The sequence below is a fragment of the Chryseobacterium elymi genome (genome assembly GCF_003385495.1).
GTDB lineage: Bacteria > Bacteroidota > Bacteroidia > Flavobacteriales > Weeksellaceae > Chryseobacterium > Chryseobacterium elymi.
On sequence record NZ_QNUH01000001.1, the window covers coordinates 461373 to 519043 of the forward strand.

General features: G+C 37.0%; 55 protein-coding genes and 2 tRNA genes (2 of these 57 cut by a window edge). 25 read left to right on the top strand and 32 right to left on the bottom strand.

The annotated features are described in order from the left end of the window. The 5 genes in view from DRF60_RS02010 to DRF60_RS02030 are tightly spaced (at most 32 nt apart) and all read right to left on the bottom strand, a layout consistent with a single transcriptional unit that may run on beyond the window. Window positions 1-61, bottom strand: partial view of a GNAT family N-acetyltransferase gene (locus DRF60_RS02010; protein ID WP_116010443.1) — the start only. 473 nt of this gene lie to the left of the window's left edge; the window shows 61 of its 534 coding nt (coding positions 1-61); it begins with the start codon at window positions 59-61; its stop codon lies off the left edge, out of view. After that, window positions 30-695, bottom strand: coding sequence for a hypothetical protein (locus DRF60_RS02015; protein ID WP_116010444.1), 666 nt, complete (start codon window positions 693-695; stop codon window positions 30-32). Before DRF60_RS02015 ends, DRF60_RS02010 begins: the two co-directional genes overlap by 32 nt. Before the next feature lie 32 nt (window positions 696-727). Further along, window positions 728-1810: a mannose-1-phosphate guanylyltransferase gene (locus DRF60_RS02020; RefSeq protein ID WP_238639956.1), complete on the bottom strand. Its 1083-nt coding sequence runs from the start codon at window positions 1808-1810 to the stop codon at window positions 728-730. Beyond that, a complete protein-coding gene (locus DRF60_RS02025; RefSeq protein WP_116010445.1) occupies window positions 1804-2403 on the bottom strand; it encodes a SprT-like domain-containing protein in 600 nt (199 codons plus the stop codon). The genes DRF60_RS02020 and DRF60_RS02025 overlap by 7 nt, the downstream gene beginning before the upstream one ends. A 1-nt stretch (window position 2404) precedes the next feature. After that, entirely contained in the window at window positions 2405-3742 is a 1338-nt protein-coding gene (locus DRF60_RS02030; protein WP_116010446.1) for a TolC family protein, read from the bottom strand. 97 nt (window positions 3743-3839) lie between these two features. Here DRF60_RS02030 and DRF60_RS02035 point away from each other — a divergent pair, with 97 nt between their 5' ends. From DRF60_RS02035 to DRF60_RS02050, 4 genes are all read left to right on the top strand, one after another. Continuing rightward, window positions 3840-5084, top strand: coding sequence for a bifunctional folylpolyglutamate synthase/dihydrofolate synthase (locus tag DRF60_RS02035; protein WP_116010447.1), 1245 nt, complete (start codon window positions 3840-3842; stop codon window positions 5082-5084). Between the two features lie 41 nt (window positions 5085-5125). Next, a tRNA-Val gene (locus DRF60_RS02040) sits at window positions 5126-5200 on the top strand. Window positions 5201-5235: 35 nt separating this feature from the next. Then, a tRNA-Val gene (locus DRF60_RS02045) sits at window positions 5236-5310 on the top strand. A 91-nt stretch (window positions 5311-5401) separates the two neighbouring features. Further along, a complete protein-coding gene (locus DRF60_RS02050) occupies window positions 5402-6523 on the top strand; it encodes a glycosyltransferase family protein (RefSeq protein WP_116010448.1) in 1122 nt (373 codons plus the stop codon). Here the strand turns inward: DRF60_RS02050 and DRF60_RS02055 are convergent. The 4 genes from DRF60_RS02055 to DRF60_RS02070 are packed head-to-tail and all read right to left on the bottom strand — an operon-like array spanning window position 6513 to window position 9275. After that, entirely contained in the window at window positions 6513-7484 is a 972-nt protein-coding gene (locus DRF60_RS02055; protein WP_238639957.1) for a glycosyltransferase family 9 protein, read from the bottom strand. The genes DRF60_RS02050 and DRF60_RS02055 overlap by 11 nt on opposite strands. A gap of 2 nt (window positions 7485-7486) precedes the next feature. Then, entirely contained in the window at window positions 7487-7906 is a 420-nt protein-coding gene (locus tag DRF60_RS02060) for a SufE family protein (protein WP_116010450.1), read from the bottom strand. Between the two features lie 50 nt (window positions 7907-7956). After that, a complete protein-coding gene (locus DRF60_RS02065) occupies window positions 7957-9051 on the bottom strand; it encodes a glycosyltransferase (protein ID WP_116010451.1) in 1095 nt (364 codons plus the stop codon). Beyond that, on the bottom strand, window positions 9051-9275 hold the full coding sequence (locus tag DRF60_RS02070; RefSeq protein WP_111954019.1) for a uroporphyrinogen decarboxylase: 225 nt from the start codon (window positions 9273-9275) through the stop codon (window positions 9051-9053). Before DRF60_RS02070 ends, DRF60_RS02065 begins: the two co-directional genes overlap by 1 nt. 152 nt (window positions 9276-9427) lie before the next feature. Between DRF60_RS02070 and DRF60_RS02075 the strand changes: the two genes are divergently transcribed. Beyond that, complete coding sequence (locus DRF60_RS02075) at window positions 9428-11962, top strand: ATP-dependent Clp protease ATP-binding subunit (protein WP_116010541.1); 2535 nt, start codon at window positions 9428-9430, stop codon at window positions 11960-11962. A 118-nt stretch (window positions 11963-12080) separates the two neighbouring features. Here the strand turns inward: DRF60_RS02075 and DRF60_RS02080 are convergent, their stop codons facing one another. Next, complete coding sequence (locus tag DRF60_RS02080; protein WP_116010452.1) at window positions 12081-12608, bottom strand: hypothetical protein; 528 nt, start codon at window positions 12606-12608, stop codon at window positions 12081-12083. A 117-nt stretch (window positions 12609-12725) separates the two neighbouring features. Between DRF60_RS02080 and mnmA the strand changes: the two genes are divergently transcribed. Both mnmA and DRF60_RS02090 read left to right on the top strand, forming a co-directional pair. Then, window positions 12726-13913 carry a tRNA 2-thiouridine(34) synthase MnmA gene (gene mnmA, locus DRF60_RS02085; protein WP_116010453.1) on the top strand — a complete coding sequence of 396 codons (1188 nt, stop codon included), beginning with the start codon at window positions 12726-12728 and terminating at the stop codon, window positions 13911-13913. Window positions 13914-13993: 80 nt separating this feature from the next. Beyond that, window positions 13994-14200, top strand: a complete 207-nt coding sequence (locus tag DRF60_RS02090) for a hypothetical protein (protein ID WP_116010454.1) — start codon at window positions 13994-13996, stop codon at window positions 14198-14200. A 72-nt stretch (window positions 14201-14272) separates the two neighbouring features. Here the strand turns inward: DRF60_RS02090 and DRF60_RS02095 are convergent, their stop codons facing one another. Together DRF60_RS02095 and DRF60_RS21045 are read right to left on the bottom strand one after the other, a co-directional pair. Continuing rightward, window positions 14273-14626 carry a hypothetical protein gene (locus DRF60_RS02095; protein ID WP_116010455.1) on the bottom strand — a complete coding sequence of 118 codons (354 nt, stop codon included), beginning with the start codon at window positions 14624-14626 and terminating at the stop codon, window positions 14273-14275. 15 nt (window positions 14627-14641) lie between these two features. Beyond that, a complete protein-coding gene (locus DRF60_RS21045; RefSeq protein WP_157967917.1) occupies window positions 14642-15397 on the bottom strand; it encodes a glycine-rich domain-containing protein in 756 nt (251 codons plus the stop codon). Window positions 15398-15546: 149 nt separating this feature from the next. Here DRF60_RS21045 and DRF60_RS02115 point away from each other — a divergent pair, with 149 nt between their 5' ends. Continuing rightward, complete coding sequence (locus tag DRF60_RS02115) at window positions 15547-16443, top strand: hypothetical protein (protein WP_116010459.1); 897 nt, start codon at window positions 15547-15549, stop codon at window positions 16441-16443. Window positions 16444-16575: 132 nt separating this feature from the next. On the opposite strand, the gene DRF60_RS02120 is transcribed toward DRF60_RS02115, so the two are convergent. From DRF60_RS02120 to DRF60_RS02155, 8 genes are all read right to left on the bottom strand, one after another. After that, window positions 16576-17319, bottom strand: a complete 744-nt coding sequence (locus tag DRF60_RS02120) for a LytR/AlgR family response regulator transcription factor (protein ID WP_116010460.1) — start codon at window positions 17317-17319, stop codon at window positions 16576-16578. Between the two features lie 47 nt (window positions 17320-17366). Beyond that, on the bottom strand, window positions 17367-17642 hold the full coding sequence (locus DRF60_RS02125; RefSeq protein WP_116010461.1) for a 2TM domain-containing protein: 276 nt from the start codon (window positions 17640-17642) through the stop codon (window positions 17367-17369). Between the two features lie 23 nt (window positions 17643-17665). Then, window positions 17666-17962 (bottom strand): 2TM domain-containing protein, encoded by a 297-nt coding sequence (locus tag DRF60_RS02130; protein ID WP_116010462.1) that lies wholly within the window; start codon window positions 17960-17962, stop codon window positions 17666-17668. A gap of 355 nt (window positions 17963-18317) precedes the next feature. After that, on the bottom strand, window positions 18318-18686 hold the full coding sequence (locus DRF60_RS21500) for an isoprenylcysteine carboxylmethyltransferase family protein (RefSeq protein ID WP_238639959.1): 369 nt from the start codon (window positions 18684-18686) through the stop codon (window positions 18318-18320). 53 nt (window positions 18687-18739) lie between these two features. Beyond that, a complete protein-coding gene (locus DRF60_RS02140; protein WP_116010463.1) occupies window positions 18740-19042 on the bottom strand; it encodes a 2TM domain-containing protein in 303 nt (100 codons plus the stop codon). Beyond that, window positions 19020-20360 (bottom strand): 2TM domain-containing protein, encoded by a 1341-nt coding sequence (locus DRF60_RS02145; RefSeq protein WP_116010464.1) that lies wholly within the window; start codon window positions 20358-20360, stop codon window positions 19020-19022. Before DRF60_RS02145 ends, DRF60_RS02140 begins: the two co-directional genes overlap by 23 nt. A gap of 129 nt (window positions 20361-20489) precedes the next feature. Continuing rightward, window positions 20490-21140: a hypothetical protein gene (locus DRF60_RS02150; protein WP_116010542.1), complete on the bottom strand. Its 651-nt coding sequence runs from the start codon at window positions 21138-21140 to the stop codon at window positions 20490-20492. Between the two features lie 82 nt (window positions 21141-21222). Next, entirely contained in the window at window positions 21223-23466 is a 2244-nt protein-coding gene (locus DRF60_RS02155) for a TonB-dependent receptor (RefSeq protein ID WP_116010465.1), read from the bottom strand. A gap of 191 nt (window positions 23467-23657) precedes the next feature. On the opposite strand from DRF60_RS02155, the gene DRF60_RS02160 reads away from it, so the two are divergent. Then, window positions 23658-24161: a superoxide dismutase family protein gene (locus tag DRF60_RS02160; protein WP_116010543.1), complete on the top strand. Its 504-nt coding sequence runs from the start codon at window positions 23658-23660 to the stop codon at window positions 24159-24161. A gap of 52 nt (window positions 24162-24213) precedes the next feature. On the opposite strand, the gene DRF60_RS02165 is transcribed toward DRF60_RS02160, so the two are convergent. After that, on the bottom strand, window positions 24214-26343 hold the full coding sequence (locus DRF60_RS02165; RefSeq protein WP_116010466.1) for a carboxy terminal-processing peptidase: 2130 nt from the start codon (window positions 26341-26343) through the stop codon (window positions 24214-24216). Between the two features lie 145 nt (window positions 26344-26488). On the opposite strand from DRF60_RS02165, the gene surE reads away from it, so the two are divergent. Then, entirely contained in the window at window positions 26489-27259 is a 771-nt protein-coding gene (gene surE, locus DRF60_RS02170; RefSeq protein WP_116010467.1) for a 5'/3'-nucleotidase SurE, read from the top strand. Continuing rightward, window positions 27259-27924 (top strand): GNAT family N-acetyltransferase, encoded by a 666-nt coding sequence (locus DRF60_RS02175; protein ID WP_116010468.1) that lies wholly within the window; start codon window positions 27259-27261, stop codon window positions 27922-27924. The genes surE and DRF60_RS02175 overlap by 1 nt, the downstream gene beginning before the upstream one ends. Before the next feature lie 87 nt (window positions 27925-28011). Here DRF60_RS02175 and DRF60_RS02180 read toward each other — a convergent pair whose 3' ends face one another. From DRF60_RS02180 to DRF60_RS02190, 3 genes are read right to left on the bottom strand one after another with little or no spacing between them, the layout of a single operon-like run. Further along, complete coding sequence (locus tag DRF60_RS02180) at window positions 28012-29415, bottom strand: radical SAM protein (protein WP_116010469.1); 1404 nt, start codon at window positions 29413-29415, stop codon at window positions 28012-28014. A gap of 12 nt (window positions 29416-29427) precedes the next feature. Beyond that, the gene (locus DRF60_RS02185) at window positions 29428-29661 is read right to left on the bottom strand and encodes a hypothetical protein (protein WP_185144563.1); all 234 of its coding nucleotides are present in this window, start codon (window positions 29659-29661) and stop codon (window positions 29428-29430) included. A 2-nt stretch (window positions 29662-29663) separates the two neighbouring features. Next, window positions 29664-30398: a prolipoprotein diacylglyceryl transferase gene (locus tag DRF60_RS02190; protein WP_116010471.1), complete on the bottom strand. Its 735-nt coding sequence runs from the start codon at window positions 30396-30398 to the stop codon at window positions 29664-29666. A 71-nt stretch (window positions 30399-30469) separates the two neighbouring features. Between DRF60_RS02190 and DRF60_RS02195 the strand changes: the two genes are divergently transcribed. Continuing rightward, complete coding sequence (locus DRF60_RS02195; protein WP_116010472.1) at window positions 30470-31510, top strand: GMP reductase; 1041 nt, start codon at window positions 30470-30472, stop codon at window positions 31508-31510. A gap of 100 nt (window positions 31511-31610) precedes the next feature. Here DRF60_RS02195 and fabG read toward each other — a convergent pair whose 3' ends face one another. From fabG to DRF60_RS02215, 4 genes are all read right to left on the bottom strand, one after another. Further along, window positions 31611-32354 carry a 3-oxoacyl-[acyl-carrier-protein] reductase gene (fabG, locus tag DRF60_RS02200; protein ID WP_116010544.1) on the bottom strand — a complete coding sequence of 248 codons (744 nt, stop codon included), beginning with the start codon at window positions 32352-32354 and terminating at the stop codon, window positions 31611-31613. Between the two features lie 172 nt (window positions 32355-32526). After that, window positions 32527-34035: a WG repeat-containing protein gene (locus DRF60_RS02205; RefSeq protein WP_123902616.1), complete on the bottom strand. Its 1509-nt coding sequence runs from the start codon at window positions 34033-34035 to the stop codon at window positions 32527-32529. Window positions 34036-34040: 5 nt separating this feature from the next. Then, window positions 34041-34715 (bottom strand): 16S rRNA (cytidine(1402)-2'-O)-methyltransferase, encoded by a 675-nt coding sequence (gene rsmI / locus DRF60_RS02210; RefSeq protein ID WP_116010474.1) that lies wholly within the window; start codon window positions 34713-34715, stop codon window positions 34041-34043. A gap of 2 nt (window positions 34716-34717) precedes the next feature. Then, window positions 34718-36220, bottom strand: a complete 1503-nt coding sequence (locus DRF60_RS02215) for a hypothetical protein (RefSeq protein ID WP_116010475.1) — start codon at window positions 36218-36220, stop codon at window positions 34718-34720. 61 nt (window positions 36221-36281) lie between these two features. Between DRF60_RS02215 and DRF60_RS02220 the strand changes: the two genes are divergently transcribed. The 6 genes from DRF60_RS02220 (at window position 36282) to DRF60_RS02245 (ending at window position 45092) form a co-directional block, all read left to right on the top strand. Next, window positions 36282-36869, top strand: a complete 588-nt coding sequence (locus DRF60_RS02220) for a thymidine kinase (RefSeq protein WP_116010476.1) — start codon at window positions 36282-36284, stop codon at window positions 36867-36869. A 241-nt stretch (window positions 36870-37110) separates the two neighbouring features. Next, window positions 37111-39558: a bifunctional UDP-N-acetylmuramoyl-tripeptide:D-alanyl-D-alanine ligase/alanine racemase gene (locus tag DRF60_RS02225; RefSeq protein ID WP_116010477.1), complete on the top strand. Its 2448-nt coding sequence runs from the start codon at window positions 37111-37113 to the stop codon at window positions 39556-39558. 2 nt (window positions 39559-39560) lie between these two features. Further along, the gene (locus DRF60_RS02230) at window positions 39561-41717 is read left to right on the top strand and encodes a patatin-like phospholipase family protein (protein WP_116010478.1); all 2157 of its coding nucleotides are present in this window, start codon (window positions 39561-39563) and stop codon (window positions 41715-41717) included. 4 nt (window positions 41718-41721) lie between these two features. Continuing rightward, a complete protein-coding gene (gene ybeY / locus DRF60_RS02235; protein WP_116010479.1) occupies window positions 41722-42141 on the top strand; it encodes an rRNA maturation RNase YbeY in 420 nt (139 codons plus the stop codon). Window positions 42142-42291: 150 nt separating this feature from the next. Next, the gene (gene mnmG, locus DRF60_RS02240) at window positions 42292-44154 is read left to right on the top strand and encodes a tRNA uridine-5-carboxymethylaminomethyl(34) synthesis enzyme MnmG (RefSeq protein ID WP_116010480.1); all 1863 of its coding nucleotides are present in this window, start codon (window positions 42292-42294) and stop codon (window positions 44152-44154) included. Window positions 44155-44270: 116 nt separating this feature from the next. Then, complete coding sequence (locus DRF60_RS02245) at window positions 44271-45092, top strand: class I SAM-dependent methyltransferase (RefSeq protein ID WP_116010481.1); 822 nt, start codon at window positions 44271-44273, stop codon at window positions 45090-45092. Between the two features lie 551 nt (window positions 45093-45643). Here DRF60_RS02245 and DRF60_RS02250 read toward each other — a convergent pair. Next, window positions 45644-46834 carry a phosphoglycerate kinase gene (locus DRF60_RS02250; RefSeq protein WP_116010482.1) on the bottom strand — a complete coding sequence of 397 codons (1191 nt, stop codon included), beginning with the start codon at window positions 46832-46834 and terminating at the stop codon, window positions 45644-45646. A gap of 554 nt (window positions 46835-47388) precedes the next feature. Here DRF60_RS02250 and rpiB point away from each other — a divergent pair. From rpiB to tsaB, 7 genes are all read left to right on the top strand, one after another. After that, complete coding sequence (gene rpiB / locus DRF60_RS02255; RefSeq protein WP_116010483.1) at window positions 47389-47823, top strand: ribose 5-phosphate isomerase B; 435 nt, start codon at window positions 47389-47391, stop codon at window positions 47821-47823. A 433-nt stretch (window positions 47824-48256) separates the two neighbouring features. Next, window positions 48257-50410 carry a ribonuclease R gene (gene rnr / locus DRF60_RS02260; RefSeq protein WP_116010484.1) on the top strand — a complete coding sequence of 718 codons (2154 nt, stop codon included), beginning with the start codon at window positions 48257-48259 and terminating at the stop codon, window positions 50408-50410. Window positions 50411-50474: 64 nt separating this feature from the next. Next, window positions 50475-51161, top strand: a complete 687-nt coding sequence (locus DRF60_RS02265) for a LysE family translocator (protein ID WP_116010485.1) — start codon at window positions 50475-50477, stop codon at window positions 51159-51161. Further along, window positions 51158-52087: a S66 peptidase family protein gene (locus DRF60_RS02270; protein ID WP_116010486.1), complete on the top strand. Its 930-nt coding sequence runs from the start codon at window positions 51158-51160 to the stop codon at window positions 52085-52087. Before DRF60_RS02265 ends, DRF60_RS02270 begins: the two co-directional genes overlap by 4 nt. 45 nt (window positions 52088-52132) lie before the next feature. Further along, window positions 52133-52504: a YraN family protein gene (locus DRF60_RS02275; protein ID WP_116010487.1), complete on the top strand. Its 372-nt coding sequence runs from the start codon at window positions 52133-52135 to the stop codon at window positions 52502-52504. Window positions 52505-52553: 49 nt separating this feature from the next. Further along, window positions 52554-53303 carry an SDR family NAD(P)-dependent oxidoreductase gene (locus tag DRF60_RS02280; protein ID WP_116010488.1) on the top strand — a complete coding sequence of 250 codons (750 nt, stop codon included), beginning with the start codon at window positions 52554-52556 and terminating at the stop codon, window positions 53301-53303. An 82-nt stretch (window positions 53304-53385) separates the two neighbouring features. Further along, the gene (gene tsaB / locus DRF60_RS02285; RefSeq protein ID WP_116010489.1) at window positions 53386-54078 is read left to right on the top strand and encodes a tRNA (adenosine(37)-N6)-threonylcarbamoyltransferase complex dimerization subunit type 1 TsaB; all 693 of its coding nucleotides are present in this window, start codon (window positions 53386-53388) and stop codon (window positions 54076-54078) included. A 51-nt stretch (window positions 54079-54129) separates the two neighbouring features. Here tsaB and porW read toward each other — a convergent pair whose 3' ends face one another. The 3 genes from porW to DRF60_RS02300 all read right to left on the bottom strand — a co-directional run. Then, a complete protein-coding gene (porW, locus tag DRF60_RS02290; protein WP_238639961.1) occupies window positions 54130-56706 on the bottom strand; it encodes a type IX secretion system periplasmic lipoprotein PorW/SprE in 2577 nt (858 codons plus the stop codon). Between the two features lie 85 nt (window positions 56707-56791). Then, window positions 56792-57346: a Maf family protein gene (locus DRF60_RS02295; protein WP_116010490.1), complete on the bottom strand. Its 555-nt coding sequence runs from the start codon at window positions 57344-57346 to the stop codon at window positions 56792-56794. A gap of 6 nt (window positions 57347-57352) precedes the next feature. Further along, a protein-coding gene (locus DRF60_RS02300) for a KdsC family phosphatase (protein WP_116010491.1) crosses the window boundary here: on the bottom strand, window positions 57353-57671 show its 3' portion. Its footprint extends 200 nt past the window's final position; 319 of the gene's 519 nt are visible here — the last part of the coding sequence; the start codon falls outside the window, past its right edge — the gene reads right to left on this strand; it ends in the stop codon at window positions 57353-57355.

Below are 57671 nucleotides of genomic sequence, written 5' to 3' on the forward strand. Positions count from 1 at the left end.
GAAGTATTAATCGTTCGGTCTCATAGATATTATTTGCGCTTGGGTGTTTTTCTAGGCTCATCTTTCTTTGGTTCTTCTTTTTTTTCGATTTTTAAAAGTCTCGGGTTATTAGCACATTTCTTATTGTAGAGTTCAATATAAGTTCCATTATCCTTTACATTGCTTACAGCGCCCGTTGATTTATTGACAGTCACTGTATAATGTGTTTTCTGGTAAGGACACTCCTTTGAGGTGAGCTTCCCCAGATCCAGATAATAATGGGCTGCATCTTCATAATAATTACCGGCAACATCTTTAAACTCCTCATCCACCATATAGCCGTCAGCTGTCAGAACAATGGCAGCTTCTTCAGCATTGTCAATTTTCCCGGCAAATTTTTTCAGGCCTTCAAGATCTGCAATGTAATTCATTTTTCCACCTGCTGAGTATGCAATATAATAAAAGCTGTCTTCTTCAGGGAATAGATTAAATCCTGAAAACTGTGGTGTATAGTCTGTTTTTCCGCCAGATGTTCTGATCTCCTGGTTTTTTCCGTAACTGTTATAAACCAGAACCCAGGAATCTATCCTGTCATTGGGGATGATCTGTTGTAAAATATTGGGAATACCTGAAAAGTTTTTCTTGTTCTGGGAGTATCCTAAAAATCCCAAAAGCAGAAATATAAGAGCTATTGATCGTATTGCTGTTTTCATCATAATTTTAAAAAATCAGCAGAAAGATAGCAATATTACATGAATTTATCTCCTTTTTTAAAATTTTTCAGATCAAGAACATAGTCTTTGATCAGCTGATCATTGTCTCTGGGACATATCAGCAGTGCTTTATCGGTGTCTACAACAATAAAATTTTCAAGACCGTCAATGATTACAGCTTTATTATTGCTCTTCAAGCGAATAATATTTCCTTTGGAATTATAATTCAGAAAATGCTTTAGCTTTACTGCATTTCCATTCTTATCCTTTTCAGTGTTTTCGTATACAGAAGTCCATGTGCCAAGATCACTCCAGCCAAGATCTGAAGGAATAACATACACGTTCTTTGCTTTTTCAAGGATTCCGTTATCAATAGAAATTTTCTGAACTTTCGGGTAAATGGTTTCGATACACCCGTTTTCCTTCGCAGAATTATATTCGCAAGCCATGAAATGCTGCATCATTTCAGGAAGGTACAGTTCAAATGCATGATGAATGCTTTTCACATTCCAGATAAAAATCCCTGCATTCCACAGGAAATCGCCGCTTTCTAAAAAGCTCTGCGCAATTTCAAGAATAGGCTTCTCCGTAAAGGTTTTTACTTTAAAATAATCTGACCCTTTCTTTTCCACAAACTGGATATATCCGTATCCTGTATCAGGTCTTGTAGGGGTAATACCCAGGGTTACCAGATAATCATGTTGGGCAGCAAGATCAAAAGCAAGCTTCACTTTCTCCAGGAATATATCTTCTTTTAAGATCAGGTGATCTGCCGGAAGAACGATCATTGTTGCATCCGGATTAATTTCAGCAATCTTGTTAGCCATGTACAGGTTACAGGCCGCTGTATTTTTCATCAGAGGTTCGCCCACAATATTTTCTTCAGGAATTTCCGGAAGCTGCTGATGGGTAAGCGCAACGTATTCTTTATTCGTGATAACGAATATCTGTTCTTTAGGAATGATCCGGCTAATTCTGTCATAAGTCTGCTGAATCATAGTACGCCCGATTCCTAAAATATCCTGAAACTGTTTTGGAAATTTCTGTGTACTCATAGGCCAGAACCGGCTGCCGATTCCTCCCGCCATGATGACACAGTATCTATCTGATTTTAACATTCTTGCCTACATTTTTCAACCCTAGCCAGAGGCTTGAAAGAATACTTTCTTCCTGTAGCCAGATTCTTACAAAGATAGTTTTTTTTAATCAGACCTTCTAATAAATACTTTTCGTTCCTGTATATAAAAAATTCTCCTTTCTGAAGCTCTTCGATGAAATGTAGCCTATCGTCTTGTTTTTCAGTATGAAAATATCTTACAAGGTCAGGACTAGCCATAAAATTAGCCTTTGGAGATTTTGAAAATCTTACGATGATAGGTCTGAGATCCTCATCATAGATTTCAAGGCTTTCAAGAAGCATGCTTCTAAATGTTTCTTTCCATTCGTTCCCATGCGGTGATATTCTTCGTCCGTATTTTTCAAAAGCGATCAGATGAGCCAGCTCATGGGTAAGGACAAAGAAGAAAAGCGGTGGCGTCAGTGTTGAATTGACTGTTATTTCATGGGAGTTATCAGGAAGCTTTCTGTAATCTCCCAACTTAGAATTTCTGTCACGCGTCACTTTTATATGAATATAATAATCCGAAAACCAGACTCTTAAGTACTTATGGGTGTTTTGAGGTAAATATTTTTCTAATGACTGGATAGACATTTTACAAAGTTAATGGAATTCCTGAATAGAAGTTCAGTAGTTTAAGACTGAAAAGATAATTATATTTAGCTTGGGCAACAGATCCCTGTGCGTTTGCATAGTTATTTCTGGCTACATTCACATCATAAATTGTTGATCTGCCTGCCGCATAACTTTTATCCGCAAATTCTAAAGCCAATTTGGTGCTTTTCTCAGTTTCTACTGCTGCAAGGAAGGTTTCATAATTGGCATCTGCATCAAACTGTGCTTTCTGCACATTCTGTCTTACCGCCTGCTTCTGTTGTTCCAGAGTATTTTTAGCGATACTCTGGTTAATTACAGACTGCTCTACCTGCAGCCTGGTAATTCCTTTGTTGAAAATAGGAACATTCAGAGACAATCCTATATTCTGACCGAAATTATCTTTATACTGCTGGAAAAAAGTGGGATCATTAACAGGGTTCCCAAGCTGGTCGTAGTTTTTACTTAACATATTATTATAAAACGAGGAAATACCGGCATTCGCAGTCAGTGTTGGCCAAAACCCCGTCTTTGTTACTTCCGTCTGTGCTTCAGCAGACCGGATTCTGCTTTCGGCAGCTTTTATCTGCGGTTGGGTTTCATAGGCTGTAGTAAGAACATCATCCACAGACTTAAGCTGGGACGGCAATGTATCAGAAACAGTTACATCTTCCACATCAAAGCCTTTATATTCGGGAAGCTGTAAAAGCTGAACGATGGCAAACAAAGCTCTTCCTACGTTTATTTCCGCAGTTTTAAGATTCTGTTTTTCTCTTGCTAAGGCTGCTTCTGCTTCTGCCAGGATAGTTTGTGCAGTTGTTCCTACCTGGGTTGTTATTTTGGCTCTGTCATATTGTTTCTGAGCGTTGTCTACCGCACTCTGGGAGATTTTAACAATTTCCTTGTTCAGGAGAACAGTAAGATACTGCTGTGCAATCTGTAGAGAAATATCATTTTTAATGGTTTCTATATCGTATTGGCTGGCTTCTACATCAAACTGTATTTTTCTGATGTTTTTCTCTAATCTGCCATTATTGTAAAGCAGAACATCCGCACCCAGGTTCGCACTGTTGTTGAACCTGTCATTCCTGATACTTCCCGTACCCAATGGAAGCTGCCCGAAACCCACTGAATTGGACATTCCTGCGGATACAGAAGGCAGGTATTCTTTTTTTGCCATTTTAAGGTTAGAATCCTGGACCTGCTTAGAATATTGATTTTGGATAACCTGAAGATTATGCTCCACAGCATAGTCTACACATTCTCTTAAGGACCATTTCTTCTGGGCGTTTAGTCCCAGACAACTTAATCCAAAAACGATAATCCAAACTTTTTTCATATTAAGAATTTTCCATATTAGACGAGCCAAATATAAAAAAGTTACAGTTTTAATAATTAATATTTTATTTTAAAAAAACTTTTGTGAATTTTGCATCATGACAAAAGGACAATATCAGGAAGCTGTAGACTGGCTTTTCGTACAGGCTCCCAACTATCAGACCGACGGGCTGAAGGCCTATAAACCCGGATTAGACAACATTACAAAGCTTTGTTCTTTCTTTGGAAACCCACAGGAAAAGATACAATGCATCCACATCGGCGGCACAAACGGAAAAGGGTCTACCAGTAATATGCTGGCCTCTGTTCTCCAAGAGGCGGGATACAAAGTAGGTTTATATAATTCTCCGCACCTTATTGATTTCACAGAACGCATTAAAGTGAACGGTAAAAACTGCAGCAAAGAGTTTGTCTATCATTTTATCCAAAAACTGAAAAGTATTCCTGAAGATATCCTTCCTTCTTTTTTTGAGTTTACCACAATTATGGCTTTTGAATATTTTTATCAGCAAAAGGTTGATTTTGCCATTATTGAGGTCGGGCTTGGCGGAAGACTGGATTCAACGAATATTATTAAGCCTTTGGTAGCTGCAATTACTAATGTACAGTTGGACCACCAGAATATTTTGGGAGATACCATTGAAGAAATTGCTTCGGAAAAGGCAGGAATCATCAAAGCCCATATTCCGATAATTTCCGGAGATGAAAATGAGACCGTCAAAAATATTATCCACCAGACAGCGGGTAAAGAAAATGCCCCTTTTATTGATGCTACAATCATACATTCTGATCTTAATTCTGATCTTAAAGGAAATTACCAGAAGAAAAACATCCGTGTTGTTCTTGCCCTGATCGAAGAATTAAAAAAAATAAACATTACTGTTTCTGAAGAAAATATTGAGATGGGATTGCTTCATGTCCGTCAAAATACGGGTTTCATAGGGCGCTGGTTTGAGTTTTCAAAAGATCCGCTTACGATCTGTGATACCGGACACAACCAGGCCGGACTGGAGTATGTATTTTCTCAATTGAACTGTATTGATAAACATAAACACGTTATTCTGGGGTTTGTGAATGATAAAAAAATAGATGAAGTAATGGCTCTTCTTCCTGAAAATTCTGAATTTTATTTTGCCAAACCATCTATCAGCAGGGGGAGACACCCAGAAGACTATGAAAATCTCCTTCAGGATGCAAAAATTTCTTATACAATTTTCGATTCCGTACAGGAAGCGTATCTTTCTGCAAAAGAGCAATGTACAAAAGAAGAAATGATTTTCATCGGCGGAAGTAATTTTGTAGTGGGAGAATTTTTAGAAAAAAATTTGGAGATTTCTGAATAAGTCGTATATTTGCACCACTCTAAACGAGGAAACAAGTATAGGGGCTCTTAGCTCAGTTGGTTCAGAGCATCTGGTTTACACCCAGAGGGTCGGGGGTTCGAATCCCTCAGGGCCCACACAAAGGTAACTGAAGCCTTTCAAAAAAAATTCAGGGCTCTTAGCTCAGTTGGTTCAGAGCATCTGGTTTACACCCAGAGGGTCGGGGGTTCGAATCCCTCAGGGCCCACAAAATCTCTCAATGTATTGGGAGATTTTTTTGTTTAAAACATTCGGGATATTCTTACCTTTGTGATCTTACAGCCATAAATACACTTTTTTTGAAGGAACTCCATCTTATATCATTCAATTATCCATATCCTCCCTCCTACGGCGGGATTATTGATGTTTATTATAAGATTAAAGCATTGTCCGGATTAGGTATTAAGATACATCTTCATTGTTTTGCAGATAGCATTCCGGAAACAGTTCACCAGGAAATTAAAAGCATTACGGAGAATATTTTCTTTTACAAAAAGAAGAAAAATCCCTTCCATTATCTTTCGATGGTACCTTTTGCAGTGGCTATAAGAACTTCTGATGCTCTTTTTGAAAATCTCATGAGGATAGAGGCTCCAGTATTGTTTGAAGGGCTGCAAACCACTCAAATTGTCAGCAGATTAAAAAACAAAGGCTATAAGCTCTATCTCAGATTCCACAACAATGAATCAGAATATTATAAAGGCCTTTCTGCCTCAGAAAAAAATATTTTTAAAAAGATCATTTACAGGATAGAATCTTTAAAATTTGCTGATTATCAGAAAAAGGTTTTAAAGGAGTTCGAAAGCGTATTCTGTCTTTCTGAAAAAGAATTTAATGAAGTAAATTCATATTCAAAAAATGCCCGGCTTATTCATATCTTTCATGGCAATAAATCTGTAAAGCATTTGAACGGAAAAGGTGATTATTTTCTTTTCCATGGTGATTTGAGTGTCTCTGACAACAAAAAAGCATTGGAAGAAACCATCAGCCTGTTTAAAAACCTTCCTCAGTATAGACTTGTAGTAGCTTCCGACCGAGCCGGTGACGATTTAAAAAAGAAGATTAACAGCATCGGAAATATAAATCTTGTCCCTATTGAAACCAGTGAAAATCTTCGCCTCCTTTTTGAAAATGCCCACGCCAATATCCTCCTCTCCTATCAGAACTCGGGCACAAAGGTAAAGGTATTTAACACACTGTATAACAGCAGGTTTGTTATTATTAATCAGAACATCACAGATGATCCTGCCCTGATGAGTTTATGCTGTCTGGGTTCTACTTTGGATGAAATCCGCCAACGGATCATTGAAATGGCAGCTGAAGATTATAATGAAAATGAAATCAGAAGTAAAGTTCTGGGAAAGAACTATTCTGATGATGCTAAGGCGGAAGAAATGTGTAAGGTAATTTTTAAGAATTAACAGCTTTTACTATTTTCTGGATATTAAGTTCTTCAAGACAGGCCCAGTCACCACGGTAACATTCTTTATCTCCAAAAACAGAGCAAGGTCTACAGGTAAGATCTGTCACCTGGACCACATCGTTTTCGCTTTGCCCAAAGCCCAGAAATCCTGCATAAGGATGCGTTGAGCCCCAAACGGAAATACATCTGGTTCCCATAAGGCTGGCAAGATGCATATTGGCGGAATCCATGGAAATCATCAGCTCCAGTTCAGAAATTTTCTGAAGCTCTTCTGAAAGATTCAGTTTTCCTGAAAGGCTTTTGGTATTCGGGATTTCACTTTCCCATTTTTCAAGGGTTTCCGTTTCTTTTTTGCCGCCTCCAAAGAAATATATGGTCTGCTTTTTTGAAAGAATTTTTGCCAGCTCATATGATTTTTCCAAAGGAAGCATTTTTCCTCTGTGCTGTGCAAAAGGAGCCAGCCCAATTCCCGATTTTTGTCCTGAAGCCGGTCTAAGCTTGTGAGAAAGCTCTACTTTGAAACCCATCGCACGGAAAACGTCTGCATAACGCTCTACAGTCTTTTTTAGCTGAACTTTATTCAAATTCCATACGTCTGTAAGCTCTTCCTTTTCTTCTTTTCCTTTGTTTATTTTAAAGACTTTATATCCTTTTCTTCTGTATATTCTATCCAGGATTTTGGTTCTTATCACATCATGAAGATTGGCTATAAAGTCAGGATGGAATTCTTTGATCAGCTCATTGGCTAGTCTTCTCAATCCAAAGATACCTTTATAGTCATCAAGGTTAATTCCTATAAATGTTACATTAGGAATATCAGTAAATAAGCTTTCGAAGTTTTTTCTGGAAACCATAATAATTTCCACATCAGGATTCTGTTCCAGAAATTCCCGAAAGACAGGCGCCGTCATTGCGACATCGCCAAAAGCAGAAAAACGATATGCTAGAATTCTGGTCACGGCTACGATTTTAGCTGATAGGCAACTGCGTAAAATTTGATCTGCTTTGTCATCGCCATTAATCCGTTTGCTCTGGACGGTGAAAGAAATTCCTGAAGCCCTATCTCTGAAATGAATTCAAAATCAGAATCTAAAATTTCCTGAGTGGAATGACCGCTGTAAATGCTTACCAGAAGAGAAACAATACCTTTCGGAAGAATTCCGTCGGAGTCTGCATCGAAAAAAAGCTTACCATCTTTAAATTCAGCATCAATCCATACCTTACTCTGGCAGCCTTTGATTAGATTATCATCCGTTTTGCGGTCTTCGGGAAGTCCTTTTAACTCTTTCCCAAGGTCAATAATATACTCATACTTTTGCTCCCAGTCATCAAGAAACGCAAACTCTTCAATGATTTCCTGCTGTTTTTCTTTAATGGTCATTTTTTTTAACAAATTTTTAATGCAAAGATACCATTTTTTATAAAGATTATTTATTTTGATGCTTTTTCAAAAACTTTCAGGAGTTTTATTTCTTCATTTTCCCAGCAAAATACTTTAGAAGCCTTTTCAAGTTCATCCTGATAGCTTTCTCTTCCGTTATCAAGGATTTTCTGTACTGCAACAGCAATATTTTCAGGCCTGTGGTCTTTAATAATTTCTCCCACATCAAATTGCTTTTTGATATTCTGCATTTCGGGAAGATCCGACAGCACTAATGGGACACGGGATTGAATGCAGTCTAAAACCTTGTTCGGAAGTGAATAAAAGTAACTCTCACCTCCATTTTCTTCGATACTCATCCCCACATCGGCAGTTAACGTTATTTTTCTCAGATCTTCCGGTTTTAATTTTCCTAAGAACCGGACTTTATGTTCAAGTTTTTCTTTACTGACGAGATCTTCATATTCTTTTTTTCTCGGACCATCACCTGCTATCTTAAAAACCACACCGTCAAGATGATGCATTGCCAGAATAGCCTTGTCAATACCCCGAAAAGGATTAATCGCTCCCTGATATAAAAATATTTTAGGATTATTTTCGGGAATTTCTATTGTAAAATCCTGTCGCCTGGGTGCATTTTGGATAACTACCGGATCAACTCCGTATTTCTTTTGGAACCATTCTGCATAACTTCCGCTGGCCGTCATCATCAATTTAAGCCTGGGTATGATTTCCTTTTCTAAATACCTCCAGATTTTTTGTGACATTTTGCCCTGAATTGCAGGCATTTCTGAAAAAATTTCATGACTATCAAAAACCAACGGGATATTTAATTTTTTGGAAATAAGATAATTGGGCAATAGTGCGTCAACGTCGTTAGCATGAAGAATTGTATTATGATCTGCCTTTTTCTTTAGTAGATGATACAGTTTCCAGTTAAATTCGAAGTAGGCGGTTTTTAAACTTGTGGAAGATAAATGTATCCTTGAAAACGGATAAGGCCGCTCCATGGATTCCGCTCCTTTCCAGTCATTCCCTATCAGCTCTATCTGGTACCCGTTCTCATATAAAGTCCTGCATACCTTTTCTATTCGCTGGTCTGTATACAGATTACTGAAAGCAGAGGTAATTATTTTTTTTTTCATTACTTTTTATTTCCGGCCAGTAAATGATACACCTGAATAAAGCAGATCAGTCCATTTGGGATAATAACCGGCCAGAGCATTCCGTTGAAGATACCATAAATGACAAAGCAGATACAGCCTATCATATTGACTATTCTAATTTTTCTTACATCTTTTAATATAAAGCTCAGTACTATAAAAATGGATGCAGAATAACCAATATATGTAGTAATTTCGGGATTCATGGGGAATTTTTAAAGGATAACAAACTTAATCATTTTCAATAAGATAATAAAATTTTTTCTGCCATAAAGTCATTAATTGATTTTTGGTAAAATATTTGTAATTTAGATAATGAATAAATGGCACCGCTGCCATTATTCTAATGAGATATATTATGGATTATAAGTTTTCACAAGGTTTGAGCCAAGTGTTCAAACAAAGCAAGAGCGAAGCGAAAAGGCTCAAAAGTGAATTTCTTAATACAGAACATCTACTTTTAGGTATTATAAAAACAGAAAACTCTGCAAAAGAAATCCTTCAAAACCTTAATGCGGATTTAACACAAATCAGAAGAAAAATTGAAACTCTAAATACAGCAAGTCTTAATCCTATTTCTGAGGAGGTTACTAATATTTCTTTCACGAAGATGGCAGATCATGCCATTAAACGTGCTGAGCTGGAATGCAGACAATATAAAAGCAATGAAATTAATACCGTTCATCTGCTTTTAGGCATTCTTTACAAATATGAGGACCCCACTTCGAATATCCTGGGAGCTTATGACATCGATTATGAAGGAGTTTCAAGAGAATACCAGACCATGCTTAAAAATTCCGGGCAGGCACCACAAATGAGTGCTTATGATGATGATGATGACAGAGAGGAATTTGAACAGATGAGAAAGCCTTCAGGAAATTTAGGTTCTGCAAAAAGTAAAACGCCTACACTGGATAACTTTGGAAGGGACTTAACTTCTTTGGCAAGAGACGGAAAACTAGACCCGGTAATCGGTCGTGAAAAAGAAATTGAGCGAGTTTCTCAGATCTTATCGCGAAGAAAGAAAAACAATCCGCTTCTTATCGGGGAGCCGGGAGTTGGTAAATCTGCGATTGCGGAAGGGTTGGCTTTAAGAATTCAACAGAAAAAGGTTTCCAGGGTTCTTTACGGAAAACGTGTCATTACTTTGGATCTGGCAAGTTTAGTGGCCGGAACAAAATACCGTGGTCAGTTTGAAGAAAGAATGAAGGCTATCATGACCGAGCTGGAAAAAAATCGGGATGTGATCCTATTTATTGATGAGCTTCATACTATTGTAGGTGCGGGAAGTTCTACAGGAAGTTTAGATGCATCAAATATGTTTAAACCGGCTTTGGCAAGAGGTGAAATTCAATGCATCGGGGCTACAACTCTGGACGAATACCGTCAGTATATTGAGAAAGACGGAGCTTTGGAAAGAAGATTCCAGAAGGTAATGGTAGAGCCTACCAATATTGATGAAACCATTCAGATCCTGAATCAGATTAAAGATAAATATGAAGAGCATCATAATGTAGTCTATACTCCGGAAGCTATTCTGGCGTGTGTCAATTTGACATCAAGATATATTACAGACCGTTTCTTACCGGACAAAGCTATTGATGCCATGGATGAAGCCGGTTCACGTGTTTATATCAAAAACATGAAAGTTCCGACTGAAATCATTGATTTTGAGAAGAAAATCGAGGATATTAAAGAAATGAAGCAGAAAGCAGTTAAGGCTCAGGATTATCTTGAGGCCAGAAAGCTTAAAGATGAAGAGGAGCGTCTCCAGATGGAACTGAATGCAGCTCAGGAGAAATGGGATAAGGATGTAAAGGAGAAAAAAGAGACCGTAACGGAAGAAAATGTAGCAGAAGTGGTTTCTATGATGAGCGGTGTTCCGGTAACGAAAGTCGGCAAAAATGAGCTTGACAAATTAGCTCAGATGGATGAGAAACTGAACGGAAAAGTGATCGGCCAGGAAGATGCTGTGAAGAAGGTTGTGAAAGCAATTCAGAGAAACAGAGCCGGTCTTAAAGATCCGAACCGTCCTATCGGTACTTTTATTTTCCTTGGTACTACCGGGGTTGGTAAAACCGAGCTTGCCAAAGTAATGGCAAGAGAGCTTTTCGAGTCTGATGAATCCCTGATCCGAATTGACATGAGTGAGTACATGGAAAAATTTGCGGTTTCAAGATTGGTTGGTGCGCCTCCTGGATACGTTGGATACGAAGAAGGCGGACAGCTGACTGAAGCGGTGAGAAGAAAGCCTTATGCTGTGGTTCTTCTGGATGAGATTGAAAAGGCCCACCCTGATGTGTTCAACATTCTTTTACAGATTCTGGATGAAGGTCATGTTACAGACAGCTTGGGAAGAAAAATTGATTTTAGAAATACGATCATTATCCTTACTTCAAACATCGGAACAAGAGATCTTAAAGATTTCGGAGACGGTGTAGGATTCGGAACTTCAGCTAAAAAAACAAGTACAGATTCAAGAGCAAGAAGTACAATTGAAAATGCACTTAAGAAAGCATTTGCTCCGGAATTCTTAAACAGAATTGATGATATTGTGATCTTCAACTCTCTTGTACAGGATGATATTAAAAGAATTATTGATATCGAACTGAACAAGCTTTATGGCAGACTTGAAAAATTAGGCTATAAAGTTGAGTTAACTGAAGAGGCAAAAGACTTTATCTCTGAAAAAGGATGGGATAAAGACTTTGGAGCAAGACCGTTGAAACGTGCTATTCAGAAATATATTGAAGATTTATTGGCAGAAATGCTGGTAAACAAGCAATTATCTGAAGGAGAAACAGTGATTCTTGATCTTAATGACGCCAAAGACGCATTAATCGGAAAGGCTCCTAAAGCTAAAAAAACGACTGAAAAGTCTTCTCAATCGTAATTGATTAACATCATATATTGAAAAGCACCGGAAAATCCGGTGCTTTTTGTTTTTATATGTTTTGGCGAAAGCCGGTCCGGAGACGGATGAAAATTAAAAAGTCTTTAGGAATCAAAAATTAAAGTCCTACTACAAAACCTATACTCGGGACAAGGCCACTAGAGAAAGCACTCGAATTTTCTTTCCAAAGTACATTATACATTACCCCGAGCTGCATAAAAGAATTCCCTCCAATTCTCTGCATATAGCCGCCACCAAGATACAGGGCCGCTTCCTGATCATTCACTTTATAATCGTAATATTTGTCCTTATAATTAATGAAATAATGTTGAAGATTAGCACCTACATAAAAGGATCTCGCAAAATAATAATTGGCAAAAGGTCCTGCTCCGAACATCGTGGATTTATAATAATCAGAAGTCTGCCAGGAAACACTTCCTACCACTCCGGCCTCAAGATCATCGGTAAGTCTGTATCCTACTCTGGGAGAAGCCTGAAGATAAAATGAACTGTTGCTGCCAAATCCCAACCCTATTCCTCCACCGAAGGTCCAGCGGTTGGCTTCTGCCACAGGTGCGCTTGTGGTAATCTGGGAAAATACAGATCCTGAAATCATCAGCATTACGGGAATAATAAATTTTTTCATATTAATATCGTTTTTATCAATGTTTAAAATTATGGTTTTTTTGCGAATCTTTTTAATTGTATTTTTGCCGGGTCAAACTAAGGACTCCCGTTAAGAGTTCCGTAAAATTGAAATAAAATGAAAGTAGTCGTAGGATTATCTGGAGGTGTAGACTCCAGTGTTGCAGCATATTTGCTGCAGCAGCAAGGTCATGAAGTTGTGGCTTTGTTTATGAGAAACTGGAATGATGCTTCGGTAACGCTGGAGGATGAATGTCCGTGGATTGAAGACAGCAATGATGCCCTGATGGTCGCTCAGAAATTGGGAATTCCTTTCCAGGTTATCGATATGAGTGAGCTTTACAAAGAGCGCATCGTGGATTATATGTTTGATGAATACCAGAAAGGAAGAACTCCGAACCCGGATGTTCTATGCAACAGAGAAGTAAAATTTGATGTTTTTATGAAAACGGCAATGTCTTTAGGAGCTGATAAAGTAGCTACGGGACATTACGCCCGGGTTAGCTCCACTTTTGATGAAAACGGAAAGGAAATTTTCCATCTTTTAGCAGGAAAGGATAACAATAAAGACCAGTCTTATTTTCTTTGTCAGCTGAGCCAGGATCAGCTGTCAAAAGCGCTGTTCCCTATCGGAGAACTTACCAAGCCTGAGGTAAGGAAAATTGCTAAAGAGATAGGTCTTGTAACTGCCGACAAAAAGGATTCGCAAGGACTGTGCTTTATCGGGAAAGTAAGTCTTCCCCAGTTTTTGCAGCAGCAGCTGGTTCCCAAAGAAGGGGAAATTGTGGAGATCTTCAAAGATTCACCTTTATTTTCAGCGGAAAAACCTGAATTTTCTTCGAAGGAAGAAGAGCTGGAGTTTTTATCCAGGAAAATAAATTATAAAAAATCTGACGGTAAAGTGATCGGAAAGCATCAGGGTGCTCAGTTTTTTACGATCGGACAAAGCAAAGGACTTGGTATCGGAGGGCATAAAGAAAGCTGTTTTATCATCTCCAGAGACATGGAAAACAACATTATTTTTGTAGGTGAAGGCCACAGCTCTCCGGGACTGCACAAAAAAGCATTAAAAATTGATAATTCTGAAGTACACTGGGTTCGTGAGGATATGCAGCTTGAAAATGGAGAATCTATGGAAGTAATGGCGAGATTCAGATACAGGCAATCATTACAGAAAGCAGTTCTGTATCAGTTTGAAAATGCAGCTTATATCGAATTTGAAGAACCACAGTCGGCGATTGCAGAGGGACAGTTTGCTGCCTGGTATATTGGTGAAGAGCTGATTGGAAGCGGCGTGATTGCATAGCGAAAAGTTTTTTGAAAATTTTCTGTAACGAATTTTGGATTGTTAGACTTACTCAGTAAATAACAATAAAAAATATCACTATGAAAATGACTTCAAAAATCCAGTATGCTTTTGTGAATCAAATTTTAATCGCTGTTATAGGTGCTGTTTTTGGTTTTAATCTTTATCAGGCTATTGTACATCAGGAAACTACCAGTATTGCGTTAACGCTTATTTTTGCTGTTGTAACTTCGGTTATGATCCGCAGATATAACAACGCAGCGGAAAAGGAAAAACAGAACAATTAAATCATTTTAATGATCCTTATAAATCCCGAAGCATTTATGTTTCGGGTTTTGTTTTTATTGCGTATTGAACTTTTAGTATTTAGTTTTATCCTTGAATTCAGCTGATATAAAAATCACATTAACAATAATTTCAGCTACCAGAATACTGATTAAAATTCCTATCGGACGGTCTAAGCTCAGTCCCCTGAATAATTTGACAATGCCTAAGAGGAAAATAAAAATCATGAAGTAAAAGGAAACCTTTGAAAGATTCTCTCTGAAAAATTTTAAACAGATAACAGAGAAATAAAACCCTATGGTCAGGGTGAAATAGAATTTTAAAAATTCCGGTCCTCTTAAAATAATAGGATTAAATGTATGGCAGTATATAGCCAGTCCTATAAAGCTTACCAATATCGGTATTGAGTGGATGATTATCTTTTTCATAACGATGTATTTTGTTTATCCTCCACATCCTCCACCGCAACCGCCACAACCTCCGCCGCATCCCCCACTACATCCACCACCTCCTCCATCACCACTGCAGCTGGAAGCACCACCATCGCCACCTCCTTCTATACTTCGATCATCCTTCTTTTTACCGGCGATATTTTCGCTGTTACCCTGAAATGCGCCGACAATATGAAAGAAAATGAAAAAACCAATGATTGGTAATGCCATCAATGTTAATGATCCTAAAACTTCGCCCAAACAGGATGACAGCATAAAAAGAGTAATCAATAAAGGAATGATTCTCAATCTTTTCAGCCAAATTGTCCTGCTCCCGGTTTTCTCTTTCCCGTACCAGATATCCGTTGGGGCTTCCTGCTGAAAGATCTCCTGATAACCTTTCAAGGTATCCGAGAACCATTTCCTGTGTTTGTCTTTTTCTACAAAACCTCCTTTTGAAGGATGGTGGTGCAGTTTCCTTTGTAAAATCCGGGGACAGAATTCTTCCCAGTAATTCTGGGTATAAATAAGATGCATATGCCAGACTTTATCCACGGTTTCGCTTGGTGAAGCGCCGTTTGGAAGAACACAGCAGAGATAAACAAACTTTTTATACTCTTCTATGGCTTTTTTAGTAAAATCTAAAGTCCAGTTTTCTTCTTTAGCCAGTTTTTTCGAAAAAGGAAAATCAGCATCCGAAGCATCTAATGAAAAACTCTGGATCCTGCTCCAAAGGGTTTCGTCTTTTAATAAGATTGTTGTTTTCATTGTGTTAACTTTTGTTTTTCTACTCAAATATCATTTGATTTTAGAATATAAAAATCTTTCAAAAAACTTATCTTGACGTATAAAAATCTTATATTAGTCTTATAATTTGAAACTTATTTAAAACAGTAATTATTTTAAAGGGTAAACTGATGAAAAAAGAAGATATTCTGCATCTTGAGAAATTAATGAATTTTTTAAGCCTTCATTTTTTAAAGAAGAATCATTGGGGAGATGTGACGAAAACAGAATGGTCATACATCGGGACAGAGCTTAATGATCTGATCATTAGTGATTATTCTGAAAAAGAAATAAAAAAAGAGCCTGATCTCCTGGGATCCAATTACCTCTACGAGCATCTGATTATCAACAAACTAAAGAAATACCAGCAAAATAATAATGCTGTTCTAAGCAGGCCAAATCTTGCTAAACTAAGTCAGATTGTTAAGGTTTTAGGCTATTCCAATTACATTGATTTCATTAACTCCAATACTGAAGCATTCAACTTCAATGATCTCAGGATAGATATGAACAATGTGAATCAGAATACGGCTCTTTTGGACCGCCTGGTTGGCTGCTGGTATTCTTACAACAGAAACCTCCCTGAGAATCCCCTTCAGTCCCGGGAAGAGCGCATATGGCGCTCCGCTATGGAGATCTATAAGTCTGAAACCACGGGCGAATATTTCATCGAAAGAAGCGGCGGAGATCACCATAAGTATTTCGGAAAAGTGACGGCCTACTCCGATTATGTATTCATCATCATGAACAGCAATACATTTATCCGCCAGAGACATTTTATCTCAAGGATAAAAGATATCAAGGAAAAGCTCAAAAATCCAGAATATAAGCTCCATGAGGTTCATTTTATAAGTACATGTATCAGTTTTAATCAGGAGCCAATAGCCCTGTTTGAGATATTTCAGAAAGCAGACAGAAAGACTTTTATTTCTGACTCTATCAGTTTTCCGATTGACAGTGATGAAATCCCAAAATCTATTATACAACAGCTTGAAGATACTGAATCTAACAGAATAGATTACAGATAGTTGCAAACTCCGGGTTCGAGAGTTTCAGTGTAGGAAGAGTTCGGGGTTTAAAGTAAAAAACTCAATCCTGTTTTTCTTTAACCTTGCTCTCGGTCTGATATCTGAGGTCTGAAAATCTCATCTCTAACCAATCTATCCTACCAGCCATTCTTTAAAATCTTTTACCCTGTCCCGGCTGACCGTGATTTCTTCCAGTGGCTGAAACTCCATGTCAACCTTGTAATACGGGGACGTATGGATGTTTTTTATATAGTCTGAATTGATGATAAACTGTCTGTTGACACGGAAAAATTTCTTTTCTTCCAGAATATCTTCAAGCTCATCCAGCGTGAAATCTGAAGGATAAGCACGTTCTCCGGTCTGAAGGTAGACAATCTTGTTTTCACTGAAAAAACAGCTTATTTCCTGTGTCTGGACTATTTTGAGATTATATCCTATTTTCACTAAAACCCTAGAAAGTGTAGACCTTTCTTTCCTGATCAGCTGTTTAATATCTTCAGAACCGGTTGTATTACTGGCGGGGATAAATGATTTGAACTTTTCTACTGCTCCTGAAAGATCTTCTTCCAGAATGGGTTTTAAAAGATAATCAATGCTGTTGAGTTTAAATGCTTTCAAAGTATACTGATCAAAAGCTGTGGTATAAATGATGAAGCCTTTGGTGGGTACTTTCTCAAAAATATCGAAAGATAAGCCGTCACCAAGAACAATATCTGAAAAAATCAGCTGCGGATGCTCGTTTTCAGAAAACCAGTTAATTCCCTCTTCTACAGATTCTATTTTGCCAACGATTTCTATTTCAGGAAAATTACTCAGCATTCTTTCCAGTTTCCTTGAAGCAGGTTTTTCGTCTTCGATAATAACAGTCTTTATCATTGGGGTTATAGTTTTTAGGGAATAAAATTAAAGAAAAAATGCACAGCTTAAAAGTGTATGCTCTTTTTGTTTTTCTTCATCTCTTTTTCTATAATTCCTCTTTCCCATTCTGTGTCCAAAAGGAACAGCTTAACGGCTTTTACAGTCAAAATAATACCCCATATAACCAGAATTACAGATCCGTCGAATAAGGAAAAATCAAATTTTCCATTTTCAAAAAAATCATTGAAAAATATAATTCCGGTTACTATTCCAAACCAAAGAAGGTTTTTGTAAAATTTCTTTAGCTGTGTTACTCTTTCGTATGCGCTATCGTAATTCATGATCTTTAATTTTTGTACTTAAATTATAATGTTTTTATGTTCTTTGCGTCCTGATCCATTAATTCTTTGATCTTTTTTTCTTCCCATTCTTTACCGATCCCGAAAACGTTCACCGCATGTGCTATAATTCCGATTCCCCATCCCAGCATGGGCCAATAGAACCATAAGTGTTTTGGGGATGTGAGCAGATTCAATACGAGCAGGAAAGGAATAACCAAACAGTATGAGGTAAGATTTCCGTAAAATCCTTTTAACTCTTTTACTCTTTTTACAGCTTTTTCATAAGCCAGTGTTTCTTTTGTGTAACCTAATGTTTCCATAATCTTTATTTTAAAAAGGTAATTTGTTTTTGTTGAATCAAAGATAGTTCAGAAATAGGGCTCTAGTCAATTTTATATGACTGAGTGGTAGAATATGCTTTCTGAATCGTAAAAAGATAGGTTACCGTAAGCTTGTTTTGGATATGCCCTCAAATCAGTAAATAAATGGGATGAACTTTTTGGTCTTTTTCCGGTATTCTATATATTCTTCTCCGAATTGATCTATCAGAGCCTGCTCTTCAATTTTTATACGATAAGTGAAAGCGATAAATGGTGGCAGGAACGCCAGGATTAAAGAAACCCAGTTATTAAGATAAAATCCTAATCCTAAAGAGGTTAACAGGGAGAATGTATATTAAGGATGCCTCAGGTATCTGTAGAAGCCGTCTTTCTTGATCTTATGATCTTGTTTTATTGTGACGTCTACTGTAAAATACTTACCTAAAGACCTGATTATTATAAATCTAAAAACAATTCCTATAAGGATAAAAGCTTCGCCTGCATATAAGATCCAGCCGCCTTCCGCAATTGGGAATTTTGTGATATATGATATCGTTACGGAAGCTGCAATGGAAAACGGAATGGCCATCCATAAAATATTCAGTGTAGACTTATCTTTGTCTTTCTTGTCTTCCTTGCTAGATTTCAGCATACTTTTATAGAGAATCTCTGTAAGAAACCAGGCAACCATTGAGATTGTGAACAAAGCTTGGAGTAAATGCATATTTTTAAATTAAGATTAAAAAAGTAAGTTTAAACTTCATTTACGGAACTTTTTCAGTTCTTCTCTTTCTCCATCAGTTTCCGGATTTTCTTTTCCTCCCAATTTTTAACGAAGCTTATATTGGGCAAAAAGGTGATAATAGCATGAGCTACCAGTCCAATTCCCCAAAAAGTCGCCGTAAAGAAGTGTTTGAACTGGAAATAACTCTCTCCGTGTTCTAACTGCTTAATATTATACACTACGATCATAGTATTTACTGCGATATACGAGAATAAATGTCCATAAAATCCCCTTAATCCTTCAACCTGCCTTTTAGCCTGCTGATACCGGATATCATTTTCGTCGTACGTTTCCATTATTTCTATTTTTTTGCTTATCCATAATCTCACGGATTTTCTTTTCTTTCCAGGATTCTCCGACTCCAAACACCCGAAATGCATGGGAAACGATTCCAATTCCCCATCCTAACATGGGATAATAGAACCATAGGTTTTTCGGTGAAGTCATAAGATTAATAATCACTAAAAACGGAATCACAGTACAATAGGAAATTAAATTGGCATAAAAGCTTTTGAGTTCTTTTACGCGTTTTCGGGCCTTCTCATAAGATCCGTTCTCATCCTCCGTTTCTACACTGACCGTGTTTGGTTTATTAGACAGTATCGGAACTTTTACTTTAAAATAATCTTCTGATTTTTCGATGAAAACATTCTTTTTGGTTAGCAGGGCATACCGCTGAACGATATTGGCTAAACCGATTCCGGCACTTTCTTTCATCTGCTCTCTTGCCTGGAGATTGTTTTCTATACATAAGGTATCATTATCCGAAAATATTTTAATGACTAAAGGCTTTGAAGAGGTCGCAAAATTGTGCTTGATGCAGTTTTCCAGCAAAAGCTGTAATGAAAGTGGAACAACATACCTTTTATAATCTTCTTTTTTAACTTCAAAAATAAAGTCTACACTGTCTTCAAATCTTGTTTTTAAAAGATCACAGTAGGTTTTTGCAAATTCGATTTCGTCTTCTATCGTTACAAGCTCTTTATCTTTCTGTTCCAGCACATAGCGGTAAATCTTTGACATCGAGGCTGTAAACTTCTGTGCCTGAATTGGATTCTCATCGATAAGAGAGCTTAATACGTTTAAAGAATTAAATAGGAAATGCGGGTCCAGTTGGTTTTTCAGGCTTTCAAACTGTGCATTGGCAGATTTTGCGATGAGCTTTTGCTCTACCACTTCTTTTCTTGATGTTTTCTTAAGCTCTTCCATGAAGCTTTTTGCATGAAGAAATGCAGAAATCAGAAGTGCAATATTGATCATGAACCAGTTTGTCGTAGCATATTCTCCGGAGAAAAAGGTTTCTGGTGTGGCCACTTTCTGAATCACTACAAAATTGATATAATTACAGAAATATACGAGCATAAAGTTTCCGATAATGATGGAAACAATACTTAAAATGGCTCTCGTTCTAGTCGTTTCGGACCAGGGAAACTTTTTATTGAGAAAGTCATTAATAAAAGCATTTCCAAAACCCAGAACAAAAGAATACATCGTAGAGATCAGCAGCGTAATCAAAAAATTGTAAAAAGTCTTCTCTTTCGTGAAAACCAAGAAGAAAAATAGCGCTGTCGCTAATGATACCCAAAATAAAATTATAAATCCTTTACGTTTCATGATCCGTTTTCTTGGCTCAAAATTAGTCTTTAATAAAGGTATCGAAAATTATTTTTTACTGAAAGGCAGATTTCCCTTTCCGAACGGAATAAAAAAAACCTCCGTGTCAGGAAGGTCTCACTTTTGTTGTTATTTTGCCGGCATACTGATGAAATATTCGGCTTCTGCTCTGCCCCAGTTCGGGTCTAAGGCTGTTTTAGGTTTATAGGCATTAAATTTTGTAATGGCTTCTTTAAACATTTCCATTCCTTTGGTTTTGCTTCCACCATACTGTTCAGGGGTAAAATAGACATCTTCTGCTTTGATAAGAGCTATCCTTGGGTTGGAAGGATCAAGCCTCTCTGCAATACCAAGCTCTTCAGTAGCTTTAGCACCATCTGTCATATAACGCTGAGCCGGGTTGACCATCATTCTTAAAGAAGCTGCCATTTTTCTCAACAAATGGATCTCCGCATTATCTGCTCCCGCAAGATTCTGAGCAGTTGCCAGATATTTATCGGCCTGAGCCGCTGTTTCATCCAGCTCCTGCATATTTCCGTTTCTCATCATCAGCCTTCCTTTTTGAATCTGGGAAAATGCTGCATAATATGGCGGAAGCCATTTTGAGCTTTCTTTACTGCCTATTCTCTGGAAATCGTTAGCCAGAGCCTGGAACTCTTCAGGCGTTTTACATGTTTCTGTTTTCGCAATCTTTTCAGCCATTATTTTTTCGTAATCTGCCTGTGCAAAAGATGTTAAGCTCATAAAAGCTAAAGCAAAGCTTAATAGGTATTTTTTCATTATATCAATTTTTTTAAGTTGGTTAATTGTATTTCCGAAGTTATGTATTTTGCAACGATTGTGATATCTGTTGCTGTTATTTTTATAAATTATTATTGATTGCATCCTGTGTTCTGTCCACTCCAAAACTGATGAAAGCCCCAATAAATACAAAGGTATTGACCGGTGGAACTACTGATGAGCTTCTGGTACCATCCAATGAGAAATTGTACCCATAAACGTTTTTAGATCCTAAAACATTGGAAACACTCAATACAAAAACAGTAAAAGCTTTAGCATCTTTTTTTCCCAGATTCGGAAGATAATTAAAGCTGATATTAAGCGCATTATAATCTTTCAGCTTTCCTTCATTTCTTATATAATTAATCACGTTTCCGCTTTCATCTTTCGTTGTAATATCATAATAAGGGCGACCTTTAGAATAGGTATAAGATAAATTAACACCCAGCTTCCATTCCGGAATAAATCTCTTGGCCACAGCAGAAAGAGTATGTGCGGAAGCGAAATTCGGTTTTAAGCTGACCGGATAATTGATAAAATCCCTCTTTGAATCAAGAAACGAATAGCTGATCCAGTAATCTATATTTTCAAAGGTCTTCTTATCTCGCCAGAAAAGCTCCAGCCCTTTCGCGTATCCAAAACCATTGTTGTTCAGAGCCGTCTGTACCTGCTGATTCTGCTCTTTATCCGGCGTGATATTGAATGTCTTAATTAACTGGTCATATTTTTTATAAAAAGCCTCAAAACGTAAGCTTCTGCCCTCTGACGTTCTCTGAACCTGGAAAATATAATGCTGTGATTTCTGAAAATCAAGATCTGCAGGTCCGTTGATGTATTTGCTTTCAGGGTTTTGATAGAATAATCCGTAGGCAAAGGAAGTTGTCCAGTCTTTTGCCAGGCGGTAAGCTAATGCAAAACGGGGAGCAATATTACTTTTCCCTAAAAACGAAGAATTTTCTGCTCTTATTCCTATTTTTGCCGACAATGCATTGCTGAATCCCAGATCTGTTTCTGCAAAAACAGCAGATATGAGGTCTTTATAATTCTTCTGTACTTCTCCAAAGTTGAGTGTTTCACTCGCATTATTCAATTCAAAACCGGCTCTTACCGCACTGATTTTATTTATTTTCCGTTCAAGAACAGCTTTGAAGTTGATATAATTTCCATCCGTTAAAAGTTGAGATCTTCCTGATTCTGTTCCGTCAGTTTCCGTAGAAAAGTTAAGGTCAGATCTATTATAAGAATAAGAAGTTCCTGCGTTTAAAAGGTATTTCCCGAATTTCTGTTTGAAGGACAGATTATGATAAGTATTTTTTCCTTTAAGCCTTACCACCGCAAAATCATATTCCGGTTCTAAGCTTTCTGCTCTCACCCCCATTTTATTGGAATCGTACATTCCGTAATATTTGAAAAATCCGCCTGATTTTGTTTTAATTCTGAAATTAAAATCGCCGTTTAAGCCCTGCGGAGCATCAATAAAATCTGTATTAAAGTTAAAAACCTTCTGCATAACGCTTAAAAGTGAATATCCCAATGTGGCTCCGAAAGAATGGCTTTTATCTTCTCCAAGCTTCTGGAATCCAGCGCTCAAAAAGATGGGTGAAATTCCAAAATCATAAGAACTCTGCTCAGGAAGATCAACACTTTCCAGCATCAGTGCTCCTGAAAGAGCTTGCCCATATAACGCAGAATATCCGCCGCTAGAAAAAATATTTCCTTTAAAAAGTGATGTATTGAAACGGTCCCTTCCTGCGATTCCCGGAACTGAACTGGAGAAATAATTGTTGATCAGACTACCATCCATAAAGATCTTAGACTCGGTTCCCGTGCCTCCTCTGATGAAAAGACCTTCCGTTTCTCCTACTTTCTGAACACCAGGAAGATAATTCAGGGCTGAAGAGATCTGTCCGTCTGCTCCCGCTGTGGTATAAATATCGATTGGCGTAAGCAGTGCTGTTGCTCTTTTTTTATCACTGGCTTCTATAGACCCTGCGGAAACTACTACCGCATCAATTTCACTGATCTGTTCTTTAAGTTCGGCACTGACTGAAATATCCTGATTATCAATCACAATAGGTTTTTCTACATCCTCGTATTTCGGATGGGTAAATGTCAGTAGGTGATTCCCTTTTTCGGATGTTTCAAAGGAAAAGTTTCCCTGAGCATCCGTAGTAGCACCGTCATAAGTATCTTTTAACGTGATATTTATTTCGCTGATCCCTTTATTTTTAAAAGTAACCTTCCCCGAAATCCTGATCTGTGAATATCCTGCAATAAAGGATAGAAAAGCAATTAAAAGTAACAGTTTATTTCCTTGTGTTTTCATGGGTTTTTATTTTCGGTCCAAAAATAATACGGAATATGTCTTTCTTAAAATAAATTTTACTGAAAGGTATACTTTGGACTCTGAATGGGAAACTCATGTGGTGCTGTTTTTGAAAAAAGGACTGAAATCATAAAGCCTTTCGGAAAATGTTTTATAAATTTATCGTTAAAATCACTTTAAATCATTTAAAAATGAAAGGACAAACAATAGTATTACTGGCGGGATGTGCATTTTTAGCGGCTTCATGCTGCACGACAAAAACGTACACGGTAAACGCTAAGAGTGGAACACAGACGGGTGGAACGGCAAAGTTTACCCAGAAAGGCGAAGAGGTGACCATGAAACTTGAAGTAACAAACCTTACTCCCGGTATTCATGCGGTACATATCCATGAAAAAGGTGACTGTTCTGCGGCCGACGGAACTTCTACAGGAGGACATTGGAATCCCGCCAAGGATGACCATGGAAAATGGGGGGCTGAACATTTCCACATGGGAGATATAGGAAACTTAACGGCTGACCAGACAGGGAAGGCTGTCCTGACTTTCAAAACGAATAAATGGTGTCTTGGCTGTACGGATGAATCTAAAGATATCATCGGAAAAGGGCTTATTGTGCATGCGGCAGCAGATGATTTCCATACTCAGCCTACAGGGAATGCAGGCGGAAGAGTAGGATGTGTAGAGATTAAATAATTTTCTATTGTAATAAAAAAATCCGCTGATGAATATCAGCGGATTTTTTTGTTTATGATTTGCTTCCCATATCGGAAACTATATTCATTGCTTCCTGTAAGTATGGATCCTTTTTCAGATTTTTGATCCACATTTCAGATTTTTTCTTGAAAGCTTCGTCTTTTTTCTCCCTTTCCATTTCAGCCGGATACATCGTGAACTTAAGACCGTTCTCAAATTTGCTTAAAGCTTTGAATTTCTCGATTTGAGCTTTTCTCTGCTTCATCAGTTCATTGAACTTATTGATGTTAAGCGTAATGTTTTCTTCTTTATTCAACTTTTCTCTCCATTGGGCAGATTCAAGCAGAAGCTGATAGTTGCTGTTTTTAGCCATTCTGTCTGCACTTGCTTTTTCAAGAGCCTGAATATTGAAATAGTTCAGTTTCTGGAAATTAGTCGCAGGAATTTTATCCCAAGCCAAAGCAAAATCATCATATCTTTCTCCTACTTCAGCATAGGTAAAGAAATCTTTCATCTGGATATCAGAAACAATCCCTTTTCTCTGTGTAGATTCTCCTGTGATTTTGTAGAACTTCTGAATTGTCAGCTTTAAAGATCCGAAATCATCCTCGGTATTTAAGAACCTGTTCAGGTCTACAAAGGTCTGTACAGTTCCTTTTCCGAAAGACTGCGGAGAACCGATGATCATTGCTCTACCATAATCCTGCATTACACCGGCAAGAATCTCTGAAGCCGAGGCCGAAAGCTCATTCTGCATGATCACTAACGGGCCTGTCCAGATCGGTGTCTCGTTTTTATTCTTTAAGGTCTGGATTTTTCCATTTCCATCTTTTACCTGTACATAAGGTCCTGCATCCATAAAAAGACCCATAATATCACCAACTTCAGTCAATGATCCTCCTCCGTTGTTTCTAAGGTCAAGGACAATTCCTTCAATGTTCTGTCCTTTAAGTTTAATGATCTCATTTTTGATGTCATCGGAAGCATTTCTTCCTTTAGCATCCTCAAAATCAGCATTAAAGCTTGGAAGATTGATAAATCCGTACTTCTTTCCATTCGGAGAGTTTACGACAATACTTCTTGCAAATGTATCTTCAATAGCAACTTCCTCACGGATCATTGTTACATCCTTGATGGTTCCGTCTTTTTTCTGAACCGTTAAGGTTACGGGAGTTCCTTTTTCACCTCTGATAAGCCTTACAGCTTCATCAGAAAGCATTCCCACTACATTTACAGCATCATCCTTCGGTTTCGATTTTACTTTTAAAATCTTGTCGCCTTCAGAAAGCTGTTTAGACTTCCAGGCAGGCGCACCGATCGTTAGTGCTCCCAGGAAAAGGTTCCCTTTTTTCTCCTGAATAAGAGCTCCGATTCCGATGACTTTTCCGGTGAACTGGGTGTCAAAATCTTCCTTGTCTTTTGGAGAATAATAATTGGTATGGGGATCGAATACTTCTGTATACGCATTCATATACACGGTAAACCAATCCATTTTCTTTCTTTTCTTGAATCTTGTGAAGGTATCTTTTACAAGATCTTTCACTTCATCAGTAGCTTTTTTGATCTTCTGATCCTGGTTAAGCGGCTGATATTTGATGGTATCTTTCAGCTTGTACTTCTGAACAGAGTCTTTCTTCTCTTTCTGAGCTTCTTCCTTACTGTTCATAGACTCAATCTCCTGAAGGATATTGTATTTAATATACTTTCTCCACTCGTTATACTGTTCCTGTTTATTGACAGGTACTTTTTTAAGCTTCGGCTCAAGAGTCAATGATTCATCTTCCTCAAGATTAATAGGCTTGCTGAAGATATCCTGAGTGATTTTATCTATTTCATCCACTCTCTGGTAAAGTCTGTCAATGGTAAGTTTGTAGAATATCAGATCTCCCTGGCTGATATAATCATCCAGTTTTGCTTCATGTTTGCTGAATTCATCCATATCCGACTGCAGGAAATATCTTTTAGCAGGATCTACCAGTTCGAAATAATGTTTATAAACGTCCTTGGAATAGGCATCATTGATTGGTTTCGGGCTGTAATGTAAATAAGAAAGTGTATTCTTTACGCTCACCATAATTGTCTGCATCTTTTCATCGTCATTCTTTGGCGAGTTGAAACAAAACATTAGACTTGTCAATGGAATTAAGAGTAAAAATTTATTCAGTTTGAAATTTTTCCACATAAACTGTCTTTATTTATTATTTTTTTTAAAATATTTACTACAATTAGTAGCAGCAATTAATTCGCTGTTACAAACTATCAAATTTAATACCTTATTTATAATTATCAGATAGTTTTGAGTATTTTTGTTAAAATTTAATTTTTTTATGGAAAGACCACTTATTCTGGTAACTAATGATGATGGAATCACAGCACCTGGTATCAGAAATCTTATACAATTCATGAACGAAATAGGAGAAGTTATTGTTGTTGCACCCAACTCTCCCCAAAGTGGAAAAGGCCACGCTATTACAATCAATTCTACTTTAAGCTATGAAGAAGTAACGCTTGATGGACCACAAACAGACTATTCTTGTAGCGGAACTCCTGTTGACTGTGTAAAAATGGCTCTTGACAAAATTCTGACAAGACGTCCGGATATTGTCGTTTCAGGAATTAACCATGGAGCTAATTCTTCAATCAATGTGATCTATTCCGGAACGATGTCTGCTGCTGTAGAAGCTGGTGTGGAAGGAATTCCCGCTATCGGATTTTCTCTCCTGGATTTCAGCTGGGAAGCTGATTTTACCCAGGCAAAAGAACATATTCAGAATATTGTAAGAAGAACTCTTGAAAACCCGATGCCGAAAGGAATTGTACTGAACGTCAATATTCCGAAATTAACTGCAGGAGAAATAAAGGGCATAAAGGTATGCAAGCAGGCCAACGCCAAATGGGAAGAGAGCTTTGACGAAAGAGTAAACCCTCATGGAAAGAAATATTATTGGCTCACAGGTTATTTCAACAATATGGATGATTCTGAAGATGCTGACGAAACGGCATTGGCCAACGGGTATATTTCAATTGTTCCTGTAAAGTTCGACCTTACGGCTTATGAATATATGAAAACTCTTGAGGAAGTAATGAATTTTAACTGATGTACGGAAAGCTAGACAATCCTGTTTATCATTCACTTAATGAATATCACGAAAAGTTCTGCTTTAATTATGGGGACACGAAATTTTATAACCCTGAAGTAGCCTCTTTTGGTGGAGCAGCAGTGATTTCAACAGCAGAAGATATTACAGAATATGCAAAGATCTGTGATGATTTTCTTATTTTCGGAACCCGTCCTGATCTGGGAAACTTAAAAACGGATCTGTCGCAACTTGTCTGTGATCAGTATGTTCTGGAAAATCCCATTCAGAGTGATCTGACTGAGGAAATTATTGAACTGAAAGAAAATAATTATGGTGAGCTTCTGGCATTTGTAATGAAATTCTATCCTTATTATTTTAAAACAAGGACACCTGAGTTGGGCCGTTATTTCGGAATCTTTAAGGAAAGTAAATTAGTTGCAGTAACGGGCGAGAGAATGCAGATGAACGATATGACGGAGGTAAGCGCTGTGATCACAGATACAGATCATCTGGGAAAAGGTTTGGCTAAACAATTGGTGACTTTTGTGTCCGGGAAAATATTTGAAAACGGAAAAACACCTTTCCTGCACGTTGCAGAAAGCAATACCGGAGCTAAAATGCTGTATGAAAAGCTTGGCTTTATGCATAGAGGAACGATAAACTTATGGGGCGTGAAAAGATAATTTCCCGCCCTTTTTATTATTTCACAAATTTAACCGATGATTGAGCATAAAAATCTGTGGAATCTGGTAAATCTGCGGTAAATCATTTTAAAACAAAACCTTATCCTCTTTTCTCAATTCCTCAAGGTATTTAATTTTATCATCCCTGTAAAACAAATTCATTGTCTCGAAAGGAATCATCTTTAAATCTTTATTGACAATGTGAACACAGGATTTTTTGATAGCACGCACATCAAAATCATGAGCATCCATAAAATTCATAATGATAATTCTGAAGAGATTATCATAGTCTAAATTCGGAGCCGAAACTTCCGGAAGACAGCATAATAACTGGTTTACTTTAGGCTGAACTTTATCTACAGAAATTCCGGTGCTGAAAATATCCAAAAGCTGCATCTGCAGCCCCGCATCCTGTTCATAAACGATGGTATTTTTCGTTTCATTATTCAGCAAATCAGCCGGATTGATATATCGTGTAAGGGGAATGGTTTCCCCTTCAAGTTTAAGGATATAGCCCATCGCCAAAGCATCAGGATTACACGGAACTGGAATAATATCATCGCTATTCAGAAGCGGAAACTGATTTAAAATTTCCTGCCTTACTTCTGTTAAGGTAATTTTTTCGTGTGCAGAATCTTCCCTGTTTCTTCCGGCTACTTCAACGGGCTGAAAGGTAATCCCACGGACGCATTTCTGTTTTAAGGCAAAATCAATCAATTTTCCAATCTCGTCGATATTTTTTCCTTTCTGAAGAACGATAACCAAAGTCGTGGAAAGATTTAATTCATTTAGTTTTTCCAAAGCTTTCATACGGACATTCGTCAAATCTTTTCCTCTGAAATCTTCCAAAACTTCAGGTTTAAAAGAATCAAACTGAAGATAAATCTCAAATTCCGGAGCGTAAGTCGCCAATTTTTCTGCAAAACCGGGATCATTTGCAATACGGATTCCGTTGGTATTGAGCATCAAATGCTTAATCGGTTTGGATTTGGCAATATCCATAATTTTAAAAAATTCAGGATGAATGGTAGGCTCACCGCCACTGATCTGCACAACATCCGGCTCTCCCTCGTTTTTAACAATGGTATCAAACATGGCTTCAATCTGCTCCAAACTCCTGTGACTGCCATAATGTGGTGACGACATCGCATAACAGGTGGGGCACGTCAGATTACACCGGTCGGTAACTTCCACAATGGAAAGACAGCTGTGCTGCTCATGATCTACACATAAACCGCAATCGTACGGACAGCCATATTCCACATCAGTTCCGAAATGAACGGGCATTTCAGAGGCTTTATTGTAGTTCCTGATATTTTTGTAGTACTGAACATCTGAAGCAATCATGGTCTTAAAAAAACCATGATCCGGACATCTTTTGGTCATAAAAACCGCCTCATCTTCAATAATGATCTTCGCGCCTACCCTTTTCAGGCATTCCGGACAAAGACTGATGGTATAATCGTAGTACGTATAATTTCTTACCGGCATAATTTCAATTTTTTACATTCCCCCACAAACAAAGCCACTGATCAGACCACAAATCAACAAAGAAATCAGCATCGTCTGCCAAAACTGCTTTTTTGTAAATTTCTTATCGTTATTCCATTCGTAAATGACTTTTGCTATTACAGTTACAAATAATGAAGCTACTAAAGCAATTACGATGATTATTCCTATAATCATCACAACCAATCCACCGAGGTTACCAACTTCCAGAAGTGTCAGCATTTTCATAATTAATATTTTTGTGTTTTAATCTTATAAATGTAATAAATAATCACCGAAAGACAGACCAGTTGAATTGTCCCTAAATTTCCAATGATATCAATTTTAGGCTTAATAAAATCTAAAAAGAATCTGAATGTAAAATAACTGAGCATAAATAGCTGAAAAATAAAGCCTGAAGGATATTTATGTTTTTTCTCAACGATTTTTAAACAAATCCATAAAATAATCAGAAAACCAATCTCATACAATGCAACAGGATGTCTTAAATATTCATCACCAAGATGCATTCCGAATATTGAAGTGGTGGGTAACCCGTAAGTTTCTTCGTGAATTCCGGTTAGAAAACAGCCGATTCTGCCAATAATTATGGCTAAAATTAAAGGGTAAACAATCAAATCACCGGTACTTTCTTTGTGGCTTACTATCTTTTTTGCCCATTCAACTCCAATCAGTCCAAAAGCTAAGCCGCCAACAATGGTATTATTGGTCCAAAACCTTTTAAAGCTGAAATTTCCGAATAAAACATAAGGATTTTCAAGGTTTCCGATGAGCTTTGAACCGATTAAGGCCCCTGCCGTTGCCCCGATAAGAATTGCTGCTGAAGTATTGAAAGAGAGTTTTTCGGTTGATTTTCTTTTTAGATAAAAATAAAAGCGCATCCCAAGAAAAATACCCAGTGTTTCAAATACAGGATGTGAAAGAACTGTTTTACCGAAAATCTGAAAAGTAACAGGGAAATCCATCCTTTCAAAAGTAGTATATTTAAGTTAAATTACTAATTTTAATTTTTTAAACAACAAATAAATTCACCAAAATGCGAATAGAAAATGATATAAAGCTAGGTTTTAAAGATGTTATGTTCAGACCCAAACGTTCTACTTTAAAATCCCGCTCAGAAGTGGATCTTGAAAGAGAATTTACCTTCAAACACACGAAAAAGAAATGGAGAGGCGTTCCCCTGATTGCCGCCAATATGGATACGGTAGGGACTTTTGAAATGGCGATAGAACTGGCCAAAGATAAGATTATTACAGCCGTTCATAAGCATTATACTCCTGAAGAATGGAGCCGGTTTCTGGACAGCCAGCCGGAAAGTATTTACCAGTATATCGCATTGAGTACCGGTACCGGCCAGGCGGATGAAGAAAAACTTAAAACGATCCTCGAAAAGCACCCAAAAATTGAGTTTTTGTGCATCGATGTAGCGAATGGTTATTCTGAGCATTTCGTTGGATTTGTGAAGAAGGCAAGGGCCAATTTTCCTGATAAGATCATTATGGCAGGAAATGTAGTGACGGGAGAAATGGTGGAAGAGCTTCTTCTTGTGGGCGCTGACATCATCAAAGTAGGTATCGGGCCTGGTTCAGTATGTACAACAAGGGTGAAGACCGGAGTTGGCTATCCTCAGCTTTCTGCGATTATTGAGTGTTCTGATGCTGCTCACGGTCTTGGAGGGCATATTATTGCAGATGGAGGCTGTAAGGTTCCGGGAGATGTGGCTAAAGCTTTTGGCGGAGGCGCAGATTTTGTAATGCTGGGCGGAATGTTTGCCGGTCATGATGAAAGCGGCGGCGAAATCATTGAAGAAAATGGTAAAAAATACCGTTTGTTCTATGGTATGAGTTCAAAAACAGCTATGGATAAACATTCGGGAGGCGTGGCAGAATACCGGGCTTCGGAAGGAAAAACGGTGAAAGCAGCTTATAAAGGCCCTGTTTCGGAAACGGTGAAAGATATTTTGGGCGGCGTTCGTTCTACATGTACTTATGTAGGAGCTTCCAAACTGAAGGAATTGTCTAAGAGGACTACTTTTATCCGGGTTCAGGAACAGGAGAACCAGATTTTTAAAGATTAAAATAGGCTCTCGCAGATGGAGCAGATTTTTATTTTTAATCCCAGTAGAAATAAAAACCGGCTGTACATCACTTGTACAGCCGGTTTTGTTTGTTTTAGTATTAAGTCAGCATTCCGCCGTCTACGTTCAGGGTTTGTCCTGTGATGTAAGAAGACATTTCGCTTCCCAGGAAGATACAAGCATTGGCAACGTCTTTGGTCTGTCCTGCTCTTTTCATCGGAATCCTGTCTCTCCATGCCTGAAGGGTTTTCTCATCCAGATCTGCTGTCATTTCAGTTTCAGTAAATCCTGGAGCAACTGCGTTACATCTTATATTTCTTGATCCCAGCTCCAATGCGATAGATTTTGTAAATCCTATTACTCCGGCTTTAGAAGCTGCATAATTGGACTGTCCCGGATTTCCGCTGATTCCAACTACTGAAGTCATATTGATAATAGATCCTGACTTAGCTTTCATCATCGGCTTAATCACCGCTTTCGTAAGGTTAAATACAGAATCCAGATTGATTCTCATTACCTGATCCCAGTCTTCTTTAGACATTCTCAACAGCAGGTTATCTCTGGTGATTCCGGCATTGTTGATCAGAATATCGATCTTTCCGAACTCTTCCATTACATCGTCGATTAATTTTTGAGCTGCATCGTAATCTGATGCGTCAGACTGATATCCTTTGATCTGGGTTACAGAACTTAAAGCCGCCTCTAATGCTTGAGCTTTGTCTACAGAACCGGCATAGGTAAATGCTACTTTTGCACCCTGTTCAGCGTACATTTCAGCAATTTTTTTTCCGATTCCTCTTGTAGCTCCGGTAATTAGTGCTACCTTTCCTTCTAATAGTTTCATCATATCTCTTGATAATTATATTCTTGGTAAATACTTCCGTCTTTAAAAAACGGCAATTTAACATATTTAATTTTATACTAATTAAGCAGTCCGCAAAGATATTATAAATTGTTATTCAATGCATTTCAAATCATCAAATTAGTGAAATTTTTTCGCTGTTTTTTATCATATTCTACAGACGGCTGCCGCTGTTTTTAAATCTTGTAAAATAAAGAATATCTGTTTTTTTATCTTTCTCCAGTTTCAAAACTTCCTTCTGCCAGTAATACTTATCATAAATAACATCTTTCAAAGGCTCGTTCTGAAAATTCACAACACCATATTTATCCTGCTTTTTTACGACAATTTCATTCTCAGAATTTTCAAATACAATAATGTCATCGTAGATAAAAGGAACAACCTCTTTTCCTTTTTCATCAATTATTCCGTACAAATTATTTTTGTTTCTGCAGACTACCGGTTTTGAATACAGGTTAAAAATATTGAAAAAATCCGGCTCCTGCTCTTTGATAAAAACTATATCTTTCAGAACAGAAACTGACTTATCGAGCACAGAGAACCTATAGTAGCTGTCCTGCTTTTTAATGATAAGATGCTCCGGATAGAAAGCAATGATTTGTGTATTTTCCTCCAAAATATCCTTCAAATCTTTATCCAGAAATTTTTCTTCTTTTCCTTTTTTAAGATAAATGAAGTCTTTTCCTGAAATACGGAAACTTTGTACAAAATCATATTCCTGGGGAACAATACGATCTCCCTGAAGGTTCACAATTCCTGATTTCTTTAACAGATCACTGTAAACACTGAAAAGATTATTGAATAACGGCGTTAAATACTTGAAATTAGCTGGATATAGCTTTTTATCTTTTTTACTAAAAACAGTTGCTTTTCCTTTTTTCCTGAAATAAATATATTCTTTTGCCCCAAAATATTCCGGTGAAGCATCATCATAAATCTCATCGGCAAGAATATTTTCTTCGGTATCAATCAAACCGTATTTTCCTGTCGTCTTATTTTTGGTAATCAGAAAAGGATAAGAGGTTAAATCGTAGATGTATTTTGAAAATTTGTGCAGCGTCTCTCCGTTTTTCCCTATAACCTCACTCTGACTATCTTCATTGATGATCAGCGCTTTATCATTTTCAAAGTGATAATCTCCTTTAAACTCCCGGTTGCTGATCTGTTTTCCTTCAAGATCATATAAAAACCAACTTTTATCTTGCAATACAAAAAAACGGTCTTCTGCTACGAACCGAATCCTGTCAGAAAAAGGAATGATCTGTTTTCCGTTATAATCATAAACGGCCTCTTTCCCCCCTTTTGAAGAAATGATACATTTTTTGCTGAGCCAGGGAGTATTAAAACTCTGGTCATCTAAAGGAAGGAATTCGTTTCCTTTTTCATCAATAATGGCAGATTTCGTTTTATAACTGGATTCTCTTGAAGTAAGAATGAATCGGTTTTTAAATATATGTGAAATACTGTGAGGAGATTCAAACGTAATATTTCCCAATGAATCTACAACGTTTTCTTTCTTATTTTTTGAATCGTAAGCCGTTCCATAGCCTTCTGAATAAGAATGAACTTCCATCCCTGTTTTTTTTGACAAAAGAATCTTGGTATACTGATTGGTCTGAGCCATACACACGGACGAAGACAGTGCAAAAACTAACTTTTTCAATGAATTTAAATAGAGTTATTGACAATAAGAACGATCTCTCCTTTTAAAGTTTTGCTTTTGGAAAATTCAATTAATTCATTGATGGTCCCACGTTTGGTTTCTTCAAACTTTTTCGAAATTTCCCTGCTCAGGCTTGCTTTTGTATCTTCCCCGAAAAATTCTTTGATCTGCTCCAGAGTGGTATTGATCTTATGTGGGCTTTCGTATAGAACGATCGTTTTTTTCTCTTCTGCAAGCTGTTTCAGCTTCGTCTGCCTTCCTTTTTTCTGAGGCAGAAATCCTGCAAACAGAAATTCGTTATTCGGAAGTCCGGACACTACAAGGGCCGGAATTAACGCTGTGGCTCCGGGAAGACATATCATTTCAATAGCATTGTCTGAACCCGCTTTTGCCAAAAGATAGCCAGGATCTGAAATTCCGGGAGTTCCCGCATCGGTAATGATGGCAATATTCTGCCCGCTTTTAAGATCAGCAATTACTTTTTCAGTGGCCTGATGCTCGTTATGAAGATGGTAGGATTTTAGGGGTTTGGAGATCTCGTAATGCTTTAAAAGTATTCCTGATGTCCTTGTGTCTTCACATAAAATATAGTCAACTTCCTTAAGGACCTTTATGGCCCTGAAGGTCATATCTTCTAAGTTCCCTACCGGTGTGGGAACAAAATATAAGATTCCGCTCAAAATTATAAGAATTTATTTTCTACCAATATCCAGAGTCTCTGGGCATATTCATCTACTTTACTCCACTTTCTTTCGTAATAAAGATCGCTGAGATATTCTTTCGCTTCTTCCAGGTTTTTAAAACTGTTCAATTGGGCTACAGTTTCGTTGAGATCTGTCTGACTTCCGCCAAAAAGCATTTTTGAAAAGGCAATTCTGTCATTCAAATCGAGCCTGAATTCTGGCTTCAACTTATCAGCCTCCATAAAATTGGTTGGAATATTTGTTTTAAGAATACTTCCCTGATCTTCTTTTGTTTCAGAAACCGGTTTTTCTTTCGGTACTTCTCTTTCCAGAGGATCATTGTCAAAAAGAGTCTGCACAGCCTTCAATCCTTTGATATTGGCCAGTTTTATTTTTTTCTCCTGCTGATAGGCATCTAAATCCTCGAAGCTTTCATCAGAAGCTGGTTTTGCTTTTTCTGTTTCCGGAAGAGGCTTTTCTATTTCAACAATTTTCCTTCTGTCGTATACCTCTGCCAGGATGGTTTCTTGCTTTTCTTCTGAAGGAAAATCATTTTTTATTTCGCTCAGAATACTTTCCACATTAGAAGTTTCTGTCAGCATTTCTCCCTGTTCTAGGGTTGCATTGGATATACTGAACTGTTCTTCGTTTTCCTCGATCAGCATTTCGTCTTCCAGCATTTCAGTATCAAAAATGCTTGGAATTATTTCTGTCTGTTTTTTGTCTTTAACTTCAGTATTATGATCTGATTCTTCGTTTTCAAGGTCATTTGAGTCGTCCGTTTCATGTGAAACATTGTCTTCATCTTCTTCAATTTCGTTCAACTGATTATTGAAAACTGCCTCTTCTTCTGTAATTTCATTGATAAATAAATCTTCATTGAGGCCTTCATCATTATCCGGTTCAGCATCAGCAAGGATTCTTTCTTCATCCACAAAACTGAAGACTTTTTCGTTAGCGTTGAACGCTTCATTTTCATCAATTTCGTTCAGCTGTTTATTGAAAACAGCCTCCTCTTCTGTAAGATCACCTTGAGAAAGCTTTTCATTAACACTTTCAGCCGGGTCCTGTCCATAATTTTCTTCTACAAAACTTACAATATTTTCGTGAAACTCATTTTCTACGATCTCATCAAGCTGATGGTTAAATTTTTCCTCTTCATCCCCAGAAGCCACTGCATACTCCTCTCCTTCGTTTTCATCAATTTCATTAAATTCATTATTGAAAATCGCTTCTTCTTCCGTTACCTCATGATGAGACTCGTGTACATCATCAGCATTTAATGAAATGTTTTGGTTTTCTGAGTTTTGCTGCGAATTATCTGTAATAAAGTATTCGATATTCTTTTCCAGAAGTCTTAAAAAAGAGATCCTGTTGGCAAGCTCATCTACAAGATCCTGCTTGGAAAGTAATTCATCTACGTTGTTTATTTTCTCCAGAATTTCAATGATATTCTTGGATTCAAAAAAAATTTTTTCCTTTAAATCTTGGATGTTCTGCATAATAAGAATCTTATTAAAATTGCTTACTTTTGATCTTAAAAATATACGGCTAATTTAACAAATGTTTTTAGAAAATACAATTAATCATTCCAAACAAAGCGGTTGGATGGAAGTTATTTGTGGCTCTATGTTTTCGGGAAAAACCGAAGAGCTGATTCGAAGATTGCGAAGAGCAGAAATGGCGGGCCAGAACGTGGAAATTTTTAAACCGAGACTGGATACACGATATTCTGACGAGGACGTTGTTTCTCATAATCTGAATAAAATACGCAGTACAGCAGTAGATAATCCCAATGAGATTCTTCTGCTGGCCTCTAACTGTGATGTGGTGGGAATAGATGAAGCTCAGTTTTTTGATGAAAGCATTGTTGATATTGCCAATCAGCTTGCGAACAGTGGCGTAAGAGTAGTTGTGGCAGGTCTTGATATGGATTTCCTTGGACGTCCGTTCGGGCCGATGCCCAATTTAATGGCTACCGCAGAATACGTTACTAAAGTGCATGCTATTTGTAAGAGAACGGGTAATCTGGCCAACTACTCTATGAGAACTTCCCAGGGAAATGATCTGGTAGAGCTTGGCGAAACAGACAGCTATGAAGCAGTAAGCCGGCGTGTTTTTATTGATGAAGTACTTTTAAAGAAAAAATAAATAAAGTCACAGGACTTACAGTTATTTAAGGAGCAAGGGTTAGGAAATTCAACCACCAAACCGTCGAGAATCTAAAAAAAGATTCTTCGCTGGAAAATAAATGTAAGCCTTTGTGGCTGTCCAAAAAAATAAATTAACTTGTAAAGGTAAAGGGTAAGACTTGAAAAAATATGGTTTAAAGCAATATATTCAACTTCACCCCGATTTACCATTATTAAGTCAAAAAGCAGAAGGGGCACCAATGAACTATACAGTAAAACAAATTGCAGATATCACCAATGCACAGATCATTGGAGACAAAGATCTAGTGATCAGGAATATAGCGTTTGACAGCAGAATTATTTATTCAACGAAAAATACGGCATTCATCGCGATTAATACTCATAAGAATTCCGGGGAAAAATTCATTGAATCTGCCATAGATCGTAGTATTGGTGTGATTATTTCTGAGCATAAGCATCCGCAGTTTGAGAATGTTACGTGGCTCATTGTTGAAAATTCGGTGGAATTCCTTCAGAAACTGGCTAAATATCATTTTGAAAATTCTCATCTGAAATCTATCGGAATTACAGGAAGTAATGGTAAAACCATTTTAAAGGAATGGCTTTACCAATGTCTTTGGAATGAATTTCCGACCGTAAAAAGTCCGAAAAGTTTTAATTCCCAAATCGGGCTTCCACTTTCCCTACTCCAGATTAACAGCTCTTATGAATTGGGAATTTTTGAAGTAGGAATTTCAAAACCGCATGAGATGGAAAAGCTGGAAAATATATTCCATCCCCAGATCGGGCTCCTTACCCATATCGGAACTGCCCACGCAGCCAATTTTGAATCTGAAGAAGAGCTGATCAATGAAAAAATTATGCTTTTTAAAGGCTCAGAAATCATTATTTATAATGGTGATAATATATTGGTTGACAAAAAAATAAACGAATTATATTCTAGTAAAAAATTAATTTCCTACGGTCTTAAGAAAGACAACCAGGTTTTCATTAAAGAAAATGTTTCCAAGGATGAAAAAATTACGGTTGTTTATTTTGATGAAGAGATTTCCTTCCCTGTCCATCAGAGAGACGAAGCTACCTTAACGAATGCTTTGGCTTTGATCACCGTTTTAAAGGAAATGAATATCGATAATCAGAAAATTGTCGAAAAAATTAACTCTTTAAAGGCAGTGGAAATGCGTCTGGAAGCTATTGAAGGTATAAAAAATAATATCGTTATTAACGATTCTTTTAATCTGGATCTGGATTCTCTGAAAACAGCCCTTCAGTTTCTTAATGAGTATAAAAAGCCTAAAAAATCTTTGGTTTTAACGGATATTGTAGGGGTTAATTCTAATTCCAAGGAACTTTATGAAGAAGTTTCTGAACTGGTGAATGACCAGAATTTCGATTCTGTATTTCTTATCGGTAGTGAAATATCAAAATTTAGTGAATTATTTAAATCTAAAACTTCTACTTTCGTTAATACTCAGGAATTAATTGACAGCAAGCATCTTACCGAAATTGAAAACCAGATTATTCTGCTCAAGGGGGCAAGAAAATTTGAGATCGAAAAGCTTAAGGATATCCTTGAACTCAGAAAGCATGATACTGTTCTGGAGATCAATCTGAATGCTATTCTGCACAATATCAACTATCACAAATCCCTCCTAAAACCAGGAACGAAAATGATGGCAATGGTGAAAGCTAATGCTTATGGGTTAGGTAGTTATGAAATTTCTGAATTTTTACAGCATCATCATATCGATTATTTGGGCGTTGCCTACGCTGATGAAGGTGTAGAACTACGTAAAAAAGGAATTACCACTCCTATTGTGGTCATGAATCCTGAACAGCACAGCTATGAAGCTATCATTGAATACAACCTGGAACCTGAAATTTACAGCTTCAGGGTTTTGGAATTATTCTATGAGGCAGTTCAGAAATCCGGTTATGATAAAAAATATCCTATTCATATCAAACTGGAGACTGGAATGCACCGTCTTGGTTTTAAAGATTTTGAGCTGGATCAGCTAAGCGAAACTTTAAATAGTAAAAATGTAAAGGTCCAGAGCTTATTCAGTCATTTATCTTCTTCTGATATGCCTGAAGAAAAGCAATTTACAATAAAACAGTTAGAAATTTTTGAAAAGAACTCTGCTTATCTGATTGACAAGCTGGGCTACACTCCTATCCGGCACATTCTGAATTCTTCTGGAATAACAAGTTATACGGAACATCAGTATGACATGGTAAGAATAGGGATCGGAATGATCGGAGAATCACCTTGTAGTGAAATACAGAAACAATTACGGTCTGTGGTAAGTTTTAAAACCGTAATTTCACAGATATCAACGGTTGATACCGGCGAATCTGTTGGCTATAGTAGAAAATATAAGCCTGATCATGCAGTAAAGATCGCTACGATTCCTGTCGGCTATGCTGACGGAATCCCAAGACTGATCGGAAACCAGGTTGGAAATGTAGGTGTCAACAAAATATTGGCTCCGATTGTCGGAAACATTTGTATGGACATGATGATGATCAACGTAGACAAGATTCCCGATGTAAAAGAAGGTGATATGGTCACCGTTTTTAATGCAAAACCCAGTTTAAAAGAATTCGCAGGCTACTGCAAAACAATAACTTATGAAGTGTTAACCTCCATTTCGCCCCGGGTGAAACGGATTTATATAAAAGACTAGTTATGAGAAAACTCCTGATCCTTCTCTTCGTATTTCAACTCCTGATGATCCATTCTCAAGTGAAAAAGGATCTGGTTATTCCAAAAAATCCAAAAATCGGTCTTTCCCTTGCCGGTGGTGGTGCCAAAGGTTTTTCACACGTCGGAGTTCTTAAAGTACTGGATTCATTAGGAGTAAAAGTCGATTATATTTCCGGAACGAGTATGGGAGCCATTGTTGGAGGCCTGTACGCTTCGGGATATTCCGGAAAAGAAATAGAAAAGATCGTGATGGACACTGATTTCTATTCTCTTATAATGGATCCTAAATCCAGACAGGAAACTTCTTTTTTTAATAAATCCGTCGATAAATATCTTTTATCCATTCCTTTAAAAAACGGGAAGATATCCCTTCCCTCCTCCATCAGTTCAGGACAGAGAAATGTATACCTGCTTAAGGAACTTTTTAAAAATGTCTCGAATATTGATGATTTTTCTAAACTCCCTATTCCTTTTATGTGTGTTGCAACCAATCTGGAAAGCGGCAATATGGAAATTTTCGAAAAAGGCGATCTTGTACAGTCAATAATGGCCAGTTCTGCCTTTCCTTCTCTGATGGATCCGGTAAAAATTGGCGACAGTATTTACATAGACGGAGCGATGACAGTAAATTATCCTTCAAAGCCATTAAAGGACAAAGGAATCGATATCGTGATCGGTGTGGACCTAAACCAGGATTTATCGAAAAGAGAAGATTTAAACAATATTATATCAATCCTTAATCAGGTTATTGATTTCGGAATTAAAAGAGATACCAGAAAACAATATAAATACACAGATATTAATATCAAGCCGAATCTGAAAGGAATGACTGCCACCAGTTATGATGAGAAGAAAAAAATTCTCGACAGTGGCTATGCGGAAGGTATGAAATACACCGCTGTGTTGGATCAGCTTCCCAAACGAGAGTTTGACCGCCTTAGAGAGCGTGTAAACCCAATATATTCCAATGTGTATAAGATTGACAGCATCTCGCTGGAAGGAGGCCGTATTTATGGTAAAAACTACGTCTTAGGTAAAATGGGCCTACGTCTGCCATCTATGCAAACGTATGGCTCTATCAACAAAAAAATAGATAAATTGGTTGCTACCAATAATTACCGTTTCATCAATTATGATATTATTCCAGAAAATGATGCCAATTATCTTAAGCTTTATGTTACAGAGGATGAAGCCCGCCATTTTTTAAAAGTTGGACTGCATTATGATGAAGTATTCAAAACTGGTCTTCTTCTGAATTATTCAGGAAAACGTCTTTTATTTAAAAATTCAAACTTGTCCCTTGATGTTATCGTAGGCGATAAACCAAGATATTATCTAAACTATTTTATTGATAACGGATATATCCCGGGCTTCGGTATCTATTCTTCCGGGATGAGCTTTGATCTAAAGAATATTGACAATAATGTCGTGGATAAATGGGAATGGTTCAGGAATGAAGCCTTTATACAGTCTGTATGGAGGGATAAATTTGCAATCGGAGGCGGAATCAGTCATGATTATTTCGGAGCTGAAATAAATGGCGAGCATGAGAGATATATGCGTTTTTTAAATCCTTATGTATTCCTAAAGAGTGACACCCAGAATGACAAAGATTTCTCTTCAAGAGGGATTTACATTAACGCAGAAGGTAAAGTGATAGATCTGTTGAAATCTGAAATTGAAAAAAGAATTATACAGGTTAAAGCAGATATCAGGATTAATGTCCCAATTTCAAAGCAATTTTCCTACCGTCTTAATATTTATGCCGGTATCACAATTGGTGACAATCTCCCAGAATTTTATCAGTACAGACTCGGTGGTATTTTTGAACAGAATATGATCAATTTCAAAAGCTTTGGAGGATTTTATTTTGCTCAGCTTAATACCAATAATTTTGCTCTTATTTCCAATGATCTTCAGTTCAAATTCAATAAAAGCTATTTCTTAAGCGGGAATTTTAGTTTTGCCAATCTTTCGGATGATATTAATTTTGAAGATGCAGTTAAAGTAAATTATAGTTCGGTAGGACTTACTGCTGGGTACAAATCACCGTTTGGACAAATCAAGCTCAATTTTAGCCACTCACTTAAAAACAATCAAAAAGGCATATTCAGTGTTATTTTAGGACACTGGTTTTAATACAATGATACAATTCTTTTACGAAAATTTAGAGGAATCTGTAAATACAGATTATCAAAAATGGCTGGAAGATATTATTCTTTCAGAAGGAAAAAAACTAGGCGAAATCAATTATATTTTCTGCGATGATGAATATCTGCTTAAGATTAATCAGGATTATCTGCAGCATGATTATTATACCGATATCATCACTTTTGATTATGTAAAAGGGAAGACAATAAGCGGAGAGATTTTCGTATCTTTGCAGCGAATTTCAGACAATGCTTCTACCCTATCCAAAGATTATGAAGAAGAATTAAAAAGAGTCTTGGCTCATGGTATCCTTCACCTCGCAGGATACAAGGATAAGACAGAAGCAGAAGAAAAAGAGATGCGGAGAATGGAAGATTTATACCTGGCTAAATTTAAGAAATTAAATTCTTAATAAATTGAAGAATCACTTAAAGAATAATCCGTAAAGTGTTCAATTATAGCCACAATAAAAGCTCACCTGGAGCACATTCTCTAAAAATGTTTCACGTGAAACATTCATAGAAAATAGTAAAATTAAAGGCTTTAAATAAGCAATATAGAAATGATTTCAGAAACATATGATGTAATAGTAGTAGGTGCCGGACACGCAGGTTGTGAAGCTGCAGCTGCGGCCGCAAACCTTGGTTCCAAGACCCTGCTTGTTACAATGAATATGCAGACCATCGGACAGATGAGCTGCAACCCGGCCATGGGAGGAATCGCAAAAGGACAGATCGTAAGAGAAATTGATGCTATGGGAGGATATTCCGGAATTGTAGCAGATAAATCCGCAATTCAGTTCAAAATGCTAAACCTTTCCAAAGGACCAGCGATGTGGTCTCCAAGAACCCAAAATGACAGAATGCTTTTTGCAGAAGAGTGGAGATTGGCATTAGAAAATACACCCAATCTTGATTTTTTTCAGGATATGGTAAAACAGCTTATTGTAGAAAATAATAAGGTAACCGGAGTTATTACTTCTTTAGGAATTGAGATAAAAAGTAAATCTGTAGTTCTTACCAACGGAACATTCCTTAACGGATTGATTCACGTTGGAGACAAACAATTAGGCGGTGGAAGAATGGGCGAACCTAGAGCATTCGGAATTACCGAGCAATTGGTAAGCTTAGGTTTCGAAGCAGGTAGAATGAAAACAGGTACTCCTCCCCGTGTAGACGGAAGAAGTCTGGACTATTCTAAAATGGAAGAACAGAAAGGAGATGAAAATCCTCAGAAATTCAGCTATACAGATACTCCGAAACTAACAAAGCAATTAAGCTGTCATATCGTTTATACTAATGAAACGGTTCATGATATTTTGCGCGAAGGTTTCGACAGAAGCCCAATGTTTAATGGTACAATTCAAAGTTTAGGCCCAAGATATTGCCCAAGTATAGAAGATAAAATCAACCGTTTTGCTGAAAGAACACGACACCAGCTTTTCGTAGAACCGGAAGGATGGAAAACTGTTGAGATCTACGTGAACGGATTCAGTTCTTCTCTTCCGGAGGATGTACAAATCAAGGCGATGAAGCATATTCCTGGATTTGAAAATGTAAAAGTATTCCGCCCAGGCTATGCTATTGAGTATGACTACTTCCCTCCTACCCAATTAAAGCATACTTTAGAAACAAAACTAATCGACAATTTATATTTTGCAGGCCAGATCAATGGTACAACTGGATATGAAGAAGCTGCAGGACAAGGTTTAATCGCTGGTATTAATGCCCACAATAAAGTACACGGAAAAGAAGATTTTATTCTGAACAGAGATGAAGCATATATCGGGGTATTAATTGATGATTTAATTACAAAAGGAACTGAAGAGCCTTACAGAATGTTTACTTCCCGTGCAGAATACAGGCTTTTATTAAGACAGGATAATGCTGATATCAGATTGACTGAGAAAGCTTACCATCTAGGTCTTGCTAAAGAGGATAGATTAAGAAAAGTAGAAACTAAAGTAGCTAAGAGTCAGGAACTTGAAGAGTTTTTAAGAGAAACTTCTTTAAAGCCGGGTATTATTAATCCAATATTAGAAACCATTGACAGTAATCCTGTAGATCAGGCTTACAGAGCATCACAGTTTCTTACCAGACCGAATATTACACTGGAAAAACTTGATACTATTGATGTTATCAAAGAATTTTCATCAAAATATGATGATGAAGTAAGAGAACAGGCTGAGATCAATATCAAATACAAAGGTTATATTGAAAAGGAAAAAGAAAATGTAGCGAAACTTAACCGTCTGGAAAATATAAAAATTCCGGAAGATTTTGATTATAAAAGCCTTTCAAGCCTTTCTTCAGAAGCAAAACAGAAAATGTCTAATGTAAGACCGAAAACTATTGCACAGGCAGGCAGAATCAGTGGTGTTTCTCCAGCCGATATAAACGTTTTATTGGTCTATTTAGGACGTTAAAGCAAAAATGTTTCACGTGAAACATTTATAAATTAAAAGCAAAAATTAAGGTATTTATAGCCGTTAAGTTTTCAAGCAGTAAATACCTTATTTTTAAATATCAAGTTATTAATTCAATGAGAATAAAGGATCATTTTCTTTCACAGGAAATATTTGAAATAAAAGAAACAGAAACAAAAGGGGTTTTCAAGACCTCTCCTATTCCATCCAATATTTCAAAATATTACGAAAGCGAAGATTATATTTCCCATCATCAGGATTCAGGCAGTTTTAAAGAAAAGCTTTATAAATTTTTACAGTCTTTTAATCTGCAATACAAAAAAAATATTCTCGCAGACAGAATAAAAAAGGGATCAAAAGTTCTGGATTACGGTTGCGGTGCCGGAGAATTTGTAAAGTATATAGAAAACGATTTTGAAACTTTCGGTTTTGAACCTGATGCTGATGCCAGAAAAGCTGCACTTCATAAAATATCCAAAGCAACGGTAATTGATAATATCAACATTATTCAGGACCACAGTTTAGATGCTATTACATTATGGCACGTTTTTGAACATGTAGAGAACCAGGATGAGATGCTTGAAATTTTTCACAGAAAATTAAAAGGTAAAGGACTTCTCATTATAGCTGTTCCCAACCCTACTTCCTATGATGCAAAACATTACAAAGAATATTGGGCAGCTTATGATGTACCGAGGCATATTTATCATTTCTCCAAAAATGGTATGGAAAATCTAATTTCCAAAAAACCAAACTGGAAAATGAGAAAAATCAAACCTTTAGTCCTTGACTCCTTTTACATCTCCATGTTGAGCGAAAAATACAAAAAATCACCTTTTTTTTGGCTAAAAGCAGTTGTCTATGGAACGATTTCTAACGTAAAGGCGCTTTTTTCGAACGAATTTTCAAGTTTGATATATATTATCGAAAAAAGATAGAAAATCGATTTTTGAGCTATTTCTGAAGGTCAATTTTCACCAATTTCAACAAAAAAACAAAAAACCTGGAGAATATTCCGGGTTTATTTTTTTGATCAAAATATAAATCAAATTAAAAAAAAGTAAATTTAAAAACTACCCTACTCGATTCCTTTAACAAATTAGAAAATGTAAAAGCGGAAGTATATTAATTTATAGCAAGCTGTAAAATTTCTAAAATTATTGATTGAACAATTTCAGGTTAGAAAAATCATCTGCATAAAAAAGATGTTGGAAATAAAAATTGAGCTAACAAATTATTTTCCAAAATTTTGAATGAAGGTTAAAAATTTGATCATGTGAAAAAAAATAACCTTCAAAAAAATATTCGCCAATAGCATATTTTCATCAGAAAATAAATTTTATAAAAAGATGTAGATATCCACATCTTTTTAACAAAATTGGAATTTACCACTGATTTTCGACAATTAGCCTTAACTCACTCTTAATTTAAAAGCAAAACAAAAAAGACCGCCATATCTGACGGTCTCCTATATATAAAAAATAAAATATTATTTATTGATAGCAGCAACTCCAGGAAGTTCCAAACCTTCCAGACTTTCAAGCATCGCTCCTCCACCTGTAGAAACATAGCTCACTTTATCACCATAACCGAACTGCTTCACAAAAGCAACACTGTCACCACCTCCTACTAAAGAGAAAGCTCCTAATTTTGTAGCCTCAGCAATGCTGTCTCCCAAAGCAACTGTTCCGCCCGCAAAGTTTGACATTTCAAAAACTCCGATCGGTCCGTTCCAAAGGATTGTTCTTGAATTCAGCAATACATCATTGAACTGGTCTCTTGATTTATGACCTGCATCAAGTCCCATCCACCCTTCAGGAATTGCATAGATATCTGCTTCTTTTCTTTCGGCATCATTATTAAAAGCTTCCGCAATAATAACATCAGAAGGAAGATATACTTTAACTTTATTTTCCTTGGCTTTTCCTAAAATCTCAAGAGCTAAAGGAAGCTTATCCTCTTCTACCAGCGAGTTCCCTATTTTTCCGCCTAAAGCTTTAATAAAAGTAAACGCCATACCTCCTCCAATAATCAGATTATCGATTGCCGGAAGTATATTTTCTATAATGGTGATTTTAGTTGAAACCTTAGAACCTCCAAGTATCGCAGTTACAGGCTTTTCTCCTTTTCTTAAAACTTTATCAATAGCCTGAAGCTCTTTAGCCATCAATAAACCGAAAAATTTAGTTGATTTAAAATACTGAGCAATAACAGCCGTAGAGGCATGAGCTCTGTGAGCCGTTCCGAAGGCATCATTTACAAAAGCATCACCCAATTGTGAAAGCTTTTCAGCAAATCCTTCATCACCCTTTTCCTCTTCATTATGAAAACGAAGATTTTCCAACAATAAGATCTCTCCGGGCTGAAGCTCAGAAGCAGCTTTTTCAGCCTTTTCTCCGATACATTCGTCCACAAACTTAACCTCCTTTCCAAGAACACTTGAAACTTCATCTACGATATGCTTAAGAGAGAATTCATCCTTCACTTCGCCTTTGGGTCTGCCAAGGTGAGTCATTAAAATTACTGAACCTCCGTCATTAAGAATTTTTTCTACAGTTGGTTTTACAGCTGCGATTCTTGTATTATCTGTCACTTTAAGCTGATCATCCTGCGGAACATTAAAGTCCACTCTTACCAGAGCCTTCTTGTCTTTAAAATTGAAATCATTGATTGTTTTCATAAGTATCGTTGAATTTTCGTTTCACAAATGTAAGCTTTTAAACATTTTCTACGGAACCATTAAAACAAAACTTTTTGAAAACTTTCCCCCAACCCACTCATCCACTAACCAACAATTTTTCTCTCTTTAAAAAAAAGAATAATGTAGTTGTTGTTGAGTATTGTTAGTTTAGGGGATAAGTTTTAACAAAATAATTGGTAACAAATAATTTTTATTCAATTCATATTTAATTCACATTGTAAAATATTGTAAATCTGCTTTTTCACAGACTTACCAACAGATGTGAGTAACTTTCCCACAAACCCGGTATTAGTAATTTTTTTATGGAAAAACTTTGGATTAAGTGAAGAAAAGATTTTGAAAATTGTGGTTAAAATTTTCAAGTACATTTTCCATTACGAAATAAATTCATCTTTAAAAATAGAAAGTTGGAAAAAGTTTTCCACAGTTATTCACATAGCTTTTCACAAATTACTATGGATTAACTAACAGACTTTGTTATTATTCTTACCTTTGTCATGAAATAAAATCTAAAAAGACTTAATACAGGTATTATGAAAAGAAAAATAGCTATTGCTGCAGACCATGCAGGCTATGAATACAAGGAGATTGTTAAGAACTATCTTTCAGAACGATTTGATGTTCAGGATTTTGGCACGTTTTCCACAGACAGTGTGGATTATCCGGACTTTGTTCACCCTGCTGCAACATCAGTTGAAAACGGAGAAAATGAATTGGGAATATTAATCTGCGGAAGCGGAAACGGAGTCCAGATCACAGCGAACAAACACCAGAAGATAAGATGTGCACTTTGCTGGATGCCGGAAATCGCAATACTGGCAAGACAGCATAATGATGCTAATATGATCTCTATGCCTGCAAGATTTATCTCTAAGGAAGTGGCTATAGAAATTGCTGAGAAATTTCTTTCCACAGATTTTGAAGGTGGAAGACACCAGAACAGAGTTGATAAAATTGCTGTCTGCTAAAATATAAAGGCCTGTAAATCAAATTGCAGGCCTTATTTATTTTTTATTTTGTATCTTTGCAGCAGTTAATAGAAATTACCATTCTATTATTTCCATACCAAACCTGAAATACTTAAAGATATTTATTCAAAGGTTTTTCTCCCCTCTTCTCCATATTTGTAGTAATTTTAACAGACTAAAGTTTCCATTATAAGTAAATTGGAAGGAAAATTGATGCTGTTGAATTAATAAGAAAATATAAAAACAGTATCCATAAAGAGGTAATAATTCCTGAAAGTGATTTTATTGAAATGTCTCTTGATATGGAGGAAAAAAATAATAAATAGAAAGTTTTAATTCGTAATCTTATTTATTATTTTGAATTTAAAAACTCTACAGTTCAGAGATTTCAAAAACGGATTATTACAATAACAACAATTAAATAACATTAAAAATGCCAAGAAAAGGTAAATATATAAGCCATAAAAACGAACAGAAACTCATAGAGATCGGAAGACTGATCCTGCGTTTCATGAATACCAATTCATCGAAGATCTATAATTATAAGCAGATCGCAGACGGAATAGAGTATAAAAATCCCCGCCAGAGAGAGCTGGTGATCCAGGCCCTTCACAAACTTCAGGGTTCAGAAAAGATCAAAGAAGTGGAGAAAGGAAAATATATCATTAACCTGAAAATTGAGGGAACCCTGACAGGGACCATTGATTTCAACCAGTCCGGCAATGCTTACGTTAGTGTAGAAGGAATAGAAGATGATATCTTTATTCACTCTAAGAATGTAAAAGATGCACTACAGGGAGATAAAGTCCTGATTGTAACCTATCATTTCAAAGGAAAAAAACTGGAAGGTTCCGTACTGGAAGTGTTGGAAAGAACAAGAACAGAATTTGTAGGGACATTCCAGCTGGTTGCCCATAAAGATTTTGGATTTGTAGTTTGTGATAAAAAAACAATCAATACCGATATTTTTATTCCTAAAACTAAATTCGGAGGAGCAGAAAACGGCGATAAAGTTGTTGTAAAAATGACAGATTGGAAGCCTGGTGATAAAAATCCTGAGGGAGAAATTATTCAGGTGCTGGGAGCTCCCGGTGAGCACGAAACAGAGATCCACTCTATTCTTGCAGAATACGGCCTTCCTTATGAATTTCCACAGGAGGTTGAGCTTGATGCGGATAAAATTGACAGAAGAATCACCGATGAAGAAGCTGCAAAGCGTTGGGATATGCGTAATATCTGTACGTTCACCATTGACCCTAAAGATGCAAAAGACTTTGATGATGCTCTTTCGATCAGGAAGCTGGAAAATGGTAACTGGGAAATTGGTGTACACATTGCCGATGTTTCTCATTATGTGGTTCCGGGAACGATCCTGGATGATGAAGCTTATAACAGAGCGACTTCGGTATACCTTGTAGACCGTGTAGTTCCGATGCTTCCGGAAGTTCTAAGTAACGATGTATGTTCACTTCGCCCTAATGAAGATAAATATACCTTCTCAGCAGTTTTCGAGCTGAATGATAAAGCGGAGATCCAGAAACAATGGTTCGGAAGAACAGTGATTCATTCAGACAGAAGATTTACTTACGAAGAAGCTCAGGAACGTATCGAAACAGGCCAGGGAGACCTTGCAGAGGAAGTTAATACCCTTGACAGATTGGCTAAAATTATGCGTGATGAACGTGTCAGAAACGGAGCAATTACATTTGACAGAAGTGAAGTAAGATTCAATCTGGATGAAAATAACTCGCCGATCGGGGTATACTTTAAAATAAGTAAGGATTCCAATCACCTGATCGAAGAATTTATGCTTTTAGCTAATAAAAAGGTGTCTGAATTTGTTTCATTGAACAATAAAGGTGGTGTAACCAATAATACTTTTATTTACAGGGTCCACGATGATCCAAACCCTGCAAAACTGGAAGCATTAAGAGATTTTGTATCTACTTTCGGATATAAAATAAACCTTGACAATACCAAAAAAGTTGCAGAATCTTTAAACAAGCTTCTTTCTGATGTCAAAGGAAAAGGAGAAGAAAATATGATTGAAACGCTGGCCATGAGAAGTATGAGCAAGGCTATATATTCTACAGAACCTATCGGCCATTACGGTTTAGGTTTCGAATATTACAGCCACTTTACCTCTCCTATCCGACGTTATCCTGACCTTCTTGCCCACCGCCTTTTACAGCACTATCTTGACGGAGGAAAATCTCCAAGCAAGCAGGAGTTGGAAGACAAAGCAAAACACTGCAGTTCTATGGAAAGACTGGCTGCTGACGCAGAAAGAGATTCCATCAAGTTCATGCAGGTGAAGTTTATGGAAAAACACCTTGGAGAAACATTTACAGGAGTTATTTCAGGTGTTGCAGAATTCGGCTTCTGGGTTGAAATCCCTGAAAATGGTGCCGAAGGTTTGATCAAATTAAGAGACCTTGTAGATGATTCATATTCATATGATGCAAAGACCCATGCCGTATATGGTAACAGAACGGGTAAAAAATATCAGTTAGGAGACCAGGTCCAAATCAAAGTAGTAAAAGCAAACCTTATTCAAAAGCAGTTAGACTTTAAGATTGTTGATTAATTAAATCATAAAGTATAACTTTGTATTAATGGGATGAAATCTTTTTCATTTAAAATACTATTGAATGTTTGAACTTGTACTATCTGCTATTATCCTAGGATTTATGCTGAGCCTGGTTTTTATAGGACCTATTTTTTTCCTTTTAATTGAAACCAGCTTTACCAGAGGGCCAAGACATGCTTTGGCACTGGACCTCGGAGTTATTACGGCAGATTTATTATGCATTGTTGCTGCGTATTATGCAAGTGCGGATATTGTTACTCTAATAGATAAACATCCCGGATTTTACAGGATTACTTCTATACTTATTTTTGTATATGGGATCGTCATGATGGTCACCAGGACCAAAATGCATATGCCGGGTGAAGAAAGAATCATTGGACAAAACTATTTCAAAACGTTTTTCAATGGTTTTTTCTTTAATCTTTTAAATGTGGGGGTTATTCTTTTCTGGCTGGTTACCGTAATCTCTGTAAGGAATCAATATCCTGATACCAGCAGTTTTATACTCTATGTGAGTATCGTCATCGGCACCTATTTGTGTATCGACCTGGCCAAAATATTCTTAGCAAAACAATTTCACGATAAACTTACCCAGAAGCTTGCCAACCAGATCAGAAGAATCGTTGGCGGGATTCTTATTGTTTTCAGTTTCTTCATCTTTCTACAGAGCTTTAAGAAATTTAATCAGTTCGACAGGCGTTTAGAAGAAGCTGAGAAAAAAGAAATCAAGTATCAAAAAACAGAATGAAAAAAATAATATTTCCCAGAGCCCTTAAAAAAGGTTCTAAAATAGCTGTTATTTCCCCTGCCGGAGCTGTAGATGTTTCTCAGCTTGAAAAAGGAATAGAAATGATTAAAAACAAAGGTTTTGAGCCTGTTCTTGGTGAGCACCTTTATACTAAATATTCAAATGGATATAATTACGCCGGGACAGAACAGGAAAGAATTAAAGACATCAACTGGGCTTTGAATGATAAAGATGTTTCAGCAATTTGGGCTTCAAGGGGCGGTTATGGCTGCCAGCATCTGGTTCAGCATTTAAAGCTTAAAAATTTTACAGAAAACCCGAAATGGTATATAGGGTATTCCGACAATACCGTTATTCAAAGCTATTTATTGAAAAAAGGTTTTGCGTCTATCCACGGACAAACCATTAAGACGTCAAGCTTTGGAGTAACAGATGAAAGTTATGATCTGGTTTTTGATATTTTAAAAGGAAAAACCCCTAAATATGCTTTAAAATCTCATAAGTTCAATAAAGCAGGTAATATTGAAGGGGAATTGGTTGGAGGTAATTTAGCTCTTATCTATGCCCTTCTGGGGACAAAATATTCCTTTGATTTCAAGGATAAGATTTTATTCATTGAAGATATCGGGGAAAACTTTTATGCCCTGGACAGAATGATCATGACCCTTGAATTAGCCGGAGTTTTCAATAAAATAAAAGGATTGATCGTTGGCGGGATGACCAATATGGGAGATGAAAAAGAGAATAAAAGCTACGAAAAAAGCTTTGATGAATTTGCCTATAAACTGATCTCTGACAGAATTTCAAAATATAAATTCCCAACTGTTTTCGGATTTCCTAATGGACATATTAAAGATAACAGACCTTTAATCATTGGAGGGAAAGTTAATATGAAGGTCGGAGATAAGGTTAAGATTGAGTTTTAATTAATATCACTGATATTTTCATTTTCAAACTCTCAAACTCAAAAGATGGCAAATCATAATGATTTTGGTAAAATAGCAGAAGACCTTGCAGCTGAATATCTGCAGAAGAACGGCTATAGGATTGTTACGAGAAATTTTCGTTTTCAGAAAGCAGAGATCGACATCATTGCTGAAAAAGAAAATCTGATTATCATTGTTGAAGTAAAAGCACGTTCCACAGATGCTTTTATGCTGCCCCAGGAAGCGGTTACGAAAACAAAAATTAAGTCTATAGTTACGGCCGCTAACCATTATCTTGAAGAATTTAAAAGGAACAATGAAGTGAGATTTGATATTATTTCTGTCCTTCCTGATGAAAAAAAGAAACTCACAATTGAACATATAACCGATGCTTTTGAAGCATTTGATGCCAACTAAAAAGTATAAAGTACTAAGTACTTTGTACAATTATACATTTTACAATACAATGAAAACAATACTCATCACCGGAGCCACTTCCGGAATAGGAAAATCCACTGCAGAACTTTTGGCCAGACAGGGAAACAGAGTTATTATCTGCGGAAGAAGAAATGAAGTTTTAGAAACCCTGAAGACCGAACTTTCTCTTTATACTGAAATACTTAGTTTAAAATTTGATGTAAGCAATCTTGAAGAGGTTGAACAAGCAATAAGTTCCCTGCCGGAAGATTGGAAAACTATTGATGTTCTTATCAATAATGCCGGAAATGCACACGGTTTAGATCCTCTTTCTGCCGGAAAGACAGATGATTGGGATTCTATGATTGATGGGAATGTAAAAGGACTTTTATATGTTTCCAAAATGATTATTCCTTCCATGAAAGACCGTAATTCAGGACATATTGTAAATATTAGTTCAGTGGCAGCAAAGCAGACTTATGCCAACGGAGCTGTTTATTGTGCAACTAAAAAAGCAGTTGATGTAATTTCCGAAGGAATGCGTCTGGAACTTACTGAATTTGGCATTAAAGTGACCAATATTCAGCCGGGTGCTGTAGAGACAGACTTTTCTCTCGTAAGATTCAAAGGGGACAGTGAAAGAGCTTCTACTGTATATGCCGGCTATGAAGCTTTAAAAGCTGAAGATATCGCTGATGCTATTGCTTACTGTGTCAATGCTCCAAAACATGTTATGGTTTCAGATATGACCATTTATCCAAGTGCGCAGAGTGAGCCGAGAACGATATACAGAAAATAGTTAAAATAAAGACATAAATTTGCAGAATATTCGGAAGCAATATTGCCTTTCGTAATTTTGCCATCAGCTTAAAATAAAAGAGATGAAAATTTTATATCTGGAAACCTCTTCTAAGAACTGCTCTGTAGCTGTTTCAGACAATGAAAAGCTTCTATGCCTGTGCGAAGAAGTTTCCGAAAACTATAAACAGTCTGAAAGTCTCCATACCTTTGTAGAATGGGCACTGGAAGGTGCGGGACTTAAGATGAAAGATATCCAAGCCGTTTCATTAGGAAAAGGGCCTGGTTCCTATACCGGATTAAGAATTGGGGCCGCTTCCGCAAAAGGTTTCTGCTATGGGCTGAAAATTCCCTTAATTGCAGTAAACTCTTTAGAAAGCATGGCAGAGCCTTTTTTAGGCAAAAACTATGATTATATAGTGCCATTGATCGATGCGAGGAGAATGGAGGTTTATACAGCCGTTTATGACGGTGAAACAGGAAAAGAACTTTCATCAACCGAAGCTAAAATTTTGGATGAAGCTTCTTTCGAAGAATTTAAAGATAAAAAAGTGGTTTTTGTAGGAGACGGTGCAAAAAAAGCCAAAGAAATCCTGAATCTTCCGGATGCGGATTTTAAGGATGACATCTACCCTTCTGCACAATATCTGATCAAAAGAACCTTAGAAAAGATTAATCAAAAGGAATTTGAAGATATTGCCTACTTTGAGCCATTCTATCTCAAAGATTTCCATGGAGTGAAGAAAAAGAAATCTTCAGATTCTATACGACCATAAAAAATAAGCAATTATATATAAAAAGCGAAGAGTAAATCTTCGCTTTTTTATTTATTGAGGCATTTCCGGAATACCATCAGGGATTTTTTCTTTATCCTTATCTCTATCTTTTTTCAGTTTCTGTTTAGGCTTTTTTGGCTCTGTATCTGCGTCCTGTACAACCTGCTGAAGCTGGCTGTTTTTATCATTTCCGGCTGGATTCTGAGGAATACCATTATTCATATTCTGTACAGGTTGCGCCGGCATTTGTGGCTGCTGTGGAAGGGAATTTCCTTTATTATCCGTTGCCTGGAAAGAAAGTTCACTTTTCAGATAATTCAGCATTTCCTTTGCTTTTATGCCTTCCGGGGTTTTAGAATAATTCAGGGCGATCTGCTCAAGCTGCAGGATCATTACCTCTTTTCCGCTGGTTTTTCCTGTGTTGAATGCATTCAGTAGGTGGAATTTCGGAACAAGGGCATCCTTAGGATACTTCTGTATCGTCTGATCTATGATATCACGGCTTTCCCCGAACTTTTCGGATTCATAAAGAGCATAAGCCTTTTTGTATTCATTTTCAACATCTTCCGATGACTTTACAAATGAATTGTTCTTGGGATTCCTTGCAAATTCTGCATAAGAAGTATATGGATAGTCGGTCAAAAGGATTTGTTTTGCTCTTTCAGAGGCCTGAGGGTTCTTTTGGTAATTCATTGCAAAGATTTCATAAAGAGCCTGAAGCATTACTTTTTCCTCAGGTTTTACATCAACAAGGTCATATAATGTCTTTGTTGCCAAAGGGGTATTCGTAAAATAATTCTGGTACATTACACCCAAGCCTAAGGAAGCTGTGTCTCTGTCTTTCTTTAGCTGACCCAGTTTTTCCTGATCTGTAGGAATCTGTTCAATATAGTAAGTCGGCTCAAAACGTCTTGGATTAGGTGCCGAAGTCACGCCAAGAGCTTCATTTTTCATGTCTTCAATAGTCGCCATCTTTTTAGAATAACGCCAGTTATCAGCTAAAGCTCTGTCTCCCCAGATCTGCTTAAATGAAGAAGATCCTTTGCTTATTGTTCCTGTATTGCTGAAATAGAAGCCTTTGGTGGTAACCCCAAAATCTTCAAAAGAATTGGCGTTATTGGCAAAAATTGAATTGGCATTGTAATCTCCGGCATCAAAACCTTTGCTTCTTTCAGCACGTATTCTCTCCTGCTCTTCTTTTTCTTCCTTAGCTTTCAGTTTGGCGATATACTTCGAGAAAAAGTCTGTTCTCTGAGAATCACTCATCTTTGCCAAAGAAAGAATACTGTCGTTCTTCTTGATCAGGTAATAGTTTCTGGAGATCTTCTTAATATATTCGGACTGGTCTTTTAAAAGAATTCTGGAAGGCTCATAGGTCATCACCGTAAGTGCTGAATCATAATAGGTTCCGGCGCCAATATAATCGTTTTTTTCGAGATAACTCTTCCCTATTTCGTAATATGTAAGGCCTCTTACCTGTGGATCAGAAACTTTTTCAAACAGAGATTTTTTGAAAAATTCCTGAGCTTCATCTTTTTTTCCGGCTTTGTTGGCCATTAAACCCAAAGCATAGTAAAATTCGTTTTTTCTTGAACCATAAGTTCCTTTCTTGCTGATGCCTTCTAAATAGTTTTTAGCTCCATTATAATCCCCTTTCCCATTGAAGGTTTTAGCGATGGCAATTTGGGATTTTACTTCAAATTCAAAATCATTGGCATATTTATAAGCCTGTGTAAAGCTTTCACGGGCTTTATCATTTTGGCCCAGGTTTTCAGAAACCTGTCCTCTCAGATACGCTATCCTGCTTTTCAGTTTTCTGTCAGAATTCAGCTCAAAAGCCCTGTCCAGTTCAGCTCCGGCTTCCTCCAGCTTTCCTGCATCCAGAAGAGCCTCAGAATGATATATGCTCAGGAGTTTTGTGTAGTTTTTATTAATATCCTCCCCTTTCAGTTTGGCAAAAGTTTCATTCGCTTTATGATAATCTTTGATCTGCGCATAGGCTACCCCCTGATAAATCCTGGCTAAAGGAAGTCTTTTATCATCCTTCATATGCGTAAAAACGTAGTTCAGGGCATCCAGAGCCTGTACGGCTTTGTTCTGGTAGATTCTGGACTGTACAAGAATCATATAAGCATCAAAGATCTTCTTATTCTTTTCTTCTCCGTTTCTGATAACAGAGTACTTGTTGATTGCTTTCTGAGCCTTTGCTTCGGCTATTTCTAAAGTAGTTGCTCCTTTGCTCTGCATCTCATCAGGCATTCCGGGAGTTCCATTTCCCTGCGAACCGGGCATTACAGGCGGCATTCCCGGAGCTCCCCTTTCAGAAGACCTGCTTACTTCAGCCATTTTCATAGAATTTTCAGCAAATGCGGCGGATTGCCCCAGATCACTTCCCAAAGGCTGGTCTTCAAATGTAAGGATAGGAATATAAGGAGCATAAAAATTATCCTTATGTGCCTTGTCTCTGGTCGTAAATTCACTGTTTAACGCATCTTTTGCATTAAAAAGGGTATTATAATATGTGTTAAATCCTTTCATGAATTTTGATCGCTGTTCCGGCTTTTTAGTCTTGGTCGCACAGGAAGCAACGATACACATGATTAAAAGGAATAAAATATTCTTTTTCATTATTCAATATAACTCTCTTATCTGCTTTTTATTATGAGCAGCTGGTGATTTTGTAAAAATAACAAAATTTTGTAATGAATAATATTTATATTTCTTTCAAAATTTTATAAACCAAATGAGTAGGAAGTCCCATGATCGTATAAAAGCTTCCATTCAGATTGCTGATCTTTGCCATGCCCAGCCATTCCTGGATACCATAGCTGCCCGCTTTGTCGAAAGGTTTGTAATTTTGAACGTAATATTCTATTTCATCATTTGTAATTTCATCAAGTTCTACATCCGCAACATCGGTTTCAGTCCATGTCTTATTAACGGATTTTATGGTAATTCCCGTATAAACCTGGTGAGTTTTTCCTGAAAGCAACCGCAGCATATGCTTTGCTTCATTCTCATCTTTGGGTTTTCCAAGAATCTGATTATCTATTGCGACTACAGTATCGGAAGTTAAAAGTACTTCATCGTCAATTAATTCTCTGAACGCTTCTGCTTTTAATTCTGACAGGTAAGCTGCTGCCTTTCCAATTTCAATATCTCCGGGAAGAATTTCCTCACAGTCTATTTTTACAACCTCAAAATCGAAACCTAAGCTTGAAAGCAGTTCTTTTCTTCTTGGTGACTGGGATGCTAAAAGTAATTTCATAAGTTTTTATACAGATTGCGTATTATCATCATGCCAGTTCCCCTGAACCTTCATGACCTGCTCTATTACATCACGTACTGCCCCGCTCCCTCCTTTTTTGGCAGAAATATAATCAGATATTCCCTTTACTTCAGGAACGGCATTCTCAGGACATGCTGCAATAGCAGAATTTTCCATAATGTGGATATCGGGAAGATCATCTCCCATGGTCAGGATCTCCTCATTTTTAAGATCGTATTTCTTTTTAAAATCTTCAAAGTCAACCATTTTATCGTGTGACTTTGGATAATAGTCCTCTATTCCAAGATAATTGATCCTGTGTTTT

Bases quoted from the DNA above. Each gene is read 5' to 3' on its own strand.
- DRF60_RS02015 (WP_116010444.1), bottom strand. From the start codon at position 695: ATGATGAAAACAGCAATACGATCAATAGCTCTTATATTTCTGCTTTTG.
- DRF60_RS02020 (WP_238639956.1), bottom strand. From the start codon at position 1,810: ATGTTAAAATCAGATAGATACTGTGTCATCATGGCGGGAGGAATCGGC.
- DRF60_RS02025 (WP_116010445.1), bottom strand. From the start codon at position 2,403: ATGTCTATCCAGTCATTAGAAAAATATTTACCTCAAAACACCCATAAG.
- DRF60_RS02030 (WP_116010446.1), bottom strand. From the start codon at position 3,742: ATGAAAAAAGTTTGGATTATCGTTTTTGGATTAAGTTGTCTGGGACTA.
- DRF60_RS02035 (WP_116010447.1), top strand. From the start codon at position 3,840: ATGACAAAAGGACAATATCAGGAAGCTGTAGACTGGCTTTTCGTACAG.
- DRF60_RS02060 (WP_116010450.1), bottom strand. From the start codon at position 7,906: ATGACCATTAAAGAAAAACAGCAGGAAATCATTGAAGAGTTTGCGTTT.
- DRF60_RS02065 (WP_116010451.1), bottom strand. From the start codon at position 9,051: ATGAAAAAAAAAATAATTACCTCTGCTTTCAGTAATCTGTATACAGAC.
- DRF60_RS02070 (WP_111954019.1), bottom strand. From the start codon at position 9,275: ATGAATCCCGAAATTACTACATATATTGGTTATTCTGCATCCATTTTT.
- DRF60_RS02075 (WP_116010541.1), top strand. From the start codon at position 9,428: ATGGATTATAAGTTTTCACAAGGTTTGAGCCAAGTGTTCAAACAAAGC.
- DRF60_RS02080 (WP_116010452.1), bottom strand. From the start codon at position 12,608: ATGAAAAAATTTATTATTCCCGTAATGCTGATGATTTCAGGATCTGTA.
- mnmA (WP_116010453.1), top strand. From the start codon at position 12,726: ATGAAAGTAGTCGTAGGATTATCTGGAGGTGTAGACTCCAGTGTTGCA.
- DRF60_RS02090 (WP_116010454.1), top strand. From the start codon at position 13,994: ATGAAAATGACTTCAAAAATCCAGTATGCTTTTGTGAATCAAATTTTA.
- DRF60_RS02095 (WP_116010455.1), bottom strand. From the start codon at position 14,626: ATGAAAAAGATAATCATCCACTCAATACCGATATTGGTAAGCTTTATA.
- DRF60_RS21045 (WP_157967917.1), bottom strand. From the start codon at position 15,397: ATGAAAACAACAATCTTATTAAAAGACGAAACCCTTTGGAGCAGGATC.
- DRF60_RS02115 (WP_116010459.1), top strand. From the start codon at position 15,547: ATGAAAAAAGAAGATATTCTGCATCTTGAGAAATTAATGAATTTTTTA.
- DRF60_RS02120 (WP_116010460.1), bottom strand. From the start codon at position 17,319: ATGATAAAGACTGTTATTATCGAAGACGAAAAACCTGCTTCAAGGAAA.
- DRF60_RS02125 (WP_116010461.1), bottom strand. From the start codon at position 17,642: ATGAATTACGATAGCGCATACGAAAGAGTAACACAGCTAAAGAAATTT.
- DRF60_RS02130 (WP_116010462.1), bottom strand. From the start codon at position 17,962: ATGGAAACATTAGGTTACACAAAAGAAACACTGGCTTATGAAAAAGCT.
- DRF60_RS21500 (WP_238639959.1), bottom strand. From the start codon at position 18,686: ATGCATTTACTCCAAGCTTTGTTCACAATCTCAATGGTTGCCTGGTTT.
- DRF60_RS02140 (WP_116010463.1), bottom strand. From the start codon at position 19,042: ATGGAAACGTACGACGAAAATGATATCCGGTATCAGCAGGCTAAAAGG.
- DRF60_RS02145 (WP_116010464.1), bottom strand. From the start codon at position 20,360: ATGAAACGTAAAGGATTTATAATTTTATTTTGGGTATCATTAGCGACA.
- DRF60_RS02150 (WP_116010542.1), bottom strand. From the start codon at position 21,140: ATGAAAAAATACCTATTAAGCTTTGCTTTAGCTTTTATGAGCTTAACA.
- DRF60_RS02155 (WP_116010465.1), bottom strand. From the start codon at position 23,466: ATGAAAACACAAGGAAATAAACTGTTACTTTTAATTGCTTTTCTATCC.
- DRF60_RS02160 (WP_116010543.1), top strand. From the start codon at position 23,658: ATGAAAGGACAAACAATAGTATTACTGGCGGGATGTGCATTTTTAGCG.
- DRF60_RS02165 (WP_116010466.1), bottom strand. From the start codon at position 26,343: ATGTGGAAAAATTTCAAACTGAATAAATTTTTACTCTTAATTCCATTG.
- surE (WP_116010467.1), top strand. From the start codon at position 26,489: ATGGAAAGACCACTTATTCTGGTAACTAATGATGATGGAATCACAGCA.
- DRF60_RS02175 (WP_116010468.1), top strand. From the start codon at position 27,259: ATGTACGGAAAGCTAGACAATCCTGTTTATCATTCACTTAATGAATAT.
- DRF60_RS02180 (WP_116010469.1), bottom strand. From the start codon at position 29,415: ATGCCGGTAAGAAATTATACGTACTACGATTATACCATCAGTCTTTGT.
- DRF60_RS02185 (WP_185144563.1), bottom strand. From the start codon at position 29,661: ATGAAAATGCTGACACTTCTGGAAGTTGGTAACCTCGGTGGATTGGTT.
- DRF60_RS02190 (WP_116010471.1), bottom strand. From the start codon at position 30,398: ATGGATTTCCCTGTTACTTTTCAGATTTTCGGTAAAACAGTTCTTTCA.
- DRF60_RS02195 (WP_116010472.1), top strand. From the start codon at position 30,470: ATGCGAATAGAAAATGATATAAAGCTAGGTTTTAAAGATGTTATGTTC.
- fabG (WP_116010544.1), bottom strand. From the start codon at position 32,354: ATGAAACTATTAGAAGGAAAGGTAGCACTAATTACCGGAGCTACAAGA.
- DRF60_RS02215 (WP_116010475.1), bottom strand. From the start codon at position 36,220: ATGCAGAACATCCAAGATTTAAAGGAAAAAATTTTTTTTGAATCCAAG.
- DRF60_RS02220 (WP_116010476.1), top strand. From the start codon at position 36,282: ATGTTTTTAGAAAATACAATTAATCATTCCAAACAAAGCGGTTGGATG.
- DRF60_RS02225 (WP_116010477.1), top strand. From the start codon at position 37,111: ATGAACTATACAGTAAAACAAATTGCAGATATCACCAATGCACAGATC.
- DRF60_RS02230 (WP_116010478.1), top strand. From the start codon at position 39,561: ATGAGAAAACTCCTGATCCTTCTCTTCGTATTTCAACTCCTGATGATC.
- ybeY (WP_116010479.1), top strand. From the start codon at position 41,722: ATGATACAATTCTTTTACGAAAATTTAGAGGAATCTGTAAATACAGAT.
- mnmG (WP_116010480.1), top strand. From the start codon at position 42,292: ATGATTTCAGAAACATATGATGTAATAGTAGTAGGTGCCGGACACGCA.
- DRF60_RS02245 (WP_116010481.1), top strand. From the start codon at position 44,271: ATGAGAATAAAGGATCATTTTCTTTCACAGGAAATATTTGAAATAAAA.
- DRF60_RS02250 (WP_116010482.1), bottom strand. From the start codon at position 46,834: ATGAAAACAATCAATGATTTCAATTTTAAAGACAAGAAGGCTCTGGTA.
- rpiB (WP_116010483.1), top strand. From the start codon at position 47,389: ATGAAAAGAAAAATAGCTATTGCTGCAGACCATGCAGGCTATGAATAC.
- rnr (WP_116010484.1), top strand. From the start codon at position 48,257: ATGCCAAGAAAAGGTAAATATATAAGCCATAAAAACGAACAGAAACTC.
- DRF60_RS02265 (WP_116010485.1), top strand. From the start codon at position 50,475: ATGTTTGAACTTGTACTATCTGCTATTATCCTAGGATTTATGCTGAGC.
- DRF60_RS02270 (WP_116010486.1), top strand. From the start codon at position 51,158: ATGAAAAAAATAATATTTCCCAGAGCCCTTAAAAAAGGTTCTAAAATA.
- DRF60_RS02275 (WP_116010487.1), top strand. From the start codon at position 52,133: ATGGCAAATCATAATGATTTTGGTAAAATAGCAGAAGACCTTGCAGCT.
- DRF60_RS02280 (WP_116010488.1), top strand. From the start codon at position 52,554: ATGAAAACAATACTCATCACCGGAGCCACTTCCGGAATAGGAAAATCC.
- tsaB (WP_116010489.1), top strand. From the start codon at position 53,386: ATGAAAATTTTATATCTGGAAACCTCTTCTAAGAACTGCTCTGTAGCT.
- porW (WP_238639961.1), bottom strand. From the start codon at position 56,706: ATGAAAAAGAATATTTTATTCCTTTTAATCATGTGTATCGTTGCTTCC.
- DRF60_RS02295 (WP_116010490.1), bottom strand. From the start codon at position 57,346: ATGAAATTACTTTTAGCATCCCAGTCACCAAGAAGAAAAGAACTGCTT.